The 55032-nt window shown below is 70.2% G+C and carries 54 protein-coding genes (1 of these 54 only partly in view); 26 read left to right on the forward strand and 28 right to left on the reverse strand.

Annotation, left to right across the window (positions count from 1 at the left end; all coding sequences use genetic code 11):
- Window positions 1-261 (forward strand): GcrA family cell cycle regulator (locus tag GXW79_RS18570; RefSeq protein ID WP_246504122.1); only part of this gene is annotated, 261 nt, incomplete at its 5' end.
- A gap of 150 nt (window positions 262-411) precedes the next feature.
- Here the strand turns inward: GXW79_RS18570 and GXW79_RS18575 are convergent.
- Complete coding sequence (locus GXW79_RS18575; protein WP_367614963.1) at window positions 412-783, reverse strand: DsrE family protein; 372 nt, start codon at window positions 781-783, stop codon at window positions 412-414.
- Complete coding sequence (locus GXW79_RS18580) at window positions 780-1571, reverse strand: HesA/MoeB/ThiF family protein (RefSeq protein WP_211875998.1); 792 nt, start codon at window positions 1569-1571, stop codon at window positions 780-782. Before GXW79_RS18580 ends, GXW79_RS18575 begins: the two co-directional genes overlap by 4 nt.
- A gap of 81 nt (window positions 1572-1652) precedes the next feature.
- On the opposite strand from GXW79_RS18580, the gene mdoH reads away from it, so the two are divergent.
- Together mdoH and GXW79_RS18590 are read left to right on the forward strand one after the other, a co-directional pair.
- Window positions 1653-3323, forward strand: a complete 1671-nt coding sequence (gene mdoH / locus GXW79_RS18585) for a glucans biosynthesis glucosyltransferase MdoH (RefSeq protein ID WP_211875942.1) — start codon at window positions 1653-1655, stop codon at window positions 3321-3323.
- Between the two features lie 24 nt (window positions 3324-3347).
- Window positions 3348-3890 (forward strand): hypothetical protein, encoded by a 543-nt coding sequence (locus GXW79_RS18590; protein ID WP_211875943.1) that lies wholly within the window; start codon window positions 3348-3350, stop codon window positions 3888-3890.
- Here GXW79_RS18590 and GXW79_RS18595 read toward each other — a convergent pair.
- From GXW79_RS18595 to GXW79_RS18605, 3 genes are read right to left on the reverse strand one after another with little or no spacing between them, the layout of a single operon-like run.
- Window positions 3874-6306 (reverse strand): tetratricopeptide repeat protein, encoded by a 2433-nt coding sequence (locus GXW79_RS18595; protein WP_211875944.1) that lies wholly within the window; start codon window positions 6304-6306, stop codon window positions 3874-3876. The genes GXW79_RS18590 and GXW79_RS18595 overlap by 17 nt on opposite strands.
- 26 nt (window positions 6307-6332) lie before the next feature.
- Window positions 6333-7334, reverse strand: a complete 1002-nt coding sequence (gene trpS, locus GXW79_RS18600; protein WP_211875945.1) for a tryptophan--tRNA ligase — start codon at window positions 7332-7334, stop codon at window positions 6333-6335.
- Between the two features lie 53 nt (window positions 7335-7387).
- A complete protein-coding gene (locus GXW79_RS18605; RefSeq protein WP_211875946.1) occupies window positions 7388-8056 on the reverse strand; it encodes a YggS family pyridoxal phosphate-dependent enzyme in 669 nt (222 codons plus the stop codon).
- A 21-nt stretch (window positions 8057-8077) separates the two neighbouring features.
- Here GXW79_RS18605 and GXW79_RS18610 point away from each other — a divergent pair, with 21 nt between their 5' ends.
- The 3 genes from GXW79_RS18610 (at window position 8078) to GXW79_RS18620 (ending at window position 10986) form a co-directional block, all read left to right on the forward strand.
- Window positions 8078-8650 carry a thiamine phosphate synthase gene (locus tag GXW79_RS18610; protein WP_367614964.1) on the forward strand — a complete coding sequence of 191 codons (573 nt, stop codon included), beginning with the start codon at window positions 8078-8080 and terminating at the stop codon, window positions 8648-8650.
- 236 nt (window positions 8651-8886) lie between these two features.
- Window positions 8887-10314, forward strand: coding sequence for a porin (locus GXW79_RS18615; protein WP_211875948.1), 1428 nt, complete (start codon window positions 8887-8889; stop codon window positions 10312-10314).
- 123 nt (window positions 10315-10437) lie between these two features.
- On the forward strand, window positions 10438-10986 hold the full coding sequence (locus tag GXW79_RS18620) for a DUF3576 domain-containing protein (RefSeq protein ID WP_211875949.1): 549 nt from the start codon (window positions 10438-10440) through the stop codon (window positions 10984-10986).
- A 75-nt stretch (window positions 10987-11061) separates the two neighbouring features.
- On the opposite strand, the gene GXW79_RS18625 is transcribed toward GXW79_RS18620, so the two are convergent.
- Both GXW79_RS18625 and GXW79_RS18630 read right to left on the reverse strand, forming a co-directional pair.
- Window positions 11062-11919, reverse strand: coding sequence for an alpha/beta hydrolase (locus tag GXW79_RS18625; RefSeq protein ID WP_211875950.1), 858 nt, complete (start codon window positions 11917-11919; stop codon window positions 11062-11064).
- A 132-nt stretch (window positions 11920-12051) separates the two neighbouring features.
- Window positions 12052-12801, reverse strand: a complete 750-nt coding sequence (locus GXW79_RS18630) for a hypothetical protein (protein WP_211875951.1) — start codon at window positions 12799-12801, stop codon at window positions 12052-12054.
- 113 nt (window positions 12802-12914) lie between these two features.
- On the opposite strand from GXW79_RS18630, the gene pip reads away from it, so the two are divergent.
- Complete coding sequence (gene pip / locus GXW79_RS18635; RefSeq protein WP_211875952.1) at window positions 12915-13862, forward strand: prolyl aminopeptidase; 948 nt, start codon at window positions 12915-12917, stop codon at window positions 13860-13862.
- A 9-nt stretch (window positions 13863-13871) separates the two neighbouring features.
- Here pip and GXW79_RS18640 read toward each other — a convergent pair whose 3' ends face one another.
- From GXW79_RS18640 to GXW79_RS18650, 3 genes are read right to left on the reverse strand one after another with little or no spacing between them, the layout of a single operon-like run.
- Complete coding sequence (locus GXW79_RS18640) at window positions 13872-14150, reverse strand: hypothetical protein (protein ID WP_211875953.1); 279 nt, start codon at window positions 14148-14150, stop codon at window positions 13872-13874.
- A gap of 36 nt (window positions 14151-14186) precedes the next feature.
- Complete coding sequence (locus tag GXW79_RS18645; protein WP_211875954.1) at window positions 14187-14699, reverse strand: precorrin-2 dehydrogenase/sirohydrochlorin ferrochelatase family protein; 513 nt, start codon at window positions 14697-14699, stop codon at window positions 14187-14189.
- On the reverse strand, window positions 14699-16396 hold the full coding sequence (locus GXW79_RS18650) for an NADPH-dependent assimilatory sulfite reductase hemoprotein subunit (RefSeq protein ID WP_246504123.1): 1698 nt from the start codon (window positions 16394-16396) through the stop codon (window positions 14699-14701). The genes GXW79_RS18645 and GXW79_RS18650 overlap by 1 nt, the downstream gene beginning before the upstream one ends.
- 83 nt (window positions 16397-16479) lie before the next feature.
- Here GXW79_RS18650 and cobA point away from each other — a divergent pair, with 83 nt between their 5' ends.
- Window positions 16480-17310 carry a uroporphyrinogen-III C-methyltransferase gene (gene cobA, locus GXW79_RS18655; protein WP_211875956.1) on the forward strand — a complete coding sequence of 277 codons (831 nt, stop codon included), beginning with the start codon at window positions 16480-16482 and terminating at the stop codon, window positions 17308-17310.
- The gene (locus GXW79_RS18660; protein WP_211875957.1) at window positions 17303-17461 is read left to right on the forward strand and encodes a hypothetical protein; all 159 of its coding nucleotides are present in this window, start codon (window positions 17303-17305) and stop codon (window positions 17459-17461) included. Before cobA ends, GXW79_RS18660 begins: the two co-directional genes overlap by 8 nt.
- Window positions 17462-17632: 171 nt before the next feature.
- On the opposite strand, the gene GXW79_RS18665 is transcribed toward GXW79_RS18660, so the two are convergent.
- The 7 genes from GXW79_RS18665 to GXW79_RS18695 form a co-directional block, all read right to left on the reverse strand.
- On the reverse strand, window positions 17633-18844 hold the full coding sequence (locus GXW79_RS18665; protein WP_211875958.1) for an acyl-CoA dehydrogenase family protein: 1212 nt from the start codon (window positions 18842-18844) through the stop codon (window positions 17633-17635).
- 14 nt (window positions 18845-18858) lie between these two features.
- Window positions 18859-20205 (reverse strand): MmgE/PrpD family protein, encoded by a 1347-nt coding sequence (locus GXW79_RS18670; RefSeq protein ID WP_211875959.1) that lies wholly within the window; start codon window positions 20203-20205, stop codon window positions 18859-18861.
- A 13-nt stretch (window positions 20206-20218) separates the two neighbouring features.
- Window positions 20219-21052, reverse strand: coding sequence for an alpha/beta fold hydrolase (locus GXW79_RS18675; protein ID WP_211875960.1), 834 nt, complete (start codon window positions 21050-21052; stop codon window positions 20219-20221).
- A complete protein-coding gene (locus GXW79_RS18680) occupies window positions 21052-21528 on the reverse strand; it encodes a hotdog family protein (protein WP_211875961.1) in 477 nt (158 codons plus the stop codon). Before GXW79_RS18680 ends, GXW79_RS18675 begins: the two co-directional genes overlap by 1 nt.
- Before the next feature lie 5 nt (window positions 21529-21533).
- Window positions 21534-22046, reverse strand: coding sequence for an FAS1-like dehydratase domain-containing protein (locus GXW79_RS18685; protein ID WP_211875962.1), 513 nt, complete (start codon window positions 22044-22046; stop codon window positions 21534-21536).
- A 1-nt stretch (window position 22047) separates the two neighbouring features.
- Window positions 22048-23289, reverse strand: coding sequence for a CaiB/BaiF CoA transferase family protein (locus tag GXW79_RS18690; protein ID WP_211875963.1), 1242 nt, complete (start codon window positions 23287-23289; stop codon window positions 22048-22050).
- Between the two features lie 103 nt (window positions 23290-23392).
- Window positions 23393-24856 (reverse strand): MDR family MFS transporter, encoded by a 1464-nt coding sequence (locus GXW79_RS18695; RefSeq protein ID WP_211875964.1) that lies wholly within the window; start codon window positions 24854-24856, stop codon window positions 23393-23395.
- Between the two features lie 75 nt (window positions 24857-24931).
- Here GXW79_RS18695 and GXW79_RS18700 point away from each other — a divergent pair, with 75 nt between their 5' ends.
- On the forward strand, window positions 24932-25690 hold the full coding sequence (locus GXW79_RS18700; protein ID WP_211875965.1) for an NUDIX hydrolase: 759 nt from the start codon (window positions 24932-24934) through the stop codon (window positions 25688-25690).
- A gap of 158 nt (window positions 25691-25848) precedes the next feature.
- Here the strand turns inward: GXW79_RS18700 and GXW79_RS18705 are convergent, their stop codons facing one another.
- A complete protein-coding gene (locus tag GXW79_RS18705) occupies window positions 25849-26814 on the reverse strand; it encodes a tripartite tricarboxylate transporter substrate binding protein (protein ID WP_211875966.1) in 966 nt (321 codons plus the stop codon).
- A gap of 155 nt (window positions 26815-26969) precedes the next feature.
- On the opposite strand from GXW79_RS18705, the gene GXW79_RS18710 reads away from it, so the two are divergent.
- Together GXW79_RS18710 and GXW79_RS18715 are read left to right on the forward strand one after the other, a co-directional pair.
- Window positions 26970-27929, forward strand: a complete 960-nt coding sequence (locus tag GXW79_RS18710; RefSeq protein WP_211875967.1) for a hydroxymethylglutaryl-CoA lyase — start codon at window positions 26970-26972, stop codon at window positions 27927-27929.
- Between the two features lie 38 nt (window positions 27930-27967).
- Complete coding sequence (locus GXW79_RS18715; RefSeq protein WP_211875968.1) at window positions 27968-28825, forward strand: oxygenase MpaB family protein; 858 nt, start codon at window positions 27968-27970, stop codon at window positions 28823-28825.
- Between the two features lie 6 nt (window positions 28826-28831).
- Here GXW79_RS18715 and GXW79_RS18720 read toward each other — a convergent pair whose 3' ends face one another.
- A complete protein-coding gene (locus GXW79_RS18720) occupies window positions 28832-29620 on the reverse strand; it encodes an IclR family transcriptional regulator (RefSeq protein ID WP_211875969.1) in 789 nt (262 codons plus the stop codon).
- A 125-nt stretch (window positions 29621-29745) separates the two neighbouring features.
- Between GXW79_RS18720 and GXW79_RS18725 the strand changes: the two genes are divergently transcribed.
- The 5 genes from GXW79_RS18725 to GXW79_RS18745 all read left to right on the forward strand — a co-directional run bounded on the left by GXW79_RS18725 (window position 29746) and on the right by GXW79_RS18745 (window position 34571).
- Window positions 29746-30912, forward strand: coding sequence for an NADH:flavin oxidoreductase/NADH oxidase (locus GXW79_RS18725; RefSeq protein WP_211875970.1), 1167 nt, complete (start codon window positions 29746-29748; stop codon window positions 30910-30912).
- Entirely contained in the window at window positions 30909-31787 is an 879-nt protein-coding gene (locus GXW79_RS18730; RefSeq protein ID WP_211875971.1) for an SMP-30/gluconolactonase/LRE family protein, read from the forward strand. The genes GXW79_RS18725 and GXW79_RS18730 overlap by 4 nt, the downstream gene beginning before the upstream one ends.
- Entirely contained in the window at window positions 31784-32608 is an 825-nt protein-coding gene (locus tag GXW79_RS18735) for an alpha/beta fold hydrolase (protein WP_211875972.1), read from the forward strand. Before GXW79_RS18730 ends, GXW79_RS18735 begins: the two co-directional genes overlap by 4 nt.
- A gap of 122 nt (window positions 32609-32730) precedes the next feature.
- Window positions 32731-33582 (forward strand): tripartite tricarboxylate transporter substrate binding protein, encoded by an 852-nt coding sequence (locus GXW79_RS18740; protein ID WP_211875973.1) that lies wholly within the window; start codon window positions 32731-32733, stop codon window positions 33580-33582.
- Between the two features lie 14 nt (window positions 33583-33596).
- Window positions 33597-34571 (forward strand): Bug family tripartite tricarboxylate transporter substrate binding protein, encoded by a 975-nt coding sequence (locus GXW79_RS18745; RefSeq protein WP_211875974.1) that lies wholly within the window; start codon window positions 33597-33599, stop codon window positions 34569-34571.
- A 3-nt stretch (window positions 34572-34574) separates the two neighbouring features.
- On the opposite strand, the gene GXW79_RS18750 is transcribed toward GXW79_RS18745, so the two are convergent.
- From GXW79_RS18750 to GXW79_RS18765, 4 genes are read right to left on the reverse strand one after another with little or no spacing between them, the layout of a single operon-like run.
- Window positions 34575-35534 (reverse strand): Bug family tripartite tricarboxylate transporter substrate binding protein, encoded by a 960-nt coding sequence (locus GXW79_RS18750; RefSeq protein ID WP_211875975.1) that lies wholly within the window; start codon window positions 35532-35534, stop codon window positions 34575-34577.
- Entirely contained in the window at window positions 35531-36334 is an 804-nt protein-coding gene (locus GXW79_RS18755; RefSeq protein ID WP_211875976.1) for an HpcH/HpaI aldolase family protein, read from the reverse strand. The genes GXW79_RS18750 and GXW79_RS18755 overlap by 4 nt, the downstream gene beginning before the upstream one ends.
- The gene (locus GXW79_RS18760; RefSeq protein WP_211875977.1) at window positions 36327-37673 is read right to left on the reverse strand and encodes an MmgE/PrpD family protein; all 1347 of its coding nucleotides are present in this window, start codon (window positions 37671-37673) and stop codon (window positions 36327-36329) included. The genes GXW79_RS18755 and GXW79_RS18760 overlap by 8 nt, the downstream gene beginning before the upstream one ends.
- Window positions 37674-37678: 5 nt before the next feature.
- A complete protein-coding gene (locus GXW79_RS18765; protein ID WP_211875978.1) occupies window positions 37679-38647 on the reverse strand; it encodes a Bug family tripartite tricarboxylate transporter substrate binding protein in 969 nt (322 codons plus the stop codon).
- Window positions 38648-38782: 135 nt separating this feature from the next.
- Between GXW79_RS18765 and GXW79_RS18770 the strand changes: the two genes are divergently transcribed.
- The 5 genes from GXW79_RS18770 to ptsP are packed head-to-tail and all read left to right on the forward strand — an operon-like array spanning window position 38783 to window position 42725.
- Window positions 38783-39229 (forward strand): HPr kinase/phosphorylase, encoded by a 447-nt coding sequence (locus GXW79_RS18770; protein WP_211875999.1) that lies wholly within the window; start codon window positions 38783-38785, stop codon window positions 39227-39229.
- A 2-nt stretch (window positions 39230-39231) separates the two neighbouring features.
- Window positions 39232-40170 carry an RNase adapter RapZ gene (gene rapZ, locus GXW79_RS18775; protein ID WP_211875979.1) on the forward strand — a complete coding sequence of 313 codons (939 nt, stop codon included), beginning with the start codon at window positions 39232-39234 and terminating at the stop codon, window positions 40168-40170.
- Window positions 40167-40601 (forward strand): PTS sugar transporter subunit IIA, encoded by a 435-nt coding sequence (locus GXW79_RS18780; RefSeq protein ID WP_211875980.1) that lies wholly within the window; start codon window positions 40167-40169, stop codon window positions 40599-40601. The genes rapZ and GXW79_RS18780 overlap by 4 nt, the downstream gene beginning before the upstream one ends.
- A complete protein-coding gene (locus tag GXW79_RS18785) occupies window positions 40598-40906 on the forward strand; it encodes an HPr family phosphocarrier protein (RefSeq protein WP_211875981.1) in 309 nt (102 codons plus the stop codon). Before GXW79_RS18780 ends, GXW79_RS18785 begins: the two co-directional genes overlap by 4 nt.
- A complete protein-coding gene (gene ptsP / locus GXW79_RS18790; protein WP_211875982.1) occupies window positions 40896-42725 on the forward strand; it encodes a phosphoenolpyruvate--protein phosphotransferase in 1830 nt (609 codons plus the stop codon). Before GXW79_RS18785 ends, ptsP begins: the two co-directional genes overlap by 11 nt.
- Before the next feature lie 287 nt (window positions 42726-43012).
- On the opposite strand, the gene GXW79_RS18795 is transcribed toward ptsP, so the two are convergent.
- The 4 genes from GXW79_RS18795 to GXW79_RS18810 form a co-directional block, all read right to left on the reverse strand.
- Window positions 43013-43999, reverse strand: coding sequence for a Bug family tripartite tricarboxylate transporter substrate binding protein (locus GXW79_RS18795; RefSeq protein WP_211875983.1), 987 nt, complete (start codon window positions 43997-43999; stop codon window positions 43013-43015).
- Between the two features lie 78 nt (window positions 44000-44077).
- A complete protein-coding gene (locus GXW79_RS18800) occupies window positions 44078-45130 on the reverse strand; it encodes a TauD/TfdA family dioxygenase (protein ID WP_211875984.1) in 1053 nt (350 codons plus the stop codon).
- Window positions 45127-46092 carry a Bug family tripartite tricarboxylate transporter substrate binding protein gene (locus tag GXW79_RS18805; protein ID WP_211875985.1) on the reverse strand — a complete coding sequence of 322 codons (966 nt, stop codon included), beginning with the start codon at window positions 46090-46092 and terminating at the stop codon, window positions 45127-45129. The genes GXW79_RS18800 and GXW79_RS18805 overlap by 4 nt, the downstream gene beginning before the upstream one ends.
- Window positions 46093-46260: 168 nt before the next feature.
- Window positions 46261-49671 (reverse strand): beta strand repeat-containing protein, encoded by a 3411-nt coding sequence (locus tag GXW79_RS18810; RefSeq protein WP_211875986.1) that lies wholly within the window; start codon window positions 49669-49671, stop codon window positions 46261-46263.
- Window positions 49672-49979: 308 nt separating this feature from the next.
- Here GXW79_RS18810 and GXW79_RS18815 point away from each other — a divergent pair, with 308 nt between their 5' ends.
- Both GXW79_RS18815 and GXW79_RS18820 read left to right on the forward strand, forming a co-directional pair.
- Window positions 49980-50432, forward strand: coding sequence for a hypothetical protein (locus GXW79_RS18815; protein WP_211875987.1), 453 nt, complete (start codon window positions 49980-49982; stop codon window positions 50430-50432).
- A gap of 334 nt (window positions 50433-50766) precedes the next feature.
- Window positions 50767-52059 carry an outer membrane beta-barrel protein gene (locus tag GXW79_RS18820; protein WP_211875988.1) on the forward strand — a complete coding sequence of 431 codons (1293 nt, stop codon included), beginning with the start codon at window positions 50767-50769 and terminating at the stop codon, window positions 52057-52059.
- Window positions 52060-52106: 47 nt separating this feature from the next.
- On the opposite strand, the gene GXW79_RS18825 is transcribed toward GXW79_RS18820, so the two are convergent.
- On the reverse strand, window positions 52107-52289 hold the full coding sequence (locus GXW79_RS18825) for a hypothetical protein (protein WP_211875989.1): 183 nt from the start codon (window positions 52287-52289) through the stop codon (window positions 52107-52109).
- Between the two features lie 553 nt (window positions 52290-52842).
- Here GXW79_RS18825 and GXW79_RS18830 point away from each other — a divergent pair.
- Together GXW79_RS18830 and GXW79_RS18835 are read left to right on the forward strand one after the other, a co-directional pair.
- Window positions 52843-53526, forward strand: coding sequence for a sugar transferase (locus GXW79_RS18830; RefSeq protein ID WP_211876000.1), 684 nt, complete (start codon window positions 52843-52845; stop codon window positions 53524-53526).
- Between the two features lie 4 nt (window positions 53527-53530).
- Window positions 53531-55032, forward strand: the 5' portion of a protein-coding gene (locus GXW79_RS18835) for a non-ribosomal peptide synthetase (RefSeq protein ID WP_211875990.1). 460 nt of this gene lie beyond the right edge of the window; the window shows 1502 of its 1962 coding nt (coding positions 1-1502); it begins with the start codon at window positions 53531-53533; the stop codon falls past the right edge of the window.

The following is a 55032-nucleotide window of genomic DNA, read 5'->3' on the forward strand; positions in this document are numbered from 1 at the left end:
CGCATGCCGCCGCAGGCCGCGCCCACGCCGCGCCAGGTCGCACCGGCGCCGGTCGCGCCCAAGCCCGCCGCCGCGCCGACGCTGGTGCGCAGCAGCTTCCAGCGGGCCGGGCAGCGCAATTGCTGCTGGCCGATCGGCGAGCCGGGGCGGCCGGATTTCCGCTTTTGTTCGGCCGAGGGGCTGGCGGGCAAGCCGTATTGTGCCGAACACGCCGCCGTCGCCTACGTGAAGGCCCGCGACCGCCGCGAAGACGCGGCGTAATTCGTTCGGCAGAAGAATTCGGCCGAACGAATTACGCGATATTTGCGCCCTCAGGCGCCGGGCGCGCGCTCCGCGCGCGTGGCTCGCCGGAATACCGGCGTCGGCCACTCGGCCCGCGGTGCGGGCCGGAGGCTGGCGCCGTCACGACGCCTAAAGCGTGACGATCTGGCCGTTGGAAACCGCCTCAAAGAAAGTGGCGACGCCCGCGCGCTCCACCCCGGGCGAGAGGGCCGCGTCGCGCAGCCCCTCCGCAGCAAGGCCGGCCTCGCAGGCGATGCAGCGGATGCCCAGCTCGCGCGCGGCGGCCCACAGCACCCCGATGCCGGCGACGCCGCGCGCGGTGAGCAACGCCTCGCGCGGATCCTCGGCCAGCGCCTGCCCTTCGAGCAGCAGCCCAATCCCGGCATTGGTCGCGAACAGCGTCACCTCGCGTCCCAGCGCGGCCGCACCGGTCGCCATCACCAGGGCGTAGTGCGCCCGCTCATGCCCGCCGCTCACCAGCAGCACGCCGAGCGACGTCACGCGCCGAATTCCCGAATGGTCGCGGCATCCCCGCACAGCGCGCAGCCCGGGTCGCGCTTCAGCCGGATGGTGCGGAAGCGCGCATCCAGCGCATCCCACAGCAGCAGCCGGCCATCCAGCGTCTCGCCGATGTCCAGGATCAGCTTCAGCACCTCGGTCGCCTGCAACGTGCCCATGACGCCGGTGACGGCGCCCAGCACGCCGGCCTCGCCGCAGGTCTGAACCTCGCCCTCCGGCGGCGGCTCGGGATGCAGGCAGCGGTGGCAGGGGTGCGGCGCGCCGAGATGCGACCGGAACACCGAAAGCTGCCCTTCAAAGCGCAGCACCGCGGCGGAGACCAGCGGCCGGCCGAGCAGGTGGCACGCATCGCCGAGCAGGAAGCGCGTGGCGAAATTGTCGGTGCCGTCGCAGATGATGTCGTAGCGCGGGATCAGGTCGCGCGCGGCCTCCGCGTCCATGCGGCGCGCATGGGTCTCGACCCGCACCTCCGGGTTCAGCGCGGCGAGCGCTTCGGCGGCGCTCTCGGCCTTGTTGCGCCCGATCCGCGCCGTGGTGTGGGCGACCTGGCGCTGCAGGTTGGAGAGTTCCAGCGCGTCATGATCGACGAGGCCGATGCGCCCGACGCCCGCGGCGGCCAGGTACAGCGCCAGCGGCGACCCCAGCCCGCCGGCGCCCACGATCAGCACCGAGGCCGCGCGCAGCCGCGCCTGCCCCTCGGCGCCGACATTCTCCAGCAGGATGTGGCGCGAATAGCGATGCAGCTCGGCCGAGGTGAAATCGAGATCCATCGCCGGGATATGGGCGCGGCCCCGGCCCGGCTGCAAGCGGCGCCCTTTTTCTCGCCACGCGGAGCCGTTACAGCGCCGGGCATGACCCCCGAACCGATCCTGTGGCGACGCATCGCCTTCGCCGCCCTGGCACTTGCCATCCTGGCGGGGCTGGTGGCGCTGGCCGCGAGGGTGCTGGGCGCGGGCGGCTGGACGGTGTGGGAATGGGTGATCCTGCTCGCCTTCCTCGGCACCGCGCCGTGGCTGGCGCTCTCAGCCGCGAACGGGATCGTCGGCTTCGCCATCTTGATGACCGCGCGCGACCCGGTCGCGGCCGTGCTGCCGGTGCTGTCCGCCGTGCGGCCCGGGGCGCCACGTGCCGTGACCGCCATCATCATCTGCGTCAGGAACGAGGCGATGGCGGCGGTGCTGCCGCCGCTTGCCACCTTGCTTGATGCGCTGGAGGCCAAGGGCGTCGCGGACCGCTTCCGGATGCACATCCTTTCCGACACGCAGGATGCGGCGAAGGCGGATGCAGAATCCCGTGCGGTCGCGTCCTTCATCGCAGGGCGGTCGGCGGGCGTGCCCGTGCACTATCGGCGCCGCGCGCGGAACACCGGCTACAAATCCGGCAACGTCATGGAGTTCTGCAACAACCACGCCGGCGACGCGGCCTTCTTCCTCTGCCTCGATGCCGACAGCACCATGTCCGCCGACGCGGTGCTGCGTTTGGTCGCCTGCATGGAGGCCGATGACCGCCTCGCCATCGTCCAGCAGATGATCGTGGGCCGGCCGGCGCGTGCGGCCTTCCCGCGCCTGTTCCAGTTCGGCATGCGCGCGGGCATGCGCGCCTGGGGCACCGGCCAGGCCTGGTGGCAGGGCGACGAGGGCCCCTACTGGGGGCACAACGCCATCATCCGCATCGCCCCGTTCCGTGCCCATTGCCGCCTGGACCCGCTGCCCGATGGCAGCCACATCCTCAGCCACGACCAGGTCGAGGCGACGCGCCTGCACGCGGCCGGGTGGAAGGTGCGCGTGCTGACTGCGGAGGATGGGTCCGCCGAGGGCAACCCGCCCGCCATGCCCGAATTCATCACCCGCGACCTGCGCTGGGCGGCGGGCAACATGCAGTACTGGCAGCTGCTGCGCCTGCCTGGGCTCACGCCCATGGCGCGGTGGCAGCTGGTGCAGGCGATCCTGCTGTTCCTGGGCGCGCCGCTCTGGGCGCTCATCTTCGCGGCCGCCGTGGCCAATGCCGCCACCGGCGGTGGCGCGACCACGCCGATGGGCCTGCTTGCGTTGTGGATGCTGGCGGCCTGGGCCTGCCACTACGCGCCAAAACTGCTCGGCTATGCGGAGGTGCTGTGCAAGCCCGCGCTGGGCGCGCGCTATGGCGGCCGGGCCGCCTTCGCGCGCGGCGTCGCGGCCGAGCTCGCATTCACCCTGTTCTTCGAACCTGCGCGAACCCTGCACCAGGCGCTGTTCCTCGCCGCCCTCGCCTGCGGACGGAAGATGGGCTGGGCGCCGCAGAACCGCGACGATCGCGGCGTGGCCTGGTGGGACGCCGCGCGCATGTTCTGGGTGGAGACGGCGATCGGCATCGCGGCGTCGGCGCTGCTCTCCGGCACCGCCCTGCTGTTCGCGCTGCCGGTGCTGGCGAGCCTTCTCCTGGTCATCCCTTTCGCGGTGCTGACCGCCGACCCCATGCTCTCCACCTGGGTCCGCGCCCGCGGCATCGCGGCGGTGCCGGAGGAACTCGCCCCCGCCGCGTAAACGCGCGTTCGAAAGGATGAGGCCATGCGCGACCCCTTCGCGGAACTGCCCGCCTGGGCCGAGGCGGTTGCCCGGCGCGTGACCTTTCTCGCCCAGGGCACGCCCGGTGCGCGGCGACAGCGGCGCGCGCTGCGCCGAGCCCTGCGTGACCTGCATCCGCGACTCACCGCACCCGGCGGCGACGCGGAGGCGGCCGACGCCTATTGCCATGCCAGCCTGGAGCTGGCGGAAGCGGCCGTGGCCGTGCGGCCGGACCTTGCGGATATCCGCCCCGCCTTCGCGCGGCTCTGCGTCATGGCGCGGGCGGAGTTGGCGGGTTCGCGGGACGACCGTGGGCTCCTTGCTGAACTCAACAGGCTCGAGGATCCGGGCGGGCTGCCCCACGGGCTCATGCGGGTGCCGGGGCGCGTCGTCTTCCTCGCGGCCCTGGCTGGCACGAGCCCGGAGGATGCGGCGGGCGCGGCCGCCATGCTCGCCAGCGATCTTGCCTCGCTGGCGCGAGACCTGCCCTGCGCCGCGCTGGTCGCGGCGGCCGTCAGCCGCCCGGAAGTTACGCGGGAAGCGTGATGTGCTCCGGCGGTTGGCCGGCGCGGTTGCGGGCATGAATGGCGGTGAAGCCGGCTTCCAGCGCGCGGGTGTAGCCCGCCGTGTCGAACAGCGGCGTCGCCAGCCGGTTCGCCGCGAGGCGCGCACGTAGCGCGGCGAGCCGCGCCGGATCCCGCGCCAGGGCCAGCGCCGTCGCCTCGTAGTCGGCGAGATCGGACGTCACCAGCTCCGCCAGCCCCACCGTGTGCAGCAGGCTCGCCGCCACGCGCGCGTTGAAGGCGCGCCCCGCGATGGTCAGCAGCGGCAGTCCGGCCCAGAGCGCGTCGCTCGCCGTCGTCGCACCCGTATAGGGGAAGGTGTCGAGCGCGAGGTCGGCCAGCGCGAGGCGCGCCAGGTGCTCGGGGTAGGGCACGCGTTCGGCGAAGACCAAGCGCGCCGGGTCGATGCCACGCGCGGCCGCCTCGGCGCGGAGATTGGCGGCCGCGGTGGCCGGAAGTGCCGCGAGCCACAGCACGCTGCCCGGTGTCGCGTCGAGCAACCGGCACCAGGCGGAAAACACCTCGGGCGTGATCTTGAAGGCGAGGTTGAAGGCGGCGAAGACCAGCCCGTGCTCGGGCAGCCCGTAGGCGGCGCGCGGCGGGCAGTGCTCCGCGATCGCGCGCTGGCGGTCGTTCGGCATGTAGCAATGCGGCAGCCGCAGCAGTTTCTCCGCGAAATGCGCCTCGGCGCCGTGTGGCGCGACCACCGGGTCCACCACCACGTAATCATGCGTCGGCACGCCGATGCTGCCGCTGATGCCGAGGAAATTCACCTGCACCGGCGCGGCGCGCAGCACGAACAGGCGCGAGCGCGAATGCGTGGTGAACCCCGCGAGGTCGATCGCGATGTCGATGCCTGCTGTGCGCAGCGCGCCCACCAGCGCCTCGTCGCGCATTTCCCACGCGTCGATGTAGTGATCGAAGCTGCGCGTCACGCGCTCGGCCATCGGGCTTTGCGTGAGCGGGCCGATCATCACGCCGGTCACCTCGAAGCGGTCGCGGTCATGCGCCTCGAACAGCCCCACCGTGAGCAGCGAGACCGGATGGTCGCCGAAATCGGGTGAGATGTAGGCGAGCCGGATGCGCCCGCCATCGCCCGAGCCGGTGATCGCCGGCGCGGCCAGCGGCCCGGTCCCGGCATCCTCGGTGCCGAGCCAGATGCGCGCGCCGGCCAGATGCGTCGCGGGGTCGTCGGTCGCGGCCATCAGGTAGAAGGGCTGGGACGCGAGGCGGTCCAGGGCGGTCGCGGCGATCGCTGCCTGCGCGATGGCGTCCATGCCCTGCCACAGGCAGCCGCGCTGATGCGCGTGCAGAAGCCCGCCCAGGGCGTAGGGGTGCTCGGGGTGCTGGTCCAGCAGGCCCGAGAACTCCGCGATGGCGCCGGCGAAATCGTCGCTGAACAGCCGCGATTCCGCGAGCAGGAAGCGCGCGCCCGCATTGCCCGGCTGCAGTTCCAGCAGCCGGCCGAGCGAGGCCTGGCCCAGGGCGTGCCGCCCGAGCCGGGCGGCGACGCGGCCATGATTGCCGAGCGCGACGTCGTCATCCGGCGCGATGGCGAGCGCTGTGGCGTAGGTGTCGAGCGCCAGGCCGTGGCACTGCATCTCCTCATATGCGGCGCCGAGATTGTTCCAGGCATTGACGTTGCGCGGCGCGTGGTCGAGTGCGCGGCGATAGCTCTTTGCCGCCTCGGCCGGCTGGTCGAGCGCGGTCAGCGACAAGCCGCGATGGAACCAGGCGCGGGCATCGCCGGGGTCGAGGTCCACCGCCGCGTCGAAGTGCCGGATGGCCTCATGGTCGCGGCCGAGTGCCTGCAGCGCTTTGCCGCGCTTGACCAGCAGCGCGCCGTCGCGCGGGGCGAGGCGGAGCGCGCCCTCATAGCTGGCGGCGGCGGCCTCGCGCTGCCCAGCCATCGCCTCGGCATCGCCCTTCAGCACCCAGGCGGCGAAGGCGTGCGGCTCCACCGCCAGGACGCGCGTCATCTCCTCGATGGCGATGGCCGGGCGGCGCAGCGCCATGGCCGAACGCCCGAGCACGATGCCGGCCTCCGGCCCCAGCACCTGGTGCAGCAAGGCGGCGTCGGCAAGCACCGCCTCGTTCTGGCCGAGCGCCTGGCGGCTGCCGCAGAGCGCGACCAGCGGATCGCGCAGGCTGGGCGCGAGCTTCTGCGCGCGGGCGAAATGCGCCAGCGCATCCTGGTGCCGGCGCAGCATGGTGAGCGCGCCGCCGGCCAGCATGTGGTGGCGCGGGTTGACCGGTTCGCGCTTGAGCGCGCGCTCGGCGGCTTTCAGCGCGGGTTCGGGCTGCCCCGCGCGCAGCAGCAGCTCGGCGAGCTTCGCCTGCGCCATCGGATCGCCGGGACGGGCGCGGGCGGCGGCTTCGGCGGATTCGAGCGGCGTCATCGGCGCCTTTCAGCCCCTGGGGCGATTCAGCGGGCGGGCAGGAAGCCCATGATCGCCTTGGCCCGCGTCACGATCGGATCGGCGATGGCGGCGGCGCGCCGCGCACCCTCGGCGAGCGCCGTGTCGATGGCGCCGGGATCGTCGAGCAGCCGGCGCATCGCCGCTGCAATGGGTGCCAACTCGGCGACCATAGCGTCGATGAGCACCGGCTTGAGCTCGGAGAACCCCTTGCCCGCGTGGTCGCGCAGCACCGCGTCGGGCGTGGTGCCGGTGAGTGCCGCGAGGATGCCCACGAGGTTGCGTGCCTCGGGCCGCGCCTCCAGCCCGCCGATCTGTTCGGGCAGCGGCTCGGCATCGGTGCGCGCGCGCCTGATCTTGAGCGCGATGGTGTCGGCATCGTCGGTGAGGTTGATGCGCGACTGGTCGGAGGGATCGGATTTCGACATCTTCTTGGTGCCGTCGCGCAGGCTCATCACGCGGGCGGCGACGCCCTGGATCAGCGGCTCGATGCGCGGGAAATAGGGCACGCCATAGTCGTGGTTGAATTTCTCGGCGATGTCGTTGGCCAGCTCCAGATGCTGGCGCTGGTCGTCGCCCACCGGCACCAGCGTCGCGTGATAGGCGTGGATGTCGGCGGCCATCAGGTTCGGATAGACGTAAAGGCCCGCGGAGGCGGCTTCCCTGTCCTTCCCCGCCTTGTCCTTGAACTGTGTCATGCGGTTCAGCCAGCCCAGGCGCGCGATACAGTTAAAAATCCAGCCCAGCTCGGCGTGCGCGTGCACATGCGACTGGCAGAACAGGATCGAGCGCGCCGGGTCGATGCCGCAGGCGATCAGCGCGGCGGCCATTTCGCGCGTCTGGCGGGTGAGCTCGGCGGGGTCCTGGAAGGCGGTGATGGCGTGCAGGTCGACCACGCAGAACAGGCTGTCGTCGCCGGCCTGCATCGGCACCCAGTTGCGGATCGCGCCGAGGTAGTTGCCCAAGGTGGGCACGCCGGAGGGCTGGATGCCGGAGAAGACGCGGGGCATGGGCTTGGCCTGTCAGTGTCGGGCGGCGTTGATCGGGCGCGCGGTCGCCCGCGTCAAGCGCGGCTGCCGAATATGGCCGACCCCACCCGCACATGGGTGGCGCCCTCGGCGATCGCGGCCTCGAAATCCCCGCTCATGCCCATCGACAGCGTGCGCAGCCCATGCCGCGCCGCCATCCCCGCGAGCCGCGCGAAATGCGGCCGCGGGTCGCCCTCGGCGGGCGGGATGCACATCAGCCCCTCGACGGGCAGGTCCCAGCGCTCACGGCAGGCGCGCAGGAAATCATCGAGGCCGTCGGGCGCGATGCCGGCCTTTTGCGGTTCCTCGCCGATATTGACCTGCACCAGCAGCGCCGGGCGGCGGTCCTCCTTCGCCATCGCCTCGGCGAGTGCGGCGGCGAGCTTTTCGCGGTCCAGGCTTTCGATGACGTCGGCCAGGCGGACCGCGTCGCGCGCCTTGTTGGTCTGCAGCGCGCCGATCAGGTGCAACCGCATGTCCGGATGGCCGGCGCGCAGGAGGGGGAATTTCTCGGCCGCCTCCTGCACCCGGTTTTCGCCGAATTGGAGCTGCCCTGCGGCGAGTGCCTCGGCCACCGCAGCGGCGGGATTGGTCTTGGAGACGGCAACCAGCGTCACCGCCTCCGGCGCGCGATTGGCGCGCAGGCAGGCTTCGGCGATCCTCTCGCGGATGCGGGCGAGGTTGTGGGCGATGGAGTCGGGCATGCGATGCGGAGGCTAGAAGGGGTGGCCCGCCGGCTCAAGCCGCCACCTGGCTACGCGGCGCTGTGGCTGGTGAGCGACCCGGTGCGGCTGCCGGACCCGCTGGCCGCCGCGGCGCGCCTGCCGCGTGGCGCCGGGGTGCTGGCGCGCGGCCTGGCACCCGCCATCCTTGCCGCCCTGGCGCGACTCGCTCGGCGGCGCGGCCTGGTGCTGCTGGTGGCCGGCGACGGTCGCGCCGCGCTGCGCCACCGGGCCGGGCTTCACCTGCCCGAGCGCGGGGCGTCAGGGCTGCTGCCCTTCCTCGCGGCGCGCCGGCGCGGAGCACCCTTCGCGCATCTCACGCTCGCAGCCCATGGCCGTCCGGCGGCGGCCCGGGCGCGGCGGCTGCGGCCAGGCATGGTCTTCCTTTCCCCGGCCTTCGCCACGGACAGCCATCCCGGCGCCACGGCCCTGGGACCGCTGCGCTGGGCGCTGCGCGCGCGTCGCATGGGCACGCCCGCGGCGGCTCTGGGCGGGGTGTCGGCCGTCAGTGCCGGGCGCCTGCCGCGACGCTGGCTGCGCGGGCTTGCCGCCATCGGCGCATTTGCGCACGATTGAGGGGATGGGCATCCGTGCAACAGCCATGTGGCAAAGCAGACACAGTGCCGCGCGATCCGTGTGCAAACCCCGTTTGGCCCGTTGCTCCCTCAACCATCCCTGAACCATAGTCTCGCCGGGCTTGTCCGTTTGTGTTGCGAACCATGTTCGTGTGCAACGGCGTTCCTGTCCGGGGGGGCAGGGGTGGGCCAAGGGAACGGCCGGGTCATGCCCGGCATCTGATGGAGGATTTTAGAATGCGCAAACTTCTGCTCGCCACCACTGCGGTGGCCGGCGCCGCGCTCATCGCCCCGACGGCGATGGCGCAGATGCCGATCGTGATCGAGCCGCCGGGGTTCATGGCGGGTTCGGGCGGCAACGGGACGCCCCGTGGCAGCATGGGCGCGGTTCGCGTCAGCCTCGGCGGCTACTTCGACGTCCGCGCCGGCTACGTGAGCGACAGCAACGACCGTAGCGCGGTCCCCGCAACTCAAGCTGCAACGGCCGCCGCCGGTAACGTCGGCTCGATCGCCGGCAGTACGCGCACCTTCGGCCGCCAGCGCGTCGACTTCCAGTCCGACTTCGAGCTCAACGTGTTCGTCGACGGCAAGGCCGCCAACGGCCTCGAATACGGCGCGGTGATCGAGCTCCAGGTCGACAACGTCGGCGCCGGTGCCACCGGCACCTCGATCGACACCGACGAGTTCTACGGCTACCTCAGCAGCCCGATGTTCGGCACCATCCGCTTCGGTGACGAAGACGCCGCAGCCAACCTGCTCCAGGTGCGCGTGCCCCTGATCCGCGGCGCGGACACGGACAACTACTGGGATGAATTCCTGCAGCGCAACGGCGGCGACGGCTCGCCCTCGCTGCTGACCTCCATCACCGACGGCAGCGACGCCACCAAGATCATCTACCTGTCGCCGCAGTTCTTCGGCTTCGACTTCGGCCTGTCCTACGCGCCGAACTCGGGCGAAGGCGAGCGTTTCGCCCTCGGCCGCACGCAGCAGCCCGCGCTGAACACCGCCGCCTCGGTCGCCCAGCGTGACCGTTCGGCCCGCCGCAACGAGATCACGGGTGCCATCCGCTACCGCGGCACCTTCGGCCCCGTCGGCCTGACCGCCGGCTTCTCCGCCCTGCAGTCGGACAGCCAGCAGCTTGTCGCGGCGCCGACGTCCCTTCAGGTCGCCCGCCGCATCACCGCCTACGCGGGCGGCATCCAGCTGGCCGCCTTCGGGTTCACGGTCGGTGGTGAGTACGTCTGGGGCGACTACCAGGGCGTCTCCGTCGGCCTCGCGCCGCTCGCGCGTGGCCGTGAAGCCAGCCGCCACTACGTGCTCGGCGCGACCTACACGGTTCCCGGGCTCGGCACGCAGATCGGCGGCTTCTGGGGCCAGGCCATCCAGGACAACGGGCGCTCGACCTCGCCCAACGGCACGGCTGGCCAGGACACCGTGTTCGGTGCCAACGTCCGCGACCGCAACCAGACGGTGTACAGCTTCGGTGTGGTTCACCCGCTGGCCCCCGGCCTGCAGCTCTACGCCAACTACACCCACATGCGTGACGCGAACGAGCCGAACAGCGCGACCAACAACACGCGCCTCGACCAGAACGCGGCCCGCGCCGGCCTGCAGAACATCCGCAACGCGGAAGTCTACATGGCGGGCTTCCGCGTCTCCTTCTGAGACACGGATTGCGAACTTGGGAGGGCGGCGGAGCAATCCGCCGCCCTTCCGCTTTTCAAACCGATCCATTCGGCGCTAAACAGCCCGGCTAGCGTCCAACCTCTGCCGGAAATCATCGCCCCCATGCGCGCGAAACACCTCGTCCTCGGCCTGATACCGCTGCTCGCGGTCCTGTCTGCCTGCGGCTCCGACGACGGGAATTTCCGGGTGCCCGGCCGCACCGAATACAATGACGGCAGCCGCCGCGCGCGCGGCCTCGGCCCCGGCGGCTCGGCGGCGGGCGAGCCCCTGGTGCTGCTCGGCACCGATCGCAGCCGGCCCACCGATGGCAGCGAAGGCGGCGCCGGACTCGGAGTGAACGCCTATCTCTGGCGCGCGACGCTCGACACGCTGTCCTTCATGCCGCTCGCCTCGGCCGACCCGTTCGGCGGCGTGATCATCACCGACTGGTATTCGCCGCAGGCAGCCCCTGGCGAGCGCTTCAAGGCCACCGCCTATGTCATGGGGCGCCAGCTGCGCTCGGACGGCATTCGCGTGTCGCTGTTCCGCCAGCTGCGCGCGCCGAACGGGCAATGGGTGGATGCGCCGATCGCGCAGAGCACCGGGGCCGAGCTCGAGGATCGAGTGTTGGCGCGGGCGCGGGAACTGCGCAGCCAGTCGGCGTCGCGCTGAAGCAAGCAAGGCCGGGAGAAGGAATTCTCCCGGACCCTCTTCTTTTGTTTTTGGCTAATGGTGCGGGCTTTGCAGTCAGCTGCAGCGCGGGCGGGGCGATGCGAGTGCCGCGCGCAGGAGCGTGTCGGCGTCGGCGAGCACTGGCGCGACGCCGCGCAATGGCGCGGCGAGCGCGGCGACAATCTCCGAATGGCCGGCGCCCGGGTAGAGGCGCAGCGACGCGGTGCCGCCGGCGCTGCGCAGCGCCTGGGCCAGGCGCTCGCTGTTGGCAGAACGGACGACGGTGTCGCCGGTGCCGTGCAGCAGCACCGCCGGAGGATCATCGGCGCTGGCAAAGGTGATCGGCTGCGTGTCGCGCAGGTCGGCGGCGTCGGCAAAGACGGCGCGCACATCGGGTGCCTCGATCGGCAGGAAATCATAAGGGCCGGCGAGACCGAGCACGGCCGACACCCCGCAGCGCGGCAGGCCGGCCGCGGCGAGCCAGCGCGGGTCGAGCGCGAGCAGCATCGCGAGATGCGCACCCGCCGAATGCCCGGCGAGGATCAACGGCCCGTCCGCCGGAAGGCCCTGCGCGGCCACCAGCGCCCGAATGCCCGCCACCGCCGCGGCGCCATCCTGCACGAAGCGCGGAAAGCGACCCTCGGGGAAGACGCGATAATCCGGCACGGCGGTGATGTAGCCGCGCCCGGCGAAGGCTTCGCCGGCGAAGCGATAGTCGGCGCGGTCGCCGGTGCGCCAATTGCCGCCATAGAAGAACACCAGGATCGGCGTGCCCGGCGCCGGCGACTGCGGCCAATACAGATCCACCCCGCCGCGCGGCCCCGGCGCATAGGCGCGGTCGAGCGCGCGCGGCACGTCCGCCACTGGCGTGATCGCATCGAGCACGCCGAGCGGGCGGCACGCGCCGAGGCCGAGCGCCACCAGAACCATCATCCACCGCATGCACACGCCCTTCGCTTCGCCCGACACGGCTGATACGTCGCAGCCAGGCAAAAGGATGCCGCGGCACGGCGCGATGACGTGCTGCTTCGCTGGACGGGGCGTCGATCGGCCGCGCGTGCACGCTCAGCGGCGGAACAGCCGCTTCAGCGTCTCCCATAAACCGGGGCCGGGCTTGTGCCCGCGCATCGCCGCATGCGGACGGCGCGACGGCGGCGGCAGCGCTGAAGCGACGGTATGCCGCCCGGTATCTCCCGCCGCGATCAGCCGGCGTTCAAGCGCGACCACCTGGGCCACGCTCTCGGGCGGTCGGGTACCAGCGAGTTCGGCGGCCGCGCTGTCGGCATCGTCGAAGGCCTCGGCGCGGCGCAGCGCATCGACCACGCGCACCATCTGCTCGAGGTCGAGCGCGGGCCCGCCGCGCCAGAGCGCCACCGCGTCCAGCCGCCAGACGCGCGCGAGCTCGGGCTGGGCGAGGTCATCGGCGACCCAGGCGGCCTGCAGCGTGGCCTCGGCCGCCGCATGCAGCGCGCCGGTCTCCTCCAGCACGCAGGCCCAGGCGAGAAAGCGGCGCGCGAGCGGCGGGTGGCCACCCTCGGCGAGCAGGGCGCGGAACGGCGCCGCAGCCACCACGGCCGCGGCCGCGGGGTGGGCGCGGGTGATGTCCGGCGCCGCATAGCCGCACTGCGGGCATTGCTGCAGCCAGCGCGCCATGGTCCCGCGCATCGGCTCGCCCGGCCGCAGGTCGAGGTCGGGCGCCTGCTCGGGCGGGCCGGGCCGATGCAAGGGCTGGCGGCTCTCCTGCCCACACACGGCGCAGCGGCGCGCGGCGGCGTCGGCGGTGCGGGAACCGGCGGAACGCGGGGTTGTCATCATCCGAAGGTAATCGCGCCCGCGCCCGGAGCGAAGGGGTAAGCTGTGCCAATTCTCATTGAAAACCCGCTTCGTGAATGGTTGCACGCCCGCCTGCGCCAACGCACATTGCGCCCATGCCGCGAGGAGACCTGTTCCCCGATATCGCCCCGTTCGAGACCGGCCTGCTGCCGCTCTCCTCCGGGCACGTCATGTATTGGGAGCAGGTCGGCAATCCGCGCGGTCAGCCGGCGCTGTTCCTCCATGGCGGCCCCGGCGCCGGCGCAGGCGCGGTGCATCGGCGCTTCTTCGACCCGCATCATTGGCGCGTCATCATCTTCGACCAGCGCGGCGCCGGGCGTTCGCGCCCGCTGGGCGAGCTGCGCGACAACACCACGCCGGACCTGGTCAGCGACATCGAGGTGCTGCGCCGCTTCCTCGGCATCGACAACTGGCTGCTGTTCGGCGGCTCCTGGGGCTCGACGCTGGCGCTCGCTTACGCCCAGGCGCATCCCGAGCGGGTGCAGGGCTGCGTGCTGCGCGGCGTCTTTCTCGGCCGCGACAGCGAGGTGGAGTGGTTCCTGCACGGGCTCCGCCGCATCTTCCCCGATGCCTGGGCGAACTTCGCCGAGCACCTGCCGCCGGCGGAGCGGAGCGACCTGCTCGGCAATTTCATGCGGCGGCTGTCCGACCCGGATCCCTTTGTGCACCTGCCCGCGGCGCGCGCCTGGAGCCAATATGAGGGCAGCTGCTCCACGCTGATGCCCTCGCCCGAGACGGTGGCGAGTTTCTCGCAGGACCGCACCGCGCTGGGTCTCGCTCGGATCGAGGCGCATTACTTCGTGCACAAGCTGTTCCTCCCGGTGGGCGGGCTGCTCGCGCATATGGGCCGCATCGCGCATATCCCGGCCGAGATCGTGCAGGGCCGCTACGACATGGTTTGCCCGCCGGAGACGGCCTTCGAACTCGCGGCAGCCTGGCCCAAGGCGCGGCTGACGATCGTGCCCGATGCCGGGCATTCGGCGCTGGAGCCGGGCGTGCGCACGGCGCTGGTGGGCGCGGTGGAGCGGTTTCGTCGCCGCTGAGCGCACTGGCTAACGGCGCCTCTCCATCGGTGCGATCACCTGAAGGTCCGGCGCCGGGGCGGGCACCGCCGGCGTCGCCGGGCATTCCGGGCGCAGCGGCCCGCAATCCCAGGCGAAGCGGTCACCGCGGCCGGTGAGCTGGCCGCCGCGCTCGAACCGGCAGACGCAGGCGCGCCCGGCCAAGCAGGCGAGCGAGCCCTCGCCGGCGGCGGTGCATTGGCCGGGCGAGTCCTGGGCATGGGCCGGGGCAGCGAGCAGCAGCAGCAGCAGCAGGAGGTAGAGGCGCATCGGCGTAGCATGCGCGCGCGATCCTTGCCGCCCGGTTTACGCGAGCGGCGGCCAGGCGGCGGCGGCCAGGTGCGCGCGCATCGCCGCGATGATCTCCGGCGGCTTGGCGCCGGCCGCGCGCAGGCGGCGGCGCAAGGCGGCCATCTCCTCCATGTGGTCCGCCCATTCCGGGCCGAACTGCTCGCTGAGCCATTCGCGCAGCGCGACCGATAGCGCCGGGGCGCCGCCGGCGGTGGAGATGGTCAGCAGCAATTCGCCGCGCCGGACGATGGAGGGCACATGGACGTCGCATAGATGCGGCACGTCCTCGATATTGACCGGAATGCCGCGCGCGCGCGCCTCGGCGGCGAGCCACTCATTGTCCTCGTCCGACAGCCCGGCGCCGAACACCAGCCGCGCGGCGTCCAGCGCCGCGGCATCCGGGCGCGTGCCGCAGATGGTCAGCCTGGCGATGCCGGCCGCCTGCAGCAGGGCGCGGCGCTTCTCGAAGGCCGGGCCCCCGCCCACCAGCAGCACGGGGGTCGCGGGGATGAAGGTGAGCGGCAGCATCAGGCGGCCTTCACCGCCTCCGGATGCAGCAGCGAGCGCGTCCGCTCGGCGCCGATGCGGGTGCAGAAATCACCAAGACCCTCGCTGCCTTGGCGGCCGGCGGCATAGGCGGCGAGGACCGGGTCCAGCACGTTGCCCACGGCCTCCTGCGCCACCTTGTCGGCGAGCTGGAAGGACAGCCGCGTGCCTTCGAAATCGCCGCCGACGAACACGGTGTAGAAGCCCGGGGTCCGGCCGACGATCCCGATATCTCCCGAATAGGGCCGCGCGCAGCCATTGGGGCAGCCGGTCAGGCGCAGGCTGATGCGCTCGCCGAGCAGCCCGTGTCGGGCCAGCGCCTGCTGCACATCGGCGAGGATCGGCGCATGCACGCGCTCGCCCTCGGCCAGCGACTGGCCGCAGGTGGGGAGCGCCACGCAAGCCAGCGACCAGCGCGCCAGGGGCGAGAGCTGTTCGGCGAAGACCACGCCATGGGCGCGGAGGATGGCCTCGACGGGGGCGCGGTCGGCCTCGGCGATGTCGGAGAGGATGAGGTCCTGCTGCGGCGTCGCGATGGGGCTGGGCGCGAAGCGCTCCACCACCTCGCGCAGGGCGGCGCGGAGCGTGCCGGCGATGCGGCCGGCGGGGATCGGCAGGCCGAGCCACCACTTGCCGTCGCCCTGTTCGTGCCAGCCGAGCAGTTCGGGCACCGTCAGCGCGGGCAGCGGCGGCGGGTCGGCGAGGGCGCGGCCGAGATCCGCCTCGAGCCGCGCCTTCACCCAGGCGACGCCCTTTTCCTGCACCACATATTTCAGCCGCGCATGCTTGCGGTCGGACCGGTCGCCATGGTCGCGGGAGAGGCGCACCACCGCCTGCGCCGCTTTCAGCACCTCGTCGGGCCCAATCAGCGCGATGGGGGAAGCCAAACGCGGATAGGTGGCGGGCTTGTTGTGCGTCATGCCCATGCCGCCGCCGACCAGCAGGATCCAGCCGGTCAGGCGCTCGCCCTCGGTCACGGCGAGGAAGCCGCAATCATTGGCGAGCACGTCGGGCGTGTTGTCGTCCGGATGCGCCAGGCTGATCTTGAACTTCCGCGGCAGGTAGGTGGGGCCGTAGAGCGGCTCCTCCTCCGGCGCGGCGCCGGCCTCCTCGTCGAGGAAGATCTGGTGGTGCGCACGGGTGCGCGGCAGCAACGCGGCGGATAGGCTGAACGCCTCGGCCTCCAGCCGCGCATGCATCGCATCCCGCCGCGGCGCCGGCGAGGTCGTGACGTTGCGCACCACGTCGCCGCAGGCCGCCATGGTGGTGAGCAGGGTCGCGTTGATCCCGGCGATCGTGCCCTTCAGGTTCTCCCGCAAAACGCCGTGGAATTGGACGCCCTGGCGCGACGTCAGGCGCAAAGTGCCGTCCGCATGCGTCTCGGCCAGGGTATCCAGCGCCAAATACTGCGCCGCGGTCAGCCGCCCGGCCGGAGCGCGGACGCGAACCATGAAGGACCACTCCTTGTCCTCGCCCCGCTGCTTGCGCTCGGTCGCGGTGTCGCGATCAAACTGCTCATAGGTGCCGTGGAACTTCAGCAGGGTGTAGGAGGCCTCGGAAATGCCGCCGCGGATATCATCGGCCGCGATTTCGGCCGCAATCGGCCCGCGAAGGCCCGCACTGGCCAGCTTGATGCCCTCCGCGCCGGAGGGTTTCTTCTCTGTCTGGCCAGCGGCCATCATCGTCGCTCCGAAAAAAATCACTTGCCCAGGGAGATAGGGGTATTCTACAAAAAAACCAACGTAATTTCGGATACGCCCTTATGGCCGACGTTGATGCCCTCACCACCCTGCCCGAGACGGACGCGCCGCGCCCGGGCGAGGTGTGGCTGGTGGGTGCCGGCCCCGGCGACCCTGGCCTGCTGACGCTGCGTGCCGCCGAGGCCCTCAAGCGTGCCGACCTCGTGCTGCACGACGCGCTGCCAGGACGTGGCATGCTGCGCATGATCCGCGCCGGCGCCAGCATCGTCAACGTCGGCAAGCGCAAGGGTGCCACCCCCGTGCCGCAGGCCGCGATCAACAAGCGCTTGATCGAGGGTGCGCGCGCCGGCCTCCGTGTGGTGCGCCTCAAGGGCGGCGACCCCTTCCTGTTCGCCCGCGGCGGCGAGGAAGCCCTGGCGCTGAACGAGGCCGGAATCATCTGGCGGTTGGTCCCCGGCGTCTCCGCCGGGACATCCGTGCCCGCTTCGGCCGGCATTCCACTCACCCATCGCGGGGTTTCCAGCGCGGTCACCTTCGTCACCGGCCATGATGGCGCAGGCGCGCTACCGGAAAGCGTGGATTGGGAAGCGCTGGCTCGGCTCGGCGGCACCGTCGCCGCCTTCATGGCGGTCTCACGCCTCGACGAGATCGTCGTCCGCCTGGTCGCTGGTGGCCTCGCGCCCGAAACGCCGGTCGCGATCATCGCACAGGGCACCACGGCCGCGCAGGCCACGCTGCGCACCACGCTCGGCGCCTGCACGCTGGCGGCAAAGCGCGCCGGCCTGCCCGGGCCGGCGATGGTGGTGATCGGGGAGGCCGCCGGCCTGGCGGCGTCCCTGCTGAACATGGCGCCGGCACCACCGGCGCATCAGGGAGTTCGCGCACATGCATAGCATCGGCATCCCGCTGACCTACCGCCGCCTGCCGGAGCAGGAGGTGGACACGCCGTGGACCGAGGCCGAGCCCGCAGCGCCGGCGATTGCGGTGATAGCTGGCGTTGCGCTGTCGCTGGTGATGATTGCGGTGGCTGCGTTCTTGGTGTGAGAAAGCTTGGGGGAAATGAATTTCCCCCAAACCCCCATTCTTTTATTTTTATCTATTGGTACTGACTGCGCAGTCAGCGCCGCCCGTCGCACGAAGCACTACCCGTCAACTGGCACCAAATAATCAAAAATAAAGATGGGGGTTTGGGGGAATTCATTCCCCCAAGCTTGCTTAACCCTTCAACAGCTTGCGCGCGATCAGCACGCGCTGGATTTCGCTCGTCCCCCCGCCGATCTGCGCATGCCGTAGCAGCCGATAGAAACTGGTCAACGGCAGCTCCAAGCTCTCCCCCATGGCGCCATGGACCTGGATCGCGTGGTCGAGCGTCCGCGCGCCCCAGTCGCCGGCGCACATCTTCACAATCGCGGCTTCGGCGCGCACATCCTCCCCGGCATCGGCGCGCGCGGCCATCTCGTAGGTCATGGAGCGCAGCGCGGTGATGTCGACATGCATGTCGACCAGCTTCCACTGGATGGCCTGGCGTTCGGCGATTGGCTTGCCGAAGGTGATGCGCTGCTTCGCCCACTCGATCGACATGTCGAGGCCACGCTGCATCTTGCCCAGCGCATAGGGGCCGCGCAGCAGCCGGTCATGGATGGTGAGCCAGCGCTGGCCGAGCGAGAATCCCTTGCCTACCTCACCGAGCACGTTTTCGGGGCCGAGGCGCACATTGTCGAAGTTGACGATGTACTGGGAGGTGCGGCCCGACAGCCAGGTGGGCAGCCCGGCGGGGTCGATGTTTACGCCGGGCGTGTGCCGGTCGAGCACGAACATGGTGATGCCGCCGCGCTGGCGCTTCTCCGCATCGGTCACGGCCTGGACCATGATGATGTCGCTGCCATGCGCGTTGGAGATCCACATCTTGGTGCCGTTGAGCAACCAGCCCTCGCCGTCGCCCACGGCCTTGGTCTGCATCATGCCGCCGGGGTCCGACCCGGCATTGGCTTCGGTCTGGGCGAAGCAGGTGGTCTTCTCGCCCTCGATGACCGGCTTGAGGAAGCGGTCGATCTGCTCGCCTTTGCACTCGTAGAGAATGTTGGCGACGTTGGCGAAGGGGAAGGGCACGGCGCAGTAGTTGAACTCTTCCAGGATCACCGCCTGCGCGAGCATGCCGAGGCTTGAGCCGCCGTATTGCTCGGGCACCATGAGGTTCCAGAAGCCGACATCGCGGGAGAGCTTCACCAGCCGGTCCACGGTCGCCTTGTCGAAGGTCTCGCGCAGATTGGTGATGGGCGGCAGCGCGTAGCCGTTCTTCGGGCTGGCGAGGAATTCGCGTTCCAGCGGCATGAGCTCCTCGCGCACAAGGCGGCGGGCGAGGTCGCGGTATTCGGCGATCTCGGGCGGCATGCCATAGGCGTTCGGGATCGGGGTGTGCGTGTCCATGGAAGGTACTCCGGTCAGGCGGCGAGTTGGCGGGCGGGGATGGAGTCGATGGTGAGCAGGCGGTCGAACAAGGCGGTCGCGCGCGCGGCCTCGCCGCCGACTTCTAGGCAGGCGCGGAATTTCTCGAACAGCTCGCCATCGGAGAGCGGGATGGTCGCGTGGCCGCGGGCGCGCTTCACCTCGGGCCCCGTGATCACCTGGCCGGAATTCAGCGTGACGATCACCTGGTCGAAGCGGCTGCCCGAGGGGCTTTCGGGGTCGTAATCCTGGTTGGTGACGACGCTGACGCGCGGCAGCAGCGCCTGGACGTCGGGGCGCTGGACGAAGCGGTCGGTGAGCTCCGGCAGGCCGACGCGGCCGGCGATGATCGAGGCGGACATGGCGAACTGCATGGAGAACTTCGCCTCCAGCCCGGTCTGCGGCCGCGCGTTGCGCAGGATGGTGGCGAAGCGGTCGCTGATATGGACCTCGACCGTCGCGACATCGGTGTGCGGAAAGGGGTTTTCACGCACCAGGGCGAGGGCGCCGTCGATCGCGCGATGGGTGCAGTAGCAGGCGGGGAATTTCTTGATGCTCAGCCCCTCGGTGAGGATGCGGAAGGGAGCGCCGGCGGTGCAGGGCGCGGTCCGATCCGTCTCGCCATGCTGGGAAACCGCGGCGAGGAAGCCCTGCGGATGTTCCAGCGCGTCGGGCGAGGCGGTGAAGCCGCCCTTGGCCAGGCGCGCGGCCATCAGGCCCGCATGGGCGGAGCGGCCCGCGTGGAAGGGTTTTGTCATCGTGCCGAAATTCGCCATCAACCCTGCGGATTGCGAGGCGCCGAGGGCGATGGCCATGGTGGTGCGCTCCGCATCCAGACCGTGCAGCTTCGCGCAGGCGGCTGCCGCGCCTACGGCGCCCATGACGCCGGTCGGGTGCCAGCCCTTGGAGTGCAGCATGCCGCGCTCGCGCCGGATCAGCTCGGCCCAGACCTCGTAGCCCGCGACATAGGCGGTGAGGATTTCCGCACCCGTCGCGCCCAGCGCCTCGGCCTCGGCCATGATCGCGGGGACCAGCACGGTGGAGGGGTGGCCGCGCAGCGAGACATCGTCGAAATCGAGCGCATGCGCGGCCGTGCCGTTGATCCAGGCCGCTTCCGGCGCAGGCGCGCGGAGGGGCGAGAAATACAGGCTCGCCTCGCCGGTGGTGCCCCCGTTGGGCAGCAGCGTGCGGCGCAGGATCTGCGGTGCGTCATCGTCGCGCCCGGCGATCATCACGCCGACGCAGTCGATCAGGCCCATGCGGGCGATGCGGAAGGCCTCGGCCGGAATGGCGTCGGCGGTGATGTCGGCGACGAATGCGCCGAGTGCGCGGGTCAATTCCATGCCAGCATCTCCTTCATGGCGCGCCCTCCGGCACGCGACGGTTTTCGAAGTAGCCACGCAGAATGTCGATGAGCGCCTCGGGCGCTTCATAGGGCAGCCAGTGGCCCGCATCGGGGATGAGGGTTATCCGCGCATGCGGGTGCAACGCGCGGAGTGCGTCGAGCCGATCCTCCAGACCCCAATAGGCGAGCTGATCGAGCGTGCCCCAGACAGCGTCGACGGGCACGGTGACCTCGGCGAGGGCGCGGCGCAGCGCGCCTTCCTTGACGTAGACCCGCGTGTCGAGCCGGGCGCGGGAGGAATTCCATTCCTGGATGTCGAGCGCGAGGTCATCGATCTTCGCGCGATCGGAAATCATCATGCGGGCAAGGTTTTCGCGGTGCGCTTCGCGCAGAGCGGTGCCTTCCAGGCCGCGCACTTTCTCCAGGATCATCGGTGCGCGCAGCGGCACCAGGCCTCCGGCGCCGACCAGGGTGAGCGAGCGCGCCTGCGCGCCGAGATGGAGCACGAGGTGCGAGGCGACGGTTGCGCCGAAGGAGAAACCCACGAGATCGACCGGCGCCATGGTGATGGTGCGCAGGCCGTCCGCGACGACGGCGGCCACATCTTCGATGGCGGTGGAAGGCGGCACGGCACTTTCGGAAAAGCCCGGCAGATCGGGCACGATCACCTGGCGCTCGCCTGAAAATGCCGGGATCACGCGCAGCCAGTGCCGCCAGGATCCGACGCCGCCGTGCAGCAGCACCAGCGGCGTGCCCTCACCCCAGACATGCCAGACCATGGTGCCCGCACCACACGGCGTCTCGACGCGGCGCGCCGTGTTCAACAGGGTCTCGACAGCACCCATCACATCGCCGGCGGCACGAAGGGGTAGGGCACCGTCGCGCGGCCACGGTAAGGGAGAGCGACCACCGCCTTGCCGGGCGTGGATTCCACGCCCTTGTCGTTGCGGATGCCGACATCGAGGTCGATGAGGCCGAACTCCGCCGCCTCCCGCTTGCCGGTGACGGTCGCCCATACGGTGAGCTTTTCGCCCACCACATTCATCGCGCGGAACTGGAAGTTGATCTTCCACACCCAGCCCGTGCGCCCGGCCCAATCCTTAAGCAATTGCGCGATGAAATTCTGCTTCAGCGAGCCGTTGATCAGCAGGCCCGGCAGCTTGTCATGCCCGATGGCGAAGGGCTGGTCGTAATGGATCTTGTGCCAGTTCTCCATCGCCGCCGACCAGCGCATCAGATGCGCGGTGGTGAAGCGGCCGCGCTCCAGCGGGGCCAGCTGGTCGCCGATGGCGACATCCTCGAAGTCGATGCGTTCGCTCATGGCATTCACCGCCGGATGATCGTCTTGCGGGCGCGCAGCAAGACCTGCCCGGCCTCGGTCGTGAACTCGGTCTCGATGATGACGAAGATCATCGGGCCACTCTTCGTCTCGCGCTCATAGATGTCCGCGTAGCGGGAGCTTTGCAGCACCGTCTCGCCATGGCGCGCATAGGCGAGGAACTCGATCTCGGCGCCGCCGTTGAGCAAAGCGAGACCATCGAGCGGCAGCGGCGGCAGGCCGTTGCCGACACCCATCACAATGCCGTCGAAATCCGGGTCCTCGGCGTTGTCGGTCAGAAAATCCGGCGCGCCGAAGGGGGTGCGGAACATGAAGGAGGGGAAGATCGGCGGTGCGATGGGTGCGCCGTAGGGTGCCATGGCCTCCGCATAGGCCGGGTCCGGGTCCATGATCGCCTGGGCGTAGCGGCGCACGGCACCGCGCTCCACCGTCTCGCAGGCGGCGAAGGGTTCGCTCCGGTAGCCGATGAAGGCTTTCGCCGCGTCGGTCAGCAGCGCCATGTCATGTCCCCCCTGCTGGCTGGTCGCCGCGGCGCCAGCCGGTGTCGAGCCCGATCGCACCCTGCGCCGCGAGTGCCGCAATGTCCGCGCCCGTGTAGTCGAGGCCGAGCATCACCTCCTCGGTATGCTGGCCCAGGCGCGGCGGCGGCAGGCCGATGCCGGCCGGCGTCTCCGACAGCTTGATGGGCAGTCCAGCCATGCGCATCGCGCCCAGGCCGGGCAGCGCGATCTCGGCCACCATCTCGCGGGCACGCACCTGCGGCTCGACCACCACCTTGTCGATGCGGTTGATCGGGCAGCAGGGCACGTCGTTCTGGTGCAGCAGCACTTCCCACGCCGCCACGGGGCGCGTGGCGACGACGGCGCCGATCATCTCGATCAGCAGCAGCCGGTTGGCGACACGCTGCGCGGCATCGGCGAAGCGTGCATCCGCCACCCATTCGGGCTTTTCCAGCGCGGCGCAGAGCCCGCGCCACATGCGCTGGTTGAAGGCGGAGATGACGATCCAGTCGTCGGCGGCGCGGAAGGCGCGGTAGGTCGGGCTGGTCAGCGCACCGCTCCCCGAAGGCCCGGGCACGTCGCCGGAGGCGAAGTAGCGCGTGATGAAATGCGCCAGCATCGCCATCTGCCCCTCGAGCAGCGAGGTATCCACCCGCTGCCCGCGCCCGGTGCGGTGGCGCGCTTCGATCGCCATCATCACGCCGATGGTGCCCAGCATGCCTGCGCCGATATCGGCGACCGAAATGCCCATCTTCACCGGGCCGCCGCCTTCCTCCCCGGTGATGCTCATGCCGCCCGAATAGGCCTGCATGAACAGATCGTTCGCCGGTTCCGCCGCGCGCGGTCCGGTGGCGCCGAAGCCGCTGATCGAGCAGTAGATGAGGCGCGGATTGAGCGCGTGCAGGCTGTCCCAGTCGAACCCCGCACGCGCCAGCGCGCCGATCCGGTAATTGTCCACCAGCACATCGGCGCGCGCGATGAGGCGGCGCGCCACCTCGATGCCCTCGGGCGATTTCAGGTCGAGGGCGACGGAGCGCTTGTTGCGATTGGCCGACGCGAAATAATAGCCCATCGCGCCACAAAAATGCGGCGGCCAGGATCGGCTGTCATCGCCGGCGCCGACGCGCTCGATCTTGACCACCTCGGCGCCGAAATCGCCCAGCGTCATGGCGCAGAAGGGCCCCGCCATGGCGACGCCGACTTCGACGACGCGCAGCCCGGCGACGGAGGCGGTGGCGGTCACGGCTGGTTCCTGGGGTTCATCGGCTCGTCCTCCGTCTTCCGCTCTATTTGCTGAGCGAATAGACTACTTGCACAAAAACGCTACACGCGCAGGCGGCCCCTGTCTACTTGCCCCGCAGTGGCAACTCCCGGATCGCGCAGGCGGCGAGCGTCGCCATCGCCATGATCCCGGCCGAGACCCAGTAGACATGCGCAAAGGCGCTGGTCAGCAGCGTGCCCATCGCGCGCAGCTCCGCCACCGGCATCGCCGCGCGCAGGCCGGGCTGGAACAGCGCGAGCCCACCGCCGAGCTGGTCCACCAGCACCGCGATCAGCCCGGCCGTGCCGAAGGCGCCGCCCATCAGCCGGAAGAACATCATGCACGATAGGCCCACGCCGGCATCGCGGGGTTCGAGCGCGTTCTGGATGGTCACGGTCAACGGCGACATCTGCCCGCCGAAGGACAGGCCGAGCAGGAGCGTCACGCCCAGATCGACGGCCATCGCATGCCCCAAGCCCAGAAGCGCGAGGAGCACGCACCCAGCCGTGCCGCAGGCGCAGCCGATCACAGGAAAGATCCAGGTCCGCCCGGTCCGGGTGATCAGCTGCCCCGCGACGAAGGACCCCGTGACGGTACCGAGCGTCATCGCAATCAACCGGATGCCCGCCGCCCCCGGCGCGAGGCCCGCCAGCAACTGGTAGTGCAGCGGGATGATCAGGATCAGCGCGATCATCACGATCGAGGTCAGCAGCGTCACCACGCTGGCATAGGCAAAGATGGCGTTGGCAAAGAGGCGCATCGGCAGCATCGGCTCGCGCGCCCGCAGCTCCCACAACACCAGGGCGACGAGGAACACGGCGCCCACCGCCAAGCCGGTCAGCGTCTGAGGGCTCGTCCAGCTGCCGGTGCGCTGCACCGCGGAGATGCCGAGCAGCAGCGGCGTTGTCGCGGCCAGGATCAGCGCCGCGCCCAGCCAGTCGATCACCGGCTTGCGCGTGGGCCGCGGCAGGCGGCGCAGCTGGTACCAGGTCATCGAAAACGCCAACGCGCCGAGCGGCAGGTTGATCCAGAAGATCCAGTGCCAGGACAGGCTGTCGCTCAGCACGCCGCCGAGCACCGGCCCCACCACATTGGCCGTCGCGAAGGTGGTGGACAGGTAGCCCTGGTACTTCCCGCGCTCGCGCGGCGGCAGGATGTCGCTGACCACCGCGATGGCCACCGAGCGCAGCCCGCCGCCGCCCAAGCCCTGCACCAGCCGCGCGGCGATCAACCAGCCCATGGTGGGTGCGAGTGCGGCCAGCAGTGCGCCGGTGACGAAGATGCTCACCGAGACCAGCAGCACCGGCCGCCGCCCGAACAGGTCCGAAAGCCGCCCATAGATCGGCGTGGTGACGGTGGATGCGATCAGATAGGCCGTCACCACCCAGGCGATCTGGTCCCATCCGCCGAGGTCCTGCGCGATGGCCGGCAACGCGGTCGCGACGATGGTCTGATCGAGGCTCGCGAGGAACAGCGCGAGCGTGACGCCGAGCATGATGGTGCGGATCTGCGCATGGCTGAACCGCGGCGGCTCGGTCTCGGAGGTCATGGCCCATCCTCGCGCGACCGCGCCCGCGTGGCCAGACGGGTTGCCCCCGGCGCCGCGCGGCGCTCTCATGCGCGCATGACCGATACACCCCCGATCGCCGTGCCGAACCTCGCCGCCACCGTGCTGCTGCTGCGGCAGAGCGATAGCGGGCCGGAGGTGTTCATGGTGGTACGCCATGGCGACATCGCCTTTGCCGGCGGGGCGCTGGTCTTCCCGGGCGGGCGGCTCGACGCCGGCGATCGTGATCTCGCCGCCTCCCTCGGCCTGGCAGGGGATGCTGGCGCCCTGCGCATCTGCGCGCTGCGTGAGACCTTCGAGGAGGCGGCCATCCTGCTGGCCCGCGGGCCGGTGCCGCGCACGGCGGCGAGTTGGCAGTCAAAACTCTGCGCCGACGAGATCAGCTTCGCAGCCCTGCTCGAAGGCCTCGGCGTCGAGCCGGCGCCGGATGCGCTGGTGCATTTTGCGCATTGGATCACGCCGCCGAACCGGCCCAAGCGCTTCGATACGCATTTCTTCCTCGCCGTCGCGCCCGAGGACCAGGAGGCCGCGCATGATGGGGGCGAGGCGGTGGACAGTGTCTGGATCAGCCCGCGCCTGGCGCTGTCCGAGGCCGATGCCGGCAAGCGCAAGCTGGTGGTCGCCACGCGGCTGAACCTGATGCGCCTGGCGCGCTTCGACAGCGTCGACGCCATCCTCGCGCATGCCGAAGACACGCCGGTCGTCACCATTGAGCCCCGCTCGAAGCAGGTGCCCGAGGGCCGGCTGATGACCCTGCCGCTCGCCGCCGGCTATGGCGTGACGAGCTTCCTCTCGACCGACCCGGCGTCGATCTAGCAGGCAGCTGAGACCCTGAGGGCGGAGGCTGGGCGAGCGGATGTCTGTGCAGGGCAGGAGGCGCCGAAGCCAGGAAGCTTTTTCCTCCTGGCGAGGTGCCGACTCATCCTGCGCGGAAAAGCGCCGTCCAGCCGACCCCTCAGGGTCTCAGCCGTCCGCTATGCGCGGATTTCCGCGCGCTGGATGATGGTCACCAGCTTCGCCACGCTCTCGTCGAAGGCGCGCTTGGTCTGTTCCGGGGCCATGGGCTCGGCGGGGACGAAACCCTGTTCCTCCAGCAGCTCGCGCAGGCTCTCGTCGCGCAGCGAGGCGACGGCGGCCGCGTTCAGCCGCGCGACGCGGTCGGCCGGCGTCGCAGATGGCACAAACAACACGTTCATGCTCACGCATTCATAGCCAGGCAGCCCGGCCTCCGCGATGGAGGGGATGCCCGGCAGCGCGCGCAGGTGCTGCAGCCCCGTGAGCGCGATCGCCCGCAACCGCCCCGCCTGGATCAGCGGGATGGCCGGCGGGATGGTGCAGAAGCTCATGTCGACACGGCCGCCGATCACGTCAGTCAGCCCTGGCGCGGTGCCGTTGTAGGGCACGTGCAGGGACTGGGTGCCGGCCATCATGTTGAACATCTCGGCCGCCAGATGCCCCGCGCCACCGACACCGAAGGAGGCGTAGCTCATCGCGCCGGGACGCGCGCGCATATAGGCGATGAGTTCCGGCACCGTGCGCACCGGCAGCGCCGCGTTCACCACCAGCAGATACGGGATCAGCGTCAGCACCGCCACCGCGGTCAGGTCGCGCTCCGCATCATAGGCGACGGGCGTGCCGAGGTGGCGCATCAGCGCCATCTGCGTGCCGCCCGAGAGCACCGTGTAGCCATCGGGTTCGGACCGCGCGACGAGCTGCGTCGCGAGCATGGTGGATGCGCCGGGGCGGTTCTCGGTCACCACCGGCTGGCCCAGATGCGGCGACCAGCGCGTGCCGAAGGCGCGGGCCATCAGGTCCACCGATCCGCCGGGCGTATAGGGCACCACCAGCTTGACCGGGCGGTTGGGGAAGGCGCCGGTCTGCGCCAGCGACGGCATCGGCGCGAGTGCGGCCAGCGCGGCCAGGCTGCGTCGTGTGATCATGGCATTCTCCTCCCCTGAGGCGCGCGCCTTGGCGGCGCTGCGTTGTCCATTCGCCAGGCGAATAGGCTATTGACTTTTACTCTGCCCCGCTTCCGGCCTAGGCTGCAACAGCCATTCGACCCGCAAACGCGCCCGAAGCCGCGAGGAAACCCCCGATGTCCGATCTCCCCAAGCACGTCCACGTCCAGGAAGAAGGACCGCGCGAGGGCTTCCAGATCGAGCCAGGCCCGATCGCCACCGCCGACAAGATCCGCCTCATCGAGGCGCTGGCCGAGACCGGCCTCAAGCACATCCAGGTCTGCTCCTTCGTCAGCCCCAAGATCGTGCCCGGCTGGGCCGATGCGGAAGCGACCGTCGAAGGCTTCAAGGCCAGGCCCGGCGTGCACTACACGGCGCTGTGGTTCAACGAGGCCGGGCTGAACCGCGCGCTCGCCTTCCGCGACAAGCTCACCATCGGCGGCTCGATCTCGCTGACCGCGTCGGAGGGTTTCACCAAGAAGAACCTCAACCGCACCCATGCGGACAACCTCGCGGCGATGCGCAAGCAGACGGCGGCACACCTGGCCAATGGCGTGGCGGTCACGCGCATCGGCGTGATGGCGGCGTTCGGCTGCAACTACCAGGGCGACATCAGCCCGGCACAGGTGGTCAAGACCATCGAGGACGGCTTCGCCATCGCCGAGGAGGCGGGTGTGACCATCACCGACCTCTCGCTGGCGGACACCATGGGCTGGGCCATCCCGCCGCGCATCGAGCGCACCATCGCCGAGGTCCGCAGCCGCTGGCCCGACAAGCGCATCACGCTGCACCTGCACGACACGCGCGGGCTCGCGGTCGCCAACGCGCATGCCGCGATCAAGCTCGGGGTGGATCGGTTCGACGCGACCGTGGGCGGCCTCGGCGGCTGCCCCTTCGCCGGGCAGAAGGGGGCCGCGGGCAACATCTGCTCCGAGGAACTCGTCCTGCTGTGCGAGGAGATGGGCATCGAGACCGGCGTGGATCTGGACAAGCTGATCGAGGTCGGCCGCATGGCGGAAGCGATCGTCGGCCACCAGCTGCCGAGCGAGCTGATCCACGCCGGCAGCCTCGACGCTTTCCGTCGCCAGGCCGCCTAGCGTCTGGCCTTCCGCGCGGGACACACCATGTCCCGCGCATGTCGCAACACGCCCCGCGTGCGCCCAGCCCCGCGCGCGCCCTGAAGACCGCCATCACTGGGCGCGTCGTCGCTTTGTTCAACGATCGCGCGCGCGGCGAGGCGCCGGTGGTGCGCCGGACCGATGGGCTGTTCGGCCCCGGCTCGGTCGCCTGGCGCGTCCATGGCGACGTCACCTCGATGATGATCGGCGGCGTCTCCTCGCTGCTGCTGCAGATGCTGCACCCGGCGGTGCTCGCCGGCGTATGGGATCATTCGGGCTTCCGGACCGACATGCGCGGACGCCTGCGCCGCACCGCGCGCTTCATCGCGCTCACCACCTATGGCGGCCGGGCGGAGGCCGAGGCGGCGATCGCACGCGTCCGCCACATCCACGGCCATGTCCGCGGCACGCTTCCGGATGGCACCGCCTACGCCGCCGACGACCCCGCGCTGCTCGCCTGGGTGCACGTGACCGAGGCGGTGAGCTTCCTCAACGCCTGCCGCCGCTACGCCGAGCCCGAGATGAGCCTCGCCGACCAGGACCGCTACTTCGCCGAGATGGCGCAGGTCGCGATTGCCCTCGGGGCCGCGCCGGTGCCGACCGACCAGGCCGGCGCGCACCGGCTGATCGCATCCTACCGGCCACACCTTCGCGCCGATGGCCGCAGTCGCTCCGTGCGCGACGTCGTGCTGAACGCCGCATCGGCGGATATGCTCACCGCGCGGGTGCAGGCGCTCGGTAACCAGGCGGCGATCGACCTGCTGCCCGATTGGGCACGGCGCATGCACGGCCTGGCGAACCCGGTGCTGGGGCGGCCGCTGGTGCGCGCGGGCATGCTCGGGGTGGCGCAGACTTTGCGATGGGCGTTTCGCTGAACCGCCTCACGCCACGCGGGGCCGGCGTTCCTGCGGGCTGAGGCCGTGGCGCAGCATCTCGGCGAGGGCGACAAGCTGCGGCCCGACCTCGGCGCGCAGCCGCGCCGGGCTCAGCGTCACCGCCGCCGAGCCGCAATTGATGGTGTAGGGCACAGTGCCATCCGGCCCGAGAATCGGCACGGCGCAGGTGTTGTAGCCGCGGTGCAGGATGCCGGCATTGATGATCCAGCCCTTGGCCGCGTATTCGGCGAGCGCCTTGTGGAATTCGCGCTTCGCCGGCCCCCACCGCGTGGCATCCTTCGCCTCCATCTCGGCGATGGCAGCACCGCGCGCCTCGGGTGCGGCACCCACCAGCCAGGCCCAGCCGAGCGCGGAGGTCGCGAGCGGCACGCGGCTGCCGACGCGGAGGTTCATCAGCAGCCGGTTGTCGCTCTCGCATCGGGCCAGCACGACCATGTCGAGCCCGTCGCGCGCCGCCACTGCCCCCGCGCCGGAGAACTGGTCCGCAAGGGCCTGCAGGTGTGGCTGCGCCAGTTCAGCGATGGTGAAACCCGCGATGGCGCTGTGGCCCAGGCGCAGCGCCGCAAGCCCCGGACGCAGCTTGTCCCCAGGCACGCTGACCAGCACGCCGAGCTTGAGCATGGTGTGGCACAGCCGCCAGACCGTGGGCTGCGGCAGCTTCGCGCGCTTGGCGAGCTCGGAGCCGCTGAGCTCGGGCTGTTCGGGCGTGAAGCACGCCAGCAGGGCCAGGCCGCGCGCAAGCGCGGTGACGAATTGCCGATCCTTGCCGTCCAACCGCCACCCCCGCATGGTTTACGGCGCGATCGTCGCGCGCTAGCGTTCACCTCAACGAGTAGTTAACTCGCACTGCGAAATGGCGCAACCCGCGCGACAAGAACGGGGCGCGGAGGAGGAAGCCCATGACGCCCCTGCTGTTCCAGCCACTGACCATCCGCGGGCTGACGCTGCGCAACCGCATCGTGCTCTCGCCCATGCTGACCTATTGCGCAGAGGCGGGGCACACCACGGACTGGCACTTCATGCATCTGGGCAAGTTCGCCGTCGGCGGCTGCGGGCTGGTCTTCATGGAATCGACGAAGGTGGACCCGCGCGGCTGCACCACGCCGCGCGATTGCGGGTTGTGGAAGGATGCGTTCATCCCCGCCCTGTCGCGCATCACCGCATTCGTGAAGGCGCAGGGTGCCGCCATCGGCATCCAGCTCGGCCACTCCGGGCGCAAGGCGCGCAACTCGCTGCCCTGGGAGGGCCGCCTGCCGCTCGCGAGCCATCCCGGCGTCGACCATGGCGAGGATTGGGAGCTGGTCGCGCCCAGCGCCATCGCCGCCGCGCCAGGGGTCGCCACCCCGCGCGCGCTCACCATTCCCGAGATCCAGGATCTCGTCGCCGAATTCGGCGCCGCCGCCGCACGCGCCGATCGCGCCGGCTTCGACGTGCTGGAGCTGCACGGCGCGCATGGCTATCTGGTGCACCAGTTCCTCTCGCCGACTGCCAACCAGCGCGACGACGCCTATGGCGGCAGCGCCGCGAACCGCATGCGCTTCGCGATCGAGATCGCCGAGGAAACGCGGCGCCACTGGCCCGCGGACAAGCCCCTGTTCTTCCGCGTCTCCGCCGTCGATGAGGATGGTGGCACGCTCGAGGACACCATCGCGCTCTGCCGTGAGCTGCGTGCGGTGGGTGTCGACGTGATCGATTGCAGCAGCGGCGGGATGACGCCGCGCTCCATCGTGGATAGCGGCCGCAAGCACGGCTACGGCTATCAGGTGCCTTACGCCGCGCGCATCCGCACCGAGGTGGAGATCGCGACCATGGCGGTGGGCCTCATCATCCACGCCGACCAGGCCGAGGCGATCCTGCGCGACGGCCAGGCGGACCTCGTCGCGATCGGGCGCGAGATGCTGCAGAACCCGAACTGGGCGCTGGATGCCGCGGAAAAGCTCGGCGCGCCGCTGCCCTATGCGACCGTGCCGCCGGCCTATGGCTATTGGCTGGAAAAGCGCATCCAGGCCGGCTTCGGCGGCCGGCCCTCCACCTGGCAGCCCGGCATCGAAGGCCCCAATCCATGAGCGGCGAAACCATCGAGGTGGTCCATGAGGGCGCCGACATCGTGGGCGAATCCCCGATGTGGCATCCGATCGAGAAGCGCCTCTACTGGGTCGACACGCGCAGGCCCGCGCTGCACCGGCTGGAGTCCGATGGGTCGGTGCGCAGCTGGGCAATGCCGAACAACATCGGCAGCTACGTCTTCCGCCGCGGCGGCGGCATCGTCGCCGGCCTCAAGCAGGGTTTTTCCACCATCGACCTCGACACCGGTGCCGTGGACCTGATCCTGGACCCCGAGCCCGACCTGCCGGAGAACCGCCTCAACGACGGCCGGTGCGACCGGCGCGGCCGCTACTGGTGCGGCTCCCGCGACCCCGGCGACACCAACGCCGGCGGCTCGCTCTATCGCCTCGACGGCGGCTTCCACTGCGAACGCATGGACACAGGCTTCATCGTCTCCAACGGCATGGCCTTCAGCCCCGACGACCGCACGCTCATCTTCGGCGACAGCCGCGGCGAGACCATGTGGCGCTACGATTTCGACCTCGACGCCGGCACGCTGTCCAACAAGCGCGTCTTCCTCGACACGCGGCACCTGCCCTGGCGCATCGACGGCGCCACCTTCGACGCCGAGGGCTACTACTGGGCCGCGCTGATCGGCGACAGCTCCATCGGCCGCTTCGATCCCGAAGGCCGCCTGGTGTGCATCATCCGCCTGCCCGTCACGCACCCCACCATGTGCAATTTCGGCGGCCCGAACCTCGAGACGCTGTTCGTCACCTCCGGCACCGTCTTCCTCAATCCCGCCCAACGCGCCCAGCAGCCGCTGGCAGGCGCGCTGTTTGCCATCCACGACCTCGGGGTGCGCGGCGTTGCCGAGCCGCTGTTTGCCGGATGACAGACACCGACGGCGCCGAAGCCCAGCTCAATGAAATCCAATCCAAAGGCACCCGGCACGAAACACCCGGCGGCGTGGTTTGGCACAGCTGGGGGCAGGGGCCGCCCATCGTGCTGCTGCACGGCGCCGCGGGGTCCTGGCGGCACTGGCTCCACAACGTCATCCCGCTCTCCGCGCGTCACCAGGTGATCTGCGCCGACATGCCCGGCTACGGCGATTCCGCCCTGCCCCCGGCACCGGTCACGCTCGAAAACTTCGCGGCCCTGCTGCTCGACGGCATCGACACGCTGATCCCCCGCACGCCCTTCGCGCTGGTGGGCTTCTCGCTCGGCGCCACCATCGCCGGGCAGATCGCGCACATGCTGGGCCACCGCGTCACCCGCCTCATCCTCGTGGGCTCCGGGGGCCTCACGCCCGCGAACTTCGTCGAGATGGAACGGGTGCGCGACAAGCTAGGCGCGGCGCGCACCGAAGCGCATCGCGAAAACCTCCGCCGCATCATGATCCATCAGGAACGCAACATCGACGCGCTGGCGCTGGCGGCGCAGGCCTGGAACTCCGACCATTCCCGGCTGCGCCTGCGCGGGGCGCTGCCACAGATGACGCTCAGGCGACTGCTGCCGGAGATCACCGCGCCAACCGACGCGATCTGGGGGGAGTTCGACCAGCCGGCGAAGGGCAACCTGCAGGACCGGATCGACGTGCTGAAGGCACTCAAGCCTGACGCCGATATCAGCGTCATACCCAACGCAGGGCACTGGGTGGCGTATGAAGCGGCCGACGAGGTCAACGCGGCAATCGAAGCAAGGCTGGGGAAATGAATTTCTCCCCGCGGCGTATACGTCGCGCCCTTTCTTTTATTGTTGCCACTTGGTGCCTCCTCACTGCATCGGCCCATGCACAGAGCGAGACGCCGTGGAGCGACAGGCCCGTCTCGGTCATCGTGTCTTGGGCGCCGGGGGGCGTTGTCGACACCATCGGCCGCGCACTCGCGCAATCCATGTCGGACCTCACCGATGGGCGCTTCGTCGTCGTCAACCGCGACGGCGCGGCGGGGATCGTCGGCGCCCAGGCCCTCGCCCAGGCGCGGCCCGATGGGCTGACCATAGGCTTCGGACCAATCACGCCCATCACGACTGCCGCGCACACCATCCGCAACGTGCCCTTCACGGCCCAAAACTTCGACTACGTCTGCAAGGTCTTCGAGAACGTCCTGACCGTCACCGTCGCCGAAGCCTCGCCCTTCCGTGACCTGCCCACGCTTATCGGCGCCATCCGCACGCGACCTGGCGCGCTGACCTATGGGCACTTCGGCACCAACTCGCTCGGCCACCTGTCCTTCGCGAACATCGTGCGCGGGCTCGAGCTTCGCCTGGTCGACGTGCCGTTCCGCGGCGAGGTGCCGATCTACCCCGAACTCATCGCCGGGCGCCTGGATTTCGGCATCGGCACCGTCGGCGGCAGCCGCGGCAAGCCCGTGCGCCTGCTCGCCGTCTTCGGCGAGAGCCGATCCATCGCGGCACCTGACATCCCCTCCACGCGCGAGCTGAACTTGCCCACGCTACAGCCCGTGCTCGCGGGGCTGATGCTGCCGCGCGGGGCGCCGGCCGGCCTCGCGCAGCGCTTCGATACGCTGTGCCGCCAGGCGACCGAGGCGGCCTCCTTCCGCGCCGTGATGGCGCGCCTGGGCGAACCCATCCTCTACGCCGACCGCGCCGCCTTCACTGCCGCCGCACTTCGCGACGATGCCGAGAAGCGCGCCCTCGTCCATGCCCTCGGCCTGTTGCCGCAATGACTGGAGTCCATCGCATGACCCGCCGCCGCGCGCTTCTGCTCGCATCGCTCGTGCCTATCGCACCGGCCCTCGCGCAGGCACCATGGCCGCAGCGCCCCATCCGCTTCATCGTCCCCTTCGCGGCGGGCGGGAACTCGGACGTCACCGCGCGGCTCTTCGCGAACCGCATCACCGCGCGCCTCGGACAGCCGATCATCGTGGAGAACCGCTCCGGCGCGACCGGCGCCATCGGCACCGAGGCCGTGGTCCGCGCCGCACCCGATGGCTACACGATGCTGATCGGCAGCCCGGGCTCCATCGTCAACGGGCCGCTGCTGCAGGCCAATCGCCGCTACGACCCGATCACGGATCTGGTGCCCGTGGCGCTGCTCGGCTCGGTGCCGATGGTGATCATCATCAAGCCTTCGCTTCCCGTCCGGACGCTGGGCGAACTGGTCACCTATTCCAAGGCGCAGCCGCGCGGCGTGACTATCGGCACCTCCGGCATCGGCGGCGCAAACCACCTGCCGCTCGAGCTTTTCATCGCCGCGACCGGGGCGAACCTGGTCCATGTGCCCTATCGCGGCGGCGGCTCCACGCTGCCGGATTTCCTGGCTGGCAACGTCGATGGCGTGCTGATCGAGATGCCATCGGTGCTGGACCTGCACCGCGACGGGCGCGGCCGCATCCTGGGCGTCGCCGCACCCGCACGCAACGCGCAGCTTCCCGACATACCGACCTTCATCGAGCAGGGACTTGCGGGCTTTCTCGCCGCCTCTTTCGTGGGCCTCTTCGCGCCTTCCGGCACACCCCCGCCCATCCTCGCCAGCGTCCAGGCCGCCATCGCCGAGGCCGTGGCCGACCCCGAGATCCTCGCCCGCCTGCTCAGCTTCGGCGCCGACGCGCCGACACCGGCGGAACTCACCACGCCCGGCTTCGCCGCGCTGCTGCAGGGCGAGCTGGAGAAGGCGCGCCGCGCCATCGCGATCGCCGGGCTGCGGCCGGAGTAGCCGCTACTCCAACACCACCCCGGACGCCGCGACCACGGGCGCCCACATCCGGAATTGCGCATCCCAGAATGCTTCCAGCTCGGCCGCGGTCGAGCCGACCGGCTCCACTCCGGCCGCGCGCAGCCGTGCATTCGTGGCGCCATCGCGCACCGCGGCCTGCGTCGCTTCCTGCAGCCGCCGCACCACCGGCACCGGCGTCGCTACAGGGGCGAACAGCGCCATCCAGTTCAGGATCTCGAAATCCGCGATCCCGGCTTCCTCCACCGTCGGCACGTCCGGCAGCACCGCGCTGCGCTGCTTCGACGTGACGGCCAGCGCACGGATCGTGCCCTGCCGCACGAAGGGCGCCTGGCTCGCGACACCCTCGATCAGGAAATCCGTATCGCCCGAGATCATCGCGGTGATCGCGGGGCCGGCGCCGCGGAAGGGGATGTGCTCCGCCGTGGTGCCGCTGCGCGTGTTCAGCAGATGCGCGCTCATGTGGTTGATCGAGCCGGGGCCGGAGGAGCCATAGGTCAGCCGCCCGGGGCGCGCCCGCATCAGCGCCACCAGCTCCCCCAGGCTGTGCGCGGGAACGCGGTTACCGACGGTCAGCAGCATGGGCATCGTGTTGATCAGGCTGATCGGCGCGAAGGCCTGCCGCGTGTTGAACCGCAGGGAGCGATAAAGCCCCGCATTCAGCACGCCGGCGCTGACCGTGAAGATGCCGATGACGTGGCCGTCGGGCGGCGCGTTCGCCACCATCTCGGCCGCAATGGTGCCGCCGCCACCGCCGCGATTCTCTACCAGCACCGGGCGGCCCAGCGCCTCGCCCATGAAGGGCGTGACGATGCGCGCCACCACGTCGATGGACCCGCCGGGCGCGGAGGTCGCGATCATCCGCACCGGCTGGCGCGGAAATTCTTGGGCCCGTGCCGGCAGGGCGGCGAAGCTTGCCGCCGCTATCAGCCCGCGCCGCTTCATGGTGCGTCTCCGAGCGCCTTGCGCAGCCCCGCCGTCCAGGCGCCGGCGGCCGCGGCGAGCAGCGCGATGTCGCTCTGCGTGGTGAGGAACAGCGCCCCGCGCCGCACCGCCTCCGCCTGGCGCGCGACGTCGCGGTTGCCGCCGCATCCCGCGAAGATGCCGTTGGCCCGCGCCGCCGCGATCACCCGGTCCTGCGCGGTGACGATGGCCGAGTCGTCGAACTGCCCGGCCTTGCCCATGCCCACGAGCAAATCATTGCTGCCGACATGCAGCACGTCGATGCCCGGCACCGCCGCGATGGCTTCGACGTTCTCCAGCCCCTCGACGGTTTCGATCATGCACACGAGCAGCGTCGCCGCCTGCAATTCCGCCACCGCCTCGCCCACCGGCCGCGTGCGGAAATCGAACTGCACGTAGCCGCCGGAGACCGAGCGTTTGCCCAGCGGTGGAAACCGCACGATCTCCACCGCGCGCCGCGCCTGCGCCACGGTGGAGATGTCGGGAAACACGATCCCGCTGACCCCATTGTCGAGCAGCAGCGCGATGTCCGGGTCGTCCACCCCGCGCACCCGCACCACCGGCGCGACGCCGATGGCCAGCGCGGTCTGCGCGATATGCGCGATGGTCTCGATGTCGAAGATCGCGTGCTGCGTGTCGATGAAGAGGAAGTCGTGCCCGGTCGCACGGGCGATGCGCGCGATATCGGCGGAGCGCGTCATCCGTACGCTCATGCCGAAGGCCGGCTTGCCGTCGCGCAGGCTACGCAGCACCGGATTGTCCATCCTTGCCTCCTCACGCATCGGTCGCGATCCAGCCGAGGTTTTTCTGCTCCGCCATCGCCCAGCTCCGCTCGAGCAACCGCGCGCATTTCGCAGCACTCAGCACGGGTTCAGCGAGGCCGAGGAACTTCACCGAGAGCGCCTCATCCGACATCGGGTTGGCCAGGCTGCCGAGCGGAGTCGTCGTGGTGACGGAGATGCGGCGCCCGTCGCGCATGGTGAGCACCACATCCGCCTCCATCCGCCCGCAGCCCGGGTCGGCGACCGCCTCCACCCGGTCGCGCACGGCGATGACCTCGGGCGCCCGCACGCGGGCATCGTCGAATTCGCGCTCGCCGCCGGCGCCATCGACCAGCGCCACGGCGGCGGCGTGGAAGACGCTGAACTTGCCCTCAAGCCCGGTCGTCGGCTGGCGCTTGCCCGTCAGGTCGAGGACCAGCGGATGCACGCGCAGTTGCACCGAAGCGACCTCCGCCAGCGCAAACCCCTCCGTTGCGCGCAGCCCCAGGCACAGATCGATCACCGGGTGCACCACCAGCCCGCAGGCGAAGGGCTTGTAGGTGTTGCCCGTGATCTCCCAGCTCTCGCCCAGGCCTTCGCTGATCCGTTCCGGCGCATAGCCGCGCGCCAGCACCTCGCCAAAACCGCGCCGGCCCTCGATGGCGTCGGGCGCGGCGTCGAACCCCTCGGCCGCGAGGCTCGCCGCAAGCAACCCGTTCTGCGCCGCGCGGCCGGGATGCAGGCTCTTCACCATGGACCCGAAATGCACCCGCAGCCCGACCGGCTGCGTCGCGCCCATGCCGATCGCCCAGCCGCAGCGCTGCGCATCGAGGCCCAGCAGCCGCGCCGCCGCCGCCGCCGCGCCGATCGCGCCCGCCGTGCCGGTGGCGTGCCAGCCGGCGTCGTAATGCGAGGGCATGACCGCGCGCCCGACCCGGCAGGCGACCTCCACGCCGAGCAGGAAGGCGTGCAGCAGCGCCGCGCCATCCGCCCCGCGCGCCTCGGCCAAGGCCAGCGCGGCGGAGAGCACCGGCGCGCTCGGGTGGATCAGCGCCGTCTCATGCGTGTCGTCGAAATCCAGCACGTGGGAGGAGATGCCGTTCACCAGCGCCGCCGTCGCCGGGTCGGCGCGCCGGCCTAGCCCCGGCAGGCTCGCCACCGCCGGCCCGGTGCCGAACATCTCGGCCGCGCGCAGCGCCGCCGCCACGCCCGCATGCGGCGCCCCGCCGATCGCGCAGCCGAGCCAGTTCACGAAGGACCGCACACCCTCATGCCGCACATCCTCCGGCACATCCTCCCATCGATGTTCCGCCGTCAGCCGCGCCAACAGCGCCGTCCCACCCAGATCGTCCATCGCCATGTCCTTCAATCCACCTGCGCGCCGGAGGCACGCACGATCGGCGCCCAGCGCGCGCCCTCCTCGCGGATCATCGCGGCGAAGACCTCTGGCGTGGTCACCGCGATCTCCGCACCCGTCGCTTCCATCCGCGCGCGCTGCACCGGGTCCGCCGCGAGCGTCGCCACATCCGCCGCGATGCGCGTGACGATCTCGCCCGGCGTGCCGCGCGGGGCGAGCAGGCCGAACCAGGCCTCCGCCGCCATCGGCTTGCCCAACGCCTCGGTGAGCGTCGGCACCTCCGGCAGCACCGGCAGCCGCGCCTGAGACCCGATGGCCAGCGCGCGCAACCGCCCCGCGCGGATCAAATCGACCGAGGAGAGCGTGTTCACGAACATCGCCGCGACCTGGCCGCCGACCACGTCGTTCAGCGCCGGCGCGCTGCCGCGATAGGGCACGTGGTTGAGCGTGATGCCCTCGGATGTGCGGAACAGCTCCATCGCCAGGTGCGTGAAGCTGCCATTGCCGACCGAGGCATAGGCCACCCGCCCCGGCTGGGCGCGCGCAAGTGCCACGAATTGCGCGGCATCGCGCGCTGCGACGGCCGGGTTCACCACCAGCACGTAGGACAGCCGCGCGAGCAGCGTGATGGGGGCGAAATCGACCAGCGGATCATAGCCAAGCCGGGCGAAGAGCGTCGGCGCGATGGCCAGCGGCCCGGTGTCGGCGATCAGCAGCGTGTGCCCGTCCGCCGGCGCCCGCGCCGCCACCTCGGTGCCCAGGCTGCCGCCGGCGCCGGGCCGGTTCTCCACCACCACCGGCTGGCCCCAGGCCACCTGCAGCCGTTCGGCCAGGATGCGCCCGATGATGTCGGTGCCCGAGCCCGGCGGGTAGGGCACCAGGATGCGCACCGGGCGCTGCGGCCAGGCCTGCGCCGAGGCATCGCCGGCCGTGACGGGCGCGAGGCCGGCAGCAAGCAGGTGGCGGCGGCGGAACATGGCGTCTCCCAATTGGTTTTGCGCCACCCTAGGTCGGAAGCCGGGCGAAGCAAATTGCCCCGTCGGTCCCCCTCCTTCCCCAGCCCCGGCCTTTCTGTCATGGTCCGTTACAGCGAATGGACGGTGTGTAACGAAATGTTGGTCCATGGCGGCTGCGCCGCCCGGGACGGGTGGGGCGTTCTCCTCCTGGGCCCGCCTGGCGCGGGCAAATCGGATCTGTTGTTCAGACTGCTCGATATCGGATGGTCGCTGGTGGCCGATGATCAGGTGGAGATCGAGACTGGTGTCGGAGACGACCTCGCCGCATCCGCGCCCCCCGCGCTCTCCGGCCTGCTGGAGCTGCGCGGCATCGGCGTGCTCGGGGACGTGCCGGTGACGCCGCGCGCTGCGTTGCGCCTGGTCGCGCGACTGGTGCCGGCGGCGGATGTGCCGCGCCTTCCCGAACGCGCGCAGTGGTCCCATGCAGGGCACAGCCTGCCAGCCATCGCGCTCGATCCCTCGGCCGCCTCGGCGCCCCGGAAGCTGGGGGTGGCGCTGGACGTCGTCCTCGGCCGCCGCCGCCTCGCCGCCGGGTTCGGCTGAGGATGGACGCCGGCAAACCCCGCGAGGTCGTGCTGGTCACCGGTCTGTCCGGTGCGGGCAAGGCCTCCATCCTCAACGTTCTGGAAGACCTCGGATTCGAGACGGTGGACAACCCGCCGCTCTCGGTGCTCGAGGCGCTGGTGGGTGACGGCGCCCAGGCGCTCGCCGCCGGGGTCGATTGCCGCACCCGGGATTTCGACGCCGCCGCCGCGATGCGCCTGCTCGACCGGCTGCGCATGCGCCCGGACATCGCCGTGACCCTGGTCTTCGCCACCGCCGAGCCCGACGTGCTGTTGCGCCGCTTCACCGAGACGCGCAGGCGCCATCCGCTGGCACCGGGAGGGCCGTTGGGCAACCGCGTCGCCGACGGCATCGCCCGCGAGACGGGGCTGATGGCCCCGCTCGTCGACGCGGCGGACCTGATCGTGGACACCACCGATTTGCCCCTGCCCGACATGCGCCGGCTGATCGAGCGCCGCTTCCGCCCCGAAGGCGGCCCAGGCCTCGCCGTGACCGTGATGTCCTTCGCGTACCCCAAGGGCCTGCCGCGCGAGGCGGACCTGGTGTTTGACCTGCGCTTCCTGACCAACCCGCATTACAACCCGGCACTGCGCCCGCTCACCGGGCGCGATGCCGCGGTCGCCGCCTTCATCGAGGCCGATCCTGACTTCCCGGCCTTCTGGGCGAACCTCACCGCACTTCTCGCGCCGCTGCTGCCGCGCTACGCCGTGGAGGGCAAGAAATACCTGACCATCGCGTTCGGCTGCACCGGGGGAAAGCACCGCTCGGTCCTGGCAGCAGAGCGCCTGGCACACCATCTTCACCACGACGGCTGGCGGGTGGACCTGATCCACCGGGAGATCGGCGGCGGCACTCTGCCCCCCATCGCCCTCGGCGCCGTCACTGACCCGGGTCGGGAGGCCCTTATACAAACATCATGATCGGTCTCGTGCTGGTCACCCACGGCCGTCTGGCCGAGGAATTGCGGCTCGCCATGGAACATGTGGTGGGCAAGCAGCTTGGCGTCGCCACGGTCTGCATCGGGCCGGAGGATGACATGGAACACTCCCGCCGCGACATCGGCGGCGGGATCGACGCGGTCGACCAGGGCGACGGCGTGGTCGTGCTCACCGACATGCAGGGCGGTACGCCCTCGAACCTCGCCATGCAGATGATGCGCGACCGCACCGGCGTGGACGTCATCGCCGGCGTCAACCTGCCTTTGCTGGTAAAGCTGGCGAAGCTGCGCGGCACCGAGAAGCTGGCCGATGCGGTGGAGCACGCGAAGATGGCGGGGCGCAAATACATCGCCTGCGGTGCCGATATGCTCAACGGCACCAAGCTCGTGAAGCCCGCGGGGCAGGGGCAATGAACGACGGGAACTCCTCGCCGCCGGCTGCTGCGGGGATGACGCTGCGCAGCACCGTCACAATCCGCAATTCGCGCGGGCTGCACGCGCGCGCCGCGGCCAAGCTGGTCACACTCGCCGAACGCTTCGCATGCTCGCTCACCATCCACGCCAATGGCCAGTCGGTCCCGGCCTGCTCGATCATGGGGCTGATGATGCTCGGCGCCGGCAAGGGTGCGACCGTCGTCATCGAGGCCGAGGGCTGGGATGCGCGCGAGGCGATGGAAGCCGTGGCCGGCCTGATCGAAGCCGGCTTCCATGAAGACTGAGCCGCCGAAGCTCAAGCCTTCCCGCGGCAAGCTGCGCGAAGTCACGCTGCCGGGCATTCCGGTCGCACCCGGCTTCGCCATCGGCCCCGTATTCGATACCACCGAACAGCCCACCGAGACGCCGCGCCGCTCCATCGCCCCGCCCTCGATCGAGGCCGAGCGGCTGCGGCTGAGCACCGCCGTCGCGCTGTCGAAGAAGCAGGTCATCAAGCTGCGCAACCGCATCGGCATCCTGCCCGAGGAAGCGCAGGACGAGCTCGGCCCGTTGCTCGACGCCTATGCGATGATGCTGGGCAACTCGCGGCTGATCCGCGGCGCGCGCAAGCGCATCGAGACCGACCTCCTCGGCGCCGAGACCGCGGTGAGCGATGAGGCGGAGGCGATCGCGGCGATCATCCTGGCCAACAAGGATGACGACAAGTCGGGCCTCACGCGGCGCGCCACCGAGGTGCGCGAGATCGCGCGCCGCCTCACGCGCAACATCCTGGGCAAGGCGTTCCGCAGCCTCAAGGACATCCCCGAGGGCGCGATCCTGATCGCCGAGGAGCTCACGCCGGCGGATGCCGCGCTGCTCGACCCCTCCCGCATCGCGGGTGTGGCGACCGACGAGGGCGGGGCCGATGGCCACACCGCCATCATGCTGCGCGCGCTCGGCATTCCCTCGGTCGTCGCCTGCACGGGCCTCACCGACGCGGCCGCGCGCGGCGACACCATCGCGATCGACGGCAGCGCCGGGCGCGCCTACCTGCATCCCACGCCCGCGACGCTCGGCTCCATCCGCGAAAAGCTCGCCGCCTTCACCCGCGAGCGCGCGAAGCTCGCCAAGCTGCGCCGGCTGCCGGCCCAGACCATCGATGGCGAGATGGTGGAGCTGCACGCCAACCTCGAGATCCTGCAGGAGCTTCCGCTGATCGCCCAGGCCGGCGCCCAGGGCATCGGCCTGCTGCGCACCGAGTTCCTGTTCATGAACCGCGACGACCTGCCCGGCGAGGACGACCAGCACGCCGCGTATGCGCAGATCGTGGAGGCGCTCGCCGGCGACCCCGTCACTATCCGCGTGCTCGACTGGGGCGGGGAGAAGAACATCGAGGCGCTGTCGGAGTCCGACGAGCATACCCATGCCGGCCCGAACCCCGCGCTCGGCCTGCGCGGGCTGCGCATGCTGCTGAAGCGCCCGGAGCTGCTGGAGACGCAGTTCGCCGCCATCCTGCGCACCGCCGGCCAGGCGCCCGAGGGCGCGGTGCGCGTGCTGCTGCCGATGGTCACCATCCCCGACGAGGTGAAGCTGACGCGCGAGATCTATGAGCGCGTGGCCCGCCGCCTGCGCCGGCGCGGCGAACGCCTGCCGGAAAAACTGCCCATGCTGGGCGTGATGATCGAGACGCCGGGCGCAGCACTCGCCGCCGATGCGATCGCGCTGGAGGCGGATTTCTTCGCCATCGGCACCAATGACCTGGCCATGTACACGCTCGCCGTCGATCGCGCCGAAGCGGATGTGGCCCATCTGTACGACCCGCTGCACCCGGCGGTGCTGCGGCTGATGCAGTTCGCGACCGAGGCGGCGCTGCGGCTGCGCATCCCGGTCTCCGTCTGTGGCGAGGTGGCGGGCAACGCCAAGCTGGTGCCGCTGCTGCTGGGCCTGGGGATCCGCTGCCTGTCGATGAACGCGGCGTCGCTGCCGCGGGTGAAGCAGGCGGTGCGCGCGCTCGACATCACCGACTGCGCCCGTTTCGCGCGGCGCGTGATGGAGCAGTCCGACCCTGTGCGCATCCATGAGCTGGTCGAGAATTTTGCGAGCGGGGTTCCGGAGCGGGGATAGTTGTGCCCTGCATCGCCCCATGATGCTGCGCCCGTCCGGCGGGCGGGCGGGCGTCAAGGGCAAGCGGGCTTCGCCCGGCGCTGCGCGCCCCTTGACCCACGCCCGCCGGCCGGAACGAGGCTTGGGGTCGAAGAAAGGAATGGGCCGCACAGCTCGGCTTGCTTCGATTGCAGCCTGCTCGACGGGCGTGGGGTCGGCTCGAGGGTGCCGAAGGCGCGGCAAACGGCCGCTTGCTCTTGAACCGGCCACCGCTCGGCGGAGACTCGGAGATCGAGGCAGCCCACCACCTACCCCTCCAGCCACACCCCGGTTCGGCGCACCACCTCGCGGAACTTGGCCACCTCGCGCTCGATGAAGGCGCGCGCTTCGGGCAGGCCGTTCGGGGCGCGCCAGGTGTCGTGCCCGGCGGCGAGCAGCCGGTCGCGGATCGGATCCTCCGCCAGCGTGGCGACCAGCGCTCGGTTGAGCGCCGTCGCGGCCGGGCGCGGCATCCCCGGCGGCCCCACCAGGATGTACCAGACGTCGAACTCGAAGCCGGGCACGGCGGCCTCGGTCAGCGTCGGGATGGCGGGATAGGTCGAGAAGCGCGTCGTCGTGGTCACCGCCACGCCGCGGACCAGCCCCTCGCGCACCATCGCATTGGCCGAGGCTAGCGCCGCGATGCCGAACTGCGCCTCACCGGTGTGGATCGCCTGCAGCATCTGGGCGCCGCTGCGATAGGGCACGTGGACGAAGCGCTGGCCGAGCTGCTGGGCCAGCATCTCGGTGGCGAGATGCAGGATGCCGCCGACGCCGGAGGTCGCGTAGGTGATGCTCTCGGGCGTGGCGCGGCGGAGATGCTCCACCACCTCCGCGGCGGTGGCGCCGGGGACGCGGTTGTTCACCACCAGGATCAGCGGCGGCGCGCCGATGATGCCGAGATGGGTAAAGTCGTTGACCGGGTCGTAGCGGTTCCAGCCGATGACGGCATTGGGCGCGATGGCGTGGGAGCCGGTCTCGGCGATCATCACCACCGAACCGTCGGGCGCCTGGCGCCGCAGCCATTCGCTGGCGACCACGCCCGAGGCGCCCGGCCGGTTCTCCACCACGATGCGCGTGCCGCCGCCGAGATGGGTTGCGAAGCGCTCGTTCATGATGCGTGCGGCGATGTCGGTAGACCCGCCGGGCGAATAGCCCGTGACCATGGTCAGCGGGCGGTCCGTCTGGGCCGCGACCCATGGGCCAGGCGCAAGGCCGGCCATCGCGAGGCCTGCCACAACGCGGCGCGTCAGCATGCTGTTCTCCCGGTTCCTGGACGTCCCGAATCCCAGCATAGCCACAGCCCCGCCCGCCGGTCACCCGGCGCGGCGCGTTCAGGCGGCGATGGCGCTGCGCCCCAGAATGGCGCCGCCGCGCAGCGCACCGGGCCGGGTCTCGCCCCATTGCACACGGTGGCCCTCGGGCAGGGCGCGGCTGAACGGCACCGCGAGCCAAATGCGCAGCAGCACGCGCTTGCCCTCGGCACCATCGGAATAGGCAGTGCGGCCGTGGTAGCTCACATGCTGGTTGAGCAGCTGCAGGTCGCCCGGATCGAACGGCGCCTGGTAGCAGAGCTCCTCGGCCACCTCGGCGAGCAGGTCCATCGCGGCGATCTGCTCGGGCTTCAGCGCCGGCACGCCTTCGACGGCATGGGCCATCTCGACATAGGTGCGGCTGTACTGGCTGGTGAACTCGCCCGCAGGCCCGCGCGCGAAGACGGGCATGGCGAAGATGCGGTCGGTGGTGCGCTCGCCTTCCTCGTCGCCCGGCTTCATGCGCCAGAAATCCTCGTAGAGCACCTTCAGCAGGGCGGGGTCGCGGCGCGAGATCTCGTCCTGCACGGCGACGGTGGACACGACCTTGGACACGCCCCCGGCGATGCCGTTCGAGGCACACAGCAGGGCGAGGATGTCGCATTTGTCGGTGTGGAAGCGCAACGGCCCGGTCGAGCGCGACCGCGCACGAGCGGAGGGCACGGAGCCATCCGCGGTCGCACCCGTCACCGCCGCGCCGGTGCCGGTCTCGTCCTTCACCTCGGCCAGCACTTCGCCCGCGGCGGTCTGGTAGAGCGGCGTCCCGAGATTGGCGCAGATCCCCCAGAACACCGTCTTCAACGCGGCCGCATCCCACCGCCCGGTGGGCAGGCCGGAGAGGCGCACCACGCCGGTGCCCTGCTCAAGCTCCTCGGCCACGGCGTCGAGCAGCGGGCGCAGCGTGGGGATGGCGAAATCCTCCGCCCGCAGCCGGGGCGGCGCGATGCCGCGCGTGCCGGCGAGTGCGGCGTCGAGCGCCGCGATCTCCGCCTCGGTAAAGCGCCGGCCCCAGAGCGGGCTCTGCGTCACCTGGTCGCCGCGCCAGGCGGCACGGCCGCCGATGATGTCGTTCATACCGAAATCCCTCTCTCGCGGATGATGCGGCCCCAGCGCGCCGTCTCGGCCACGATGCGGGCGGCGAATTCAGTGCGCGTATTGGCCGCGTAGATCAGCCCTTGCTCGGCGAGGAAGCGCTGCATCTCGGCGGTGCGCGAGACCTCGGTATAGGCGGCGTACAACGTGGCGAGAACGTTCTCGGGCGTGCGCGCGGGCGCGATTACCGCGTACCAGGTGGTCACCTCCATATCGAGGCCGGCCTCCTTCAGCGTCGGCACCTGCGGCAGCGAGGGCACGCGCTCGGGCGTGGTGACGGCGATCGGGCGGACCTTGCCGTCGGCGATCGGGACCAGCAGCGAGGGCAGCGTCTCGAACATCGCCTGCACGTCGGATTGCAGGATGGCGATCAGGCTGTCGGTGTTGCCGCGATAGGGGATGTGCTCCATCGCGATGCCTTCCTGCGCGCGGAACATCTCGAAGATCAGGTGCTGCGCGGTGCCCACGCCGATGGAGGCGTAGTTCAGCCGCCCTGGCCGCGCGAGCGCCAGGGCGATCAGGTCGGCGACCGAGCGCACCGGCAGGTCGTTGTTTACCACCAGCACCAGCGGGGAGGCGGCGAACATGGTGATGGGGGCGAGGTCGCGCGCCACGTCGAAGGGCATGTCGCGATAGAGATTCGGGAAGATCGTCAGCGGCCCGAGATTGCCCATGCCGATGGTCAGGCCATCGGGTGCGGCGCGCGCCACCTCCGCCACGCCGATGCGCCCGCCGGCGCCGGGCTTGAAGTCGTTCACGATGGTCACGCCCATCAGGCGCGAGACGCGGTCGTTGAAGGCGCGTGCGATCAGGTCGTTGAGCCCGCCCGGCGGCCAGGGGACGACGAAGCGGATCGTCCGCGCGGTCTGCGCGATGGCCGGAGCGGCCAGCGACGCGCCGAGGGAGGTGGCCAGCAGCGGCAGGGCGCGGCGGGGCAGGGGCATGGGGAGCTCCGAATATCGGCGCCCATGACGGACCCGGCGCCGCGGCGCGTCAAGCACCGCTTCGGCCGGGTTCCGCGAAACGCCAAGCGCCGGCGGCCCGTTGCGCAGCTGCCGCTTGCAAGTATCGCCGCCTGCGCCGGCCAAGCTATGCCCGGCGAGCGCAGGCGATCATGCGATCAGCGCGTGATCGTCGGCGATGGCCCGGCCTTCGTAGATACCGGCCTGGAGGTAGTGGGCCAGGGGATTCACGCCGGCGCTGGCGACATCGGGGTTCGCCGCCAGGTAGGCGCTGGTGTCGAACGCGGCCGAGGGGTCGCGGCCTTCCTTGTACCCGAACAGGTTGTAGTGGGTCAGCGGATCGAGATTCGCCGCATCCACGTCGGGGTTCATCGCGAGGTAGTAGGTGGTGTCGAACAGCACGTTCGCGGCGCGGCCTTCATTCCCGCCATAGGTCGCGAAATGCGTCCGCGCGTCGAGGCCGGAGGCGGCGACATCGGGGTTGGACAGCAGATAGAACTCCCGGTCGAACGCATCCGGCGCGACCGTGCCGATGGCCGTGTAGCTGGCCCGGCCCTCGGCCCGGCCGAAGCTCAGGAAGTGCTCGAGCGGGTTGAGGGGATTGGCGGCGGCGACGTCGGGGTTCTTCAACAAGTACAGGCCGGTGTCGAAGTCGATCGACGTGTCGCGCTGCTCGGCGGCGCCGTAGAGCCGGTAATGCTCCAAGGGATTGATGCCCGACGCGGCGACATCACGATTGACCGCGAGGTAGCCCGACGTGTCGAAGAAGGCGTTCGGGTCGCGCCCCTCCTTGAAGCCGATCTGGTTGAAGTGATCCAGCGCGTTAACGCCGGCGGCGAGCACGTCCGGGTTCTGCTGCAGGTAGAACAGCGTGTCGAACAGCGCATTGCCGTCATTGATGTCGATGGTGGCGTCGTCGAACACCAAGCGCTCGACACCGGTCAGGACATCGGACCCGTCGGCGCCCGCGATGGTGATGCGCTGACCGAGGTCGGTCGCGATGTAGCTGGCGAACTTGCCGCTGAACACCGCGGTGTCGAACCCGGCGCCGCCGTCGATGTTGTCGTTGCCGAGGCCGCCGACCAGGCGATCATCGCCGGCGCCGCCGAGCAGGCCATCCTGGCCCGCGCCGGCGTTCAGCGTGTCGGCACCCGCTCCGCCGACCAGGAAGTCGTTGCCGTTGCCCGCGTCGATGCGGTCATTCCCAAGCCCGGCATTGTAGTAATAGGGGTCATTGGCGCGGAACGGCGGGAAGAAGCTCAGCACGTCATCGCCGCTGGTGCCCAGCGAGACGCCGACGAACTGGTCGCCGCGCTGCGTGCCCGACACCAGGTCGCGCACGTCGAAGGTGATGCCCTGGGTGCCGCCGATGAAGGTCACGCCCTCATCATCGTAGCGGCTGATGGGGCCGCTCAGCGCGCCGGCGCTGTCCTCGGTCTGGAAGCGCAGCGCGAGGCCGCCATCCTGGCCGGCCATCATGCCGCCATCGGTTGCGAGGCCATTGCCGACCTCGGCGCTGGTGAAGGTCAGCCGGATCTGGCCGGGAATGCCCTCGACGCGGACCATGTCCATGCCGCCACCGAGATCGACATTGTCGGTGCCGGGATCCTGGGCGCCGACGAACAGGCTATCGATGCCGTCGCCGCCGCGGATGGTGTCCGAACCGCCGCCGCCCGAGAGATTGTCGTCGCCCGCGCCGGCGCTGAGCGAATCATCGCCGCCGCCGCCGTTGAGGATGTCCGCGCCCGCACCCGTGACGATCGTGTCATTGCCGCCCATGCCGTCGATCGCGGCGACCGCATCGCCGGTGATCGCCAGGTCGGCGCCATCGGTCAGGGTGAAGTTCAAAAACTCGAAGCCGGTGATGGAGGTGCCGTCGCTCGCGGTGCCGGTGCCGGCGGCGTTCAGGGTGATGCTGATCGCGGGGGCCGCCGCCGGCCCGTTGAAGCCGAAATTCAGCAGCAGCCGATCCACGCCATCGCCGCCGTCGAGCACGTCGAGCCGCCCGGCGGTGATCTCGTCATTGCCTGCGCCGCCGCTCACCGTGTCCGCCTCGGGCGCGATGACGCCGCTGAAGAAGCTCGCCGGCGTGTCGAGCGAGGTGATGGTGTCGTCGCCCGCGCCACCCGCGATCAGGTCGCGGCCGGCGCCGCCCTGCGACGGGTTGCCGATGATGTCATTGCCGTCGCCGCCATCGAGATTGTCGGCACCGTCGCCGCCATTGAGGATGTCGTTGCCAGCGCCGCCAAGGAAGCTGTCATCCCCCGACGCGCCATCGAGCAGGTCGTTGCCGGCGCCACCCACCAGGAAGTCGTTGGCCGTGCCGCCGGTGACCTGGTCGTCGCCCATGCCGGCATTGAAGTAATAGGCGAGGCTTGGCTGCTGGGCGGTCAGCGCATCCGCGCCGGCGGTGCCAAGCGCCACGGCTTGGAACTGGTTGCCACGCTGCGCGCCCGAGACCAGGTCGCGCACATCGAAGGTGACCGCGCCCTGGGCGACGAAGGTGATGCCCTCGTCGTCATAGCGGCCGACCGGGCCGACCACGCCGTCACTGTAGTTCTCCGACTGGAGGCGCACGGCGAGGCCGCCATCCTGCCCGGCCATGGCGCCGCCATCGAGGGGATTGCCGTTGCCGACCTCGGCGCTGGTGAAGGTGACGCGGACCGCGCTCGACACCTGGGAATCCGCGTTGGCGGTGACCTGGACCACGTCGTTGCCGCTGCCCAGGTCGACGCGGTCGGCGCCGTCGGAGGTGACGGTCACCTGAGCCAGGTCGTCGCCGCTGCCGCCCGAGATGCTGTCATTGCCGGCATTGCCGGCGATGGTGTCATTGCCCTCGCCGCCTACCAGCGTGTCGTCGCCGGAGAGCTGGTCGCTGCCGGTGCTCTCCTGCACGCGCACGCCGCCGCCGCCGAATGCACTCGAATCGCTGGCCTGGAAGATGATCCGGTCGCCGATCAGCAGGTCGTCGCCGATCCCGCCATCGAGGATGTCCGCGCCATTGCCGCCGTAGAGGCGGTCATTGCCGGCCTCGCCGAACAGGGCGTCGTTGCCGATGAATTCGAGGCTCGCGAGGTTGCCGCCGCCGAACTTGCCGGAGAGCGCGCCGTCGCCGTCGAGAATGTCGTCGCCGGTGCCGCCATAGAGGGAATCCGCGCCGCCGCCGCCGGCGGCGAGGTCGGCGCCATCGCCGGTGCGGATGACGTCGTCGCCGGAAATGACATTGGCGTTGTTGTTATTCGTGACATCCTCGCGCACGAAGCTGCGGATGGTGTCCGCTCCAACGCCGGTGGTGATGTCGAAGCTTTCCACGCTGGTGAAGGTCACGCTGGGCAGGCCCGAGACGCCGCCACTGGCGAAGCCGGTCTCGCCGACGTTGCGGATCGGGTCGGCGGCCGTGGCGTAATTGACGACAAGGCGGTCGGCGTCGGCACCGCCATCTACGGTATCAGCGCCAGCACTGACCGAGATGGTGTCACTGCCAGACAGCCCGGCAATCGAATCGCTCTGATCCGTGTCGACCAAAGTATCGCCGCCGACACCACCAACAATAACAGCCATGACGCTAGACTCCCTGAGCATTCTTCAAGTTTCGTTGCAGCAAAACAATGTCGTCTTCACGGCCCGATCCTGGCCGTGTCGCTAAGCTTCTTCGGCGATGCCGCAGTAACACGCGATGCTGCGGCAGGTTATCGATAACATGCTGAAAATATAGACAAAGAAGAGTGATGAAATAACTTTGTAACGGCATCATCCAAGCGGCCGTATCATCCGTAAAGATGGGCCGAGCGCATCGGCGAGCACCTGCCAAGCGAGGTTGTCGTTGCTATGAAACGCACAACTTATTGGTGCTGAACGAGGGGTTGGACATGGCCATTCGCATGAGTCGCGCGTCGCGCGTGGATAGCGGCTTCGCCGCGCTGATGACCTATCTCGCCGCGCGCGCTCCTTTTGCGACGCTGCCTCTTGGCGAGGTCGCGGAGACGGTGGGCGGCGCGATCAGGCGCAACCACTACGTGTTGGCGGTGGAGGATGGGCGTGTCGTCGGCGGCGTATGCTGGGCGCTATGCGACCATGCCGTCGCGACAGAGTGGCTGAACGGAGGGCGGACGCCGGGCTTCGCGGACGTGCTCGACGGCGACACGGTCGTGCTGATGCTGGGTGGCGCGGATCATGCGCGGGCGACGGTCTGCGGTATTCGCCATGTGGCGACGCTGTATCCCGGGCGACGCTACATTCTCAACCGCTTCGGGCGAACGGGGCGGCACCCCACCGGGCGGTTTCCTGCCTCGCGCCCTGGCGTGCCCAGTACGGCGGGTTGAGGGTCCGGGTTGGCGAGCCACAGCGACATGGATCGGACCGCGAGCTTGATATGAATTGGTTCATCGTGGCGCGAGGTCACAAACTTTCTTCGCCATTGCGTTGCACCAACACGCTCTGGCATCTGTTTCGACGTGTGCAGGAAACGGCGGGTGTCGCCCGACAATTTAGGGCTGCGGGCCATCGAAGGCGTCCGGTCGTGCGATGTGATTTACAGAAACAATGCCAGCGCGAACGCTTCGATGCCTCGCTGCCATGAGCCTCTTTACGGGCCGGTTGCGACTGTGCCATCAGAACGGCGAGACAGATCGAGTTGCACCAAGCATGTCGAGCCGGTTGCCCCCACGCCTGCGCACCAGGTCTGTCTCCACCGGCTGCGTCGCCACGGCGCTCGCAGGGCTTTCGATCGCGGCCTGTCTCAGCTCGACCCCCGCCGTGGCGCAGCGGCGCGATGCGGATGCGGTCCAGCGCGGCGTCACCGTCACCACCCGGTCGCGCCCGGAGTTTGACCCGCTCGGCGTGCGGCTGGGCAGCTTCCGGCTCGACGCATCCGCCGAAACCGGCCTCGGCTTCGACGACAACCTGTTCGGCACCGAGCGCGACCGACGCTCCAGCCTGGTCTTCGCCAACGGCGGTGCCGCATCGGTGCAAAGCCAGTGGGGGATCCACGCGGCCGCCTTGTCGGCCCGCATCGAGAACCTGACCTACGCGAACGAATCCCGGCTCAACACAACCGATTGGTCGCTCGCCGGGCTTGGCCGCTACGACATCGATTCATCGTCCAGCGTGGAGCTGCAGCTGTCGCAGCGGCACAGCTTCCTCTCGGTGCAGACGCTGGACCTGCAGCGGGCGGGCTTCCGCGAACCGCTGCCCTTCGACGAACAGACCGCACGGCTGATCGCCCGCAGCCGCATCAACCGGCTCTCGGGCACCGCCTATGGCCAGGTGCGTCATGTGAGCTTCGACGGCGGGGAGAGCGCCGCGCTCGTCGACAACACCGTCGCCATCGACTACTTCGCCTACTCGGCCGGCACGACGATTGCCTACGAGCTGACGCCCGGGCGTTCGGCGACTCTCGCGCTCCGCGCAGAGGAGCTCGATGGCGAGGGACGGCGCGGCGGCCGCATCGACAGCTTCACCTTCGATGTGCTGGCCGGCTTCGCCTATGATTTCGACGGCGTCTACCAGGCGAGCATCGGCGTCGGCTATGCCCGGCGGGAGTATCGGGATTCCACGCGGCGGTCGATCGAGGGCGTCGGCCTCGATGCGCGCCTCGTCTACCTGCCCAGCCAGCTCACGACCATCACCGCCGCGGTGCGACGCGGCGTGGATGATTCCGTCCGCAGCGGTGGCGAGGGCTTCCTGCGCACCCTGGGCTCGCTGCGGGTGGACCATGAGCTGCAGCGCAACATCATCCTAGGGGCCGAGGTGTCGCTCGAGCGGCGCGAATACAGCAACCCGTCCCAACGCGCCTCGGACGCGGTCGGGGTGCTGTCGGCGCGGTGGCTGATCAACCGCAACCTGTCGATGATCGCCACCTACCAGCACGTCACGCGCTTCGGGACGACGGCCGGGATCGAGGAATACGACCAGAACCTGGTGTTCCTTCGGCTGCGGATCAGCCTCTGAGCCTGCGGTCGCCGCCGCGCCTCGGTGGCGCGGCAGGCTGACGCCGGTCAATCGCGCAGCAGGCTCATGATGGCCAGCACGATCACGAGCCACAGTATAGCTGAAATAGCCAGGCCGATGAGGATGCCACGCGCCGGCGATCGTCTTTTCATCAAGCTGGACTCTCGCCGGTCGACTGGCAGCAGCGCTTCGGCGCCGTAGATCTGGTTGCGACCGGTCGATTGCAGCATTGTCTGGTCGCCGTCTGATAAAGTGATGGTCCGGGTTTACGGTCGAGTGAAACTCTTTGCAATACCGCAATCGCCTCGGTCCCGGCGTTATGCGATCTGTGGAACCCAGCATTGGCGACGGTCCGCGCTGCCTCCATGTCGCGATCCGCGATCGGGTGCGCCGCAAATCGGCCGGATCGGCTGTCGAAAAAAGCGCGCAAGGCACGTGTTTGCAACCAGGAAGTGTTAATAAATTTCTACAACCCGCGATGATCCCTCTTGGACGTTAACTCTCTTGCAACGGTAGGCGGCTTGATCCGCCTTGCGCGGTAGGCGGCTTCAAAGCTGACGTTTTGCTTGCTCGCCGAAGTAACAAGACCGCGCGCACCCTCAACTGGGTGTCGAATCCCCTGTTCAACGCGCCACAATGTTCTTAACATCCGACATCATAATAATTAAGACAAAGAAACATTTTTTAGACCCCACCTGCCTCCTGCCGAATGACCCCTTATCCCGCCGATGCCGCTCCCCGCGGACGGAGAATGCCCGAATGAACCGCTCCCCCTCGTCGCCCATGCTCACGCAAAGCTTATCGCCAAGCTCTGGCTTCTCGGCCAAGTCCCGGTGCCGGAACAACCATGGCTCGCGTGACCTCGGCAAGCGCGCCCTCGACATCGCGGGGGCGTCGCTGTTGACCCTTGCGCTGCTGCCGGTGCTGCTGCTGCTGCTGGGGATGCTCCGCGCCACGCAGCCTTCGGCGATCTACCGCCACAAGCGCGTCGGGCTGCGCGGGCGGACATTCGACTGCCTGAAGCTGCGCACCATGCACATGGATGGCGACCGCATCCTGGCCGAGCTCCTGGAAGCGGACCCCGAGGCGCAACGCGAATGGGCGACCAACCGCAAGCTCAAGAACGACCCGCGCATCACCCCGATCGGCCGCTTCCTGCGCAAGACCAGCCTCGACGAACTGCCCCAGCTGCTCAACGTGCTGCGCGGCGAGATGAGCCTGGTGGGCCCGCGCCCGGTCGTGGCGCGTGAACTCGACGAGCATTACGGCCCCGAGGGCACCGATCTCTACTGCTCGGTGCGGCCTGGCCTCACCGGCCTGTGGCAGGTCAGCGGGCGCAGCGACACCAGCTATCGCCAGCGCGTCGAGCTCGACGCCCGCTACGTGCGCGAGCGTTCGCTTGGCCTTGACGTGAAGATCCTGCTGCGTACGCCGGTCGCCGTCCTGCGCCGTGATGGTGCCTGCTGACGCCATGGACGGTTCCGTAGCCGGGGAGGCGACGAGTGCGACCGCGCTGCTGTCGCCGCGCCAGCACCTGACGGCCCTGGGCGAGGGGCCGCGGGTGCCGCTCCCCTACACCCATCTCCTGCCCGTGTTCGAGGCGCAGGCCGCCCGCACGCCGCATCGCCGGGCGGTGGTCTGCGGGGACGACGCGCTCGACTATGCCGCGCTGGATGCGCGCGCCAACCAGCTCGCCTGGCATCTGCGCGAACGCGGCGTCGGCGCCGGGGCGCGGGTCGGGATCTGCCTGCCGCGCGGCATCGATCTGGTGGTCGGCGTGCTCGCCGTGCTGAAGACCGGCGCGGCCTACCTACCGCTCGACACCGCGGCACCGGCCGCGCGGATCGCCGGGATCTTAGAGGACGCCGCCGTCGCGGTGACGCTCACCGTCGACGCGCTCCGCCACCTGGTGCCGGCCTCGCATGCGGCCTGCCTCGTCGATGCGGAAGCGCCGGCGATCGCCCGGCAGCCGGTGCACAAGCTGGCCGTCGCGGCTAATCCCGACGCGCCGATCTACGTGATCTACACCTCCGGTTCGACCGGGCAGCCCAAGGGCGCCGCCTGCCGCCACCGTGGATTTGCCAACCTGCTGCACTGGTATGCGTCGGCCCTGTCGCTCGGTGCCGCCGACCGCGTGCTGATGATCGGCGCCTTCACCTTCGACGCGGCGCAGAAGAACCTGTTCGCGCCGCTGCTCGCCGGTGGGGAGCTGCACATGCCCCAGGCCGACGCCTTCGACCCCGAGTCGCTGGCCGCTGGCATCGCCGCGGCCGGCATCACCTGGATCAACGGCACCCCCAGCACCGTCTACCCGATCCTCGAAGGGCCCGCCGCGCGTGCGCCCGGGATGCTGCGCTCGCTGCGCTGGGTGGTGCTCGGCGGTGAGACGATCAACGCCGCGCGGCTGCTGCCCTGGCTGCGCGACCCCGCCTGCCAGGCGCGCATCCTCAACACCTATGGCCCGACCGAGTGCACCGACATCTGCGCCGCCTGGGCCTTCGATGCGCACAACGCCATGTCGCCGGTTCCGCTCGGCGGCCCGATCGACAATGTCCGCCTCGCCGTCGTCGACGAGGCCGGCGCGCCGGTGCCGGCGGGCGCGGCGGGCGAGCTCTGGATCGGCGGCGCGGGCGTGGGCCTGGGCTATGTCGGCCGCGCTGCGCTCACCGCCGAGCGTTTCGTCACCCGCAACCTGTTGGGCGCGGCGGAGCGCTGGTACCGCACCGGCGACCGGGTGCGCTGGAACAACGCCGGGCTACTCGAGTTTCTCGGCCGCACCGACCACCAGGTGAAGCTGCGCGGCTTCCGCATCGAGCTCGGCGAGATCGAGGCCGCGATGCTTGCCCATGCTGACGTGCGCGAGGCCGTGGTCGTGCTGCGCGAGGATGGCCCAGGCGAGGCGCGGCTGGTTGCCTGGTGCGTTTCGCGCCCGGGCGTTGCCGCCGATACCGCGTCGCTGCGCCGCCACCTCGC

Source organism: Plastoroseomonas arctica (assembly GCF_018128965.1).
Taxonomy (GTDB): domain Bacteria; phylum Pseudomonadota; class Alphaproteobacteria; order Acetobacterales; family Acetobacteraceae; genus Plastoroseomonas; species Plastoroseomonas arctica.

What these genes read in the sequence shown, in the direction of transcription:
- GXW79_RS18830 (WP_211876000.1), top strand. Translation starts at nt 52,843, where the DNA reads ATGCTCACGCAAAGCTTATCGCCAAGCTCTGGCTTCTCGGCCAAGTCC.
- GXW79_RS18795 (WP_211875983.1), bottom strand. Translation starts at nt 43,999, where the DNA reads ATGCTGACGCGCCGCGTTGTGGCAGGCCTCGCGATGGCCGGCCTTGCG.
- GXW79_RS18685 (WP_211875962.1), bottom strand. Translation starts at nt 22,046, where the DNA reads ATGGCGCTGCTGACCGACGCGGCGAAAGCCTTCATCGGCTACCGGAGC.
- rapZ (WP_211875979.1), top strand. Translation starts at nt 39,232, where the DNA reads ATGGACGCCGGCAAACCCCGCGAGGTCGTGCTGGTCACCGGTCTGTCC.
- GXW79_RS18625 (WP_211875950.1), bottom strand. Translation starts at nt 11,919, where the DNA reads ATGATGGTTCTGGTGGCGCTCGGCCTCGGCGCGTGCCGCCCGCTCGGC.
- GXW79_RS18825 (WP_211875989.1), bottom strand. Translation starts at nt 52,289, where the DNA reads ATGCTGCAATCGACCGGTCGCAACCAGATCTACGGCGCCGAAGCGCTG.
- GXW79_RS18735 (WP_211875972.1), top strand. Translation starts at nt 31,784, where the DNA reads ATGACAGACACCGACGGCGCCGAAGCCCAGCTCAATGAAATCCAATCC.
- GXW79_RS18805 (WP_211875985.1), bottom strand. Translation starts at nt 46,092, where the DNA reads ATGCCCCTGCCCCGCCGCGCCCTGCCGCTGCTGGCCACCTCCCTCGGC.
- GXW79_RS18670 (WP_211875959.1), bottom strand. Translation starts at nt 20,205, where the DNA reads ATGGAATTGACCCGCGCACTCGGCGCATTCGTCGCCGACATCACCGCC.
- pip (WP_211875952.1), top strand. Translation starts at nt 12,915, where the DNA reads ATGCCGCGAGGAGACCTGTTCCCCGATATCGCCCCGTTCGAGACCGGC.
- GXW79_RS18620 (WP_211875949.1), top strand. Translation starts at nt 10,438, where the DNA reads ATGCGCGCGAAACACCTCGTCCTCGGCCTGATACCGCTGCTCGCGGTC.
- GXW79_RS18725 (WP_211875970.1), top strand. Translation starts at nt 29,746, where the DNA reads ATGACGCCCCTGCTGTTCCAGCCACTGACCATCCGCGGGCTGACGCTG.
- GXW79_RS18700 (WP_211875965.1), top strand. Translation starts at nt 24,932, where the DNA reads ATGACCGATACACCCCCGATCGCCGTGCCGAACCTCGCCGCCACCGTG.
- GXW79_RS18760 (WP_211875977.1), bottom strand. Translation starts at nt 37,673, where the DNA reads ATGGCGATGGACGATCTGGGTGGGACGGCGCTGTTGGCGCGGCTGACG.
- GXW79_RS18780 (WP_211875980.1), top strand. Translation starts at nt 40,167, where the DNA reads ATGATCGGTCTCGTGCTGGTCACCCACGGCCGTCTGGCCGAGGAATTG.
- GXW79_RS18745 (WP_211875974.1), top strand. Translation starts at nt 33,597, where the DNA reads ATGACCCGCCGCCGCGCGCTTCTGCTCGCATCGCTCGTGCCTATCGCA.
- mdoH (WP_211875942.1), top strand. Translation starts at nt 1,653, where the DNA reads ATGACCCCCGAACCGATCCTGTGGCGACGCATCGCCTTCGCCGCCCTG.
- cobA (WP_211875956.1), top strand. Translation starts at nt 16,480, where the DNA reads ATGGCCGACGTTGATGCCCTCACCACCCTGCCCGAGACGGACGCGCCG.
- GXW79_RS18595 (WP_211875944.1), bottom strand. Translation starts at nt 6,306, where the DNA reads ATGACGCCGCTCGAATCCGCCGAAGCCGCCGCCCGCGCCCGTCCCGGC.
- GXW79_RS18755 (WP_211875976.1), bottom strand. Translation starts at nt 36,334, where the DNA reads ATGCGTGAGGAGGCAAGGATGGACAATCCGGTGCTGCGTAGCCTGCGC.
- GXW79_RS18605 (WP_211875946.1), bottom strand. Translation starts at nt 8,056, where the DNA reads ATGCCCGACTCCATCGCCCACAACCTCGCCCGCATCCGCGAGAGGATC.
- GXW79_RS18695 (WP_211875964.1), bottom strand. Translation starts at nt 24,856, where the DNA reads ATGACCTCCGAGACCGAGCCGCCGCGGTTCAGCCATGCGCAGATCCGC.
- GXW79_RS18800 (WP_211875984.1), bottom strand. Translation starts at nt 45,130, where the DNA reads ATGAACGACATCATCGGCGGCCGTGCCGCCTGGCGCGGCGACCAGGTG.
- GXW79_RS18715 (WP_211875968.1), top strand. Translation starts at nt 27,968, where the DNA reads ATGTCGCAACACGCCCCGCGTGCGCCCAGCCCCGCGCGCGCCCTGAAG.
- GXW79_RS18615 (WP_211875948.1), top strand. Translation starts at nt 8,887, where the DNA reads ATGCGCAAACTTCTGCTCGCCACCACTGCGGTGGCCGGCGCCGCGCTC.
- GXW79_RS18765 (WP_211875978.1), bottom strand. Translation starts at nt 38,647, where the DNA reads ATGTTCCGCCGCCGCCACCTGCTTGCTGCCGGCCTCGCGCCCGTCACG.
- GXW79_RS18810 (WP_211875986.1), bottom strand. Translation starts at nt 49,671, where the DNA reads ATGGCTGTTATTGTTGGTGGTGTCGGCGGCGATACTTTGGTCGACACG.
- trpS (WP_211875945.1), bottom strand. Translation starts at nt 7,334, where the DNA reads ATGCCCCGCGTCTTCTCCGGCATCCAGCCCTCCGGCGTGCCCACCTTG.
- GXW79_RS18815 (WP_211875987.1), top strand. Translation starts at nt 49,980, where the DNA reads ATGGCCATTCGCATGAGTCGCGCGTCGCGCGTGGATAGCGGCTTCGCC.
- GXW79_RS18665 (WP_211875958.1), bottom strand. Translation starts at nt 18,844, where the DNA reads ATGGACACGCACACCCCGATCCCGAACGCCTATGGCATGCCGCCCGAG.
- GXW79_RS18640 (WP_211875953.1), bottom strand. Translation starts at nt 14,150, where the DNA reads ATGCGCCTCTACCTCCTGCTGCTGCTGCTGCTGCTCGCTGCCCCGGCC.
- GXW79_RS18785 (WP_211875981.1), top strand. Translation starts at nt 40,598, where the DNA reads ATGAACGACGGGAACTCCTCGCCGCCGGCTGCTGCGGGGATGACGCTG.
- GXW79_RS18650 (WP_246504123.1), bottom strand. Translation starts at nt 16,396, where the DNA reads ATGGCCGCTGGCCAGACAGAGAAGAAACCCTCCGGCGCGGAGGGCATC.
- GXW79_RS18630 (WP_211875951.1), bottom strand. Translation starts at nt 12,801, where the DNA reads ATGATGACAACCCCGCGTTCCGCCGGTTCCCGCACCGCCGACGCCGCC.
- GXW79_RS18750 (WP_211875975.1), bottom strand. Translation starts at nt 35,534, where the DNA reads ATGAAGCGGCGCGGGCTGATAGCGGCGGCAAGCTTCGCCGCCCTGCCG.
- ptsP (WP_211875982.1), top strand. Translation starts at nt 40,896, where the DNA reads ATGAAGACTGAGCCGCCGAAGCTCAAGCCTTCCCGCGGCAAGCTGCGC.
- GXW79_RS18710 (WP_211875967.1), top strand. Translation starts at nt 26,970, where the DNA reads ATGTCCGATCTCCCCAAGCACGTCCACGTCCAGGAAGAAGGACCGCGC.
- GXW79_RS18660 (WP_211875957.1), top strand. Translation starts at nt 17,303, where the DNA reads ATGCATAGCATCGGCATCCCGCTGACCTACCGCCGCCTGCCGGAGCAG.
- GXW79_RS18580 (WP_211875998.1), bottom strand. Translation starts at nt 1,571, where the DNA reads ATGGATCTCGATTTCACCTCGGCCGAGCTGCATCGCTATTCGCGCCAC.
- GXW79_RS18770 (WP_211875999.1), top strand. Translation starts at nt 38,783, where the DNA reads ATGTTGGTCCATGGCGGCTGCGCCGCCCGGGACGGGTGGGGCGTTCTC.
- GXW79_RS18645 (WP_211875954.1), bottom strand. Translation starts at nt 14,699, where the DNA reads ATGCTGCCGCTCACCTTCATCCCCGCGACCCCCGTGCTGCTGGTGGGC.
- GXW79_RS18680 (WP_211875961.1), bottom strand. Translation starts at nt 21,528, where the DNA reads ATGAGCGAACGCATCGACTTCGAGGATGTCGCCATCGGCGACCAGCTG.
- GXW79_RS18730 (WP_211875971.1), top strand. Translation starts at nt 30,909, where the DNA reads ATGAGCGGCGAAACCATCGAGGTGGTCCATGAGGGCGCCGACATCGTG.
- GXW79_RS18590 (WP_211875943.1), top strand. Translation starts at nt 3,348, where the DNA reads ATGCGCGACCCCTTCGCGGAACTGCCCGCCTGGGCCGAGGCGGTTGCC.
- GXW79_RS18675 (WP_211875960.1), bottom strand. Translation starts at nt 21,052, where the DNA reads ATGGGTGCTGTCGAGACCCTGTTGAACACGGCGCGCCGCGTCGAGACG.
- GXW79_RS18705 (WP_211875966.1), bottom strand. Translation starts at nt 26,814, where the DNA reads ATGATCACACGACGCAGCCTGGCCGCGCTGGCCGCACTCGCGCCGATG.